This window comes from Thioalkalivibrio sp. HK1 (genome assembly GCA_000583135.1).
Lineage (GTDB): Bacteria > Pseudomonadota > Gammaproteobacteria > HK1 > HK1 > HK1.
Map to the genome: position 1 here is coordinate 57,672 of JFBG01000001.1, position 45,865 is coordinate 103,536.

The following is a 45,865-nucleotide window of genomic DNA, read 5'->3' on the forward strand; positions in this document are numbered from 1 at the left end:
GCCGCCTCCGATGCCTATTCGGCCGAGACCGGAATCGAGATCTCGTGGGATAAGCGATCGCTTCAGGCGTTCGCGGACGAGCCGATCCTCTGCCTTGCCGAGCGCTACGATTTCATCGTGCTCGACCATCCGCATGTCGGTCAGATCGCAACTAGCGGTGCGCTTTTGCCGCTTCCGGCGCCTGCCGATCTCGCCGATTCGTTGGGGGGATCGATGGAGAGCTATCTGTGGGACGGCGTGTATTGGGCCTATGCGATCGATGCCGCTTGTCAGATGGCCGCTTTTTTGCCGGATCTCGGAGCGCCGCTACCCGAATTCTGGGAGGATTTGCTGGCACCGGATGCCGCCCGCTTCCGCCCGCTCACGCCGCTTTTGCCGGTCGATGCCTTTGATATGATGATGACGCTGATCGCCGGTCGCGGCGAGGAGGTCATGCCGCACGATCCGGAGCGTTTTTTCTCCGATGAGAGCGGGCGTTATGCATTGGGTGTGTTGCGTGCCCTCTATCGACTCGGTCCCGCCGAGCAGGTGGAGATGAATCCGATCCGGGTCCTCGAGGCGATGTCATCGACCGCCGAGTTCGCCTGCTCGCCCTGTCTGTTCGGCTATGTGAACTATGTGCGCCCGGGTTTTCGCGCCCATCGGGTGGCCTACTTCGACCTGCCGCTTTGCAAAGGGTTCTTGCGGCCTCGCGCGATTCTGGGCGGAGCCGGTATCGGCGTTTCGGCCGATACCGACCACCCCGAGGAGGCCATTGCCTTCGCCCGCCGCTTGGCTTCGCCGCCGATCCAAGGTGGCGTCTATCTTGCCAACAACGGTCAGCCCGCCAGCCGTCAGGTCTGGTTGGAGCAAGCATCGAATCCCGATACATCGGCCTTCTTCGAGGGAGGGTTTCATACGATGGATAACGCTTGGACCCGGCCCAGGGATGCTTGGTTCTTGGATTTCGTCGACGATATTTGCGAGATCATGCCGGACTTTTTCCGAAAAGAGATCGCGCCCGATGCGTTTCTTTCTCGGATCAACACGCTCTACCGCCATCACCTGAAAGGGAACTAAGGAGTGCCAAGACATGCCAGTCGCCGTCATCACCGGAGGAAACAAGGGGTTGGGTCTGGGTCAATCGCGCCGCTTTCTCAAGGCGGGATTCGAGGTCTTCGTCGTCGCCCGCAGCCGCTCGCAGTTCGACACCTTGGGTCACGGTGCGACCTTCATCGAATGCGATATCGCCGCCGACCCTCATGCCGATTGGCTGGCCGATATCCACGCAAAGGCCGGTCCGCTTGCGGTGCTTGTCAACAATGCGGGGATCCATCTGAAAAAGACCGCATGGGAGGTCGCCCCCGATGAACTGGATCGGGTGCTGAGCGTCAATGTGCGGGCGATGTTCATTGCCTGCGGACGCTATGTGACGCTGCATCGAAAGACCGGTGGCGCCATCGTGAATATCGCCTCGATGGGAGGGATGATGGCATTGCCTTCGGCGGCCGCTTATGTCACGGCCAAAACCGCGGTGGTCGGGCTGACCCGCTCCGTCGCCGTGGATGCCGCCGAGTTCGGCATCCGCTGCAATGCGGTCAGCCCGGGCTTCATCGATACCGACATGACCCGCGCGGTGCTGGCCAAAGACCCCGCCCGCCGCGAAAGAATCGAACGCCGCATCCCCACCCGCGCATTCGGCACCTCCGAGGATGTGGCGAATGCGATCTTCTACCTCGCCTCGGATCAGGCCGCTTATGTGAACGGCGTCAACCTGCCGGTCGATGGCGGCTATGTCATCGGGTTTTAAAAAAAGGACACGACAGGTCATGACCCATATCGCAACCAAGCTGACGGCCGCCCGATGCATCACGATCGACGATCAAGAAGTCCCGAACGCCGTCCCTCCTGGTTTCGTCCGTCTGCGCCTTGCCGCCGCCAGCCTTTGCGGTACCGATTTGCACTATTACGCGCACTTCGCCAATGCGGGTTTCGAATTGCAAAATCCGGTGACCTTGGGCCACGAAGCCTGTGCGAGGGTCGTCGATCCCAACGGTTCGGATCTAAGGCCGGGGCAGCTGGTCGCTCTCAATCCGATCATGAACTGCGGGCAATGCGATCCTTGCCGGCGCGGCGAGGAGAATCTATGTCGTCATAAAAACTTCCCCGGTTCGGCCACCACGGTGCCGCATCTCGATGGATTCTTCCGCGAAATCATCGATCATCCCTTGCGATGCTGCCGCCCGGTCGCCGAGACGGTGAACCCCCGCCATCTGACCTTCGCCGAACCGATGGCCTGCGCACTCCATGCCCTCAACAAAGCCGGTGTCGAGGCCGGTCAAGAGGTGTTGGTGATGGGTTGCGGACCGATGGGATTGCTGACCGTTGCCGGAGCCTGCGCTCGCAAAGCGCATGTGAGCGCCGCCGACTTGCGCCCGGCGGCGGTCGATGTGGCGGTGCGCGCCGGAGCCGCCGAGGGGCTGGTGATCGGTGAGATCGACACCGGCGATCTGGAAAAGCGCTTCGATGTGGTCATCGAAGCCAGCGGAGCGATTTCGGCATTCAATACCGCCCTCGAAGCCGTCAAACAAAAGGGACGGGTGGCGATCCTCAGCAATATCCAGCTGACCCAAGCGGAAGTGATGCTGCGGTTGATCATGCTAAAAGAGATCGAGATCGTCGGCTCTTTTCAGTTCAACAAGGAATTCGAGGAGGCGGTTCGATTGATCGAGGAGGGCTCGGTCGATTTCGATACCCTGACCGCCGACCTCTTCCCCTTGGAAAACACCGCCCAAGCCCTGCGCATGATGGCCGACGGCAAGGCTCTGGGCAAGATCGTGCTACTGGGCCCCGACGAGCGTTGAGTCTCTTGCAGCTTGCGCGCTCAAGATCATTCTATGAATAATGAAAAGGATATCCTTGGATATTCTTTTTTGAAATGATGCAACTTACGCGCCATGTCATTAATAGAGCAACCAGATATTCCTCTTTTCACTTTCTAGACGAATGCAGTTCTTTTTTCAGCACATCGATCAAGCACGATCCGCTTCTTATCGGAAGCACAAAGTGATTCACTCCACATATCGTAATAGGAGATTTGGCCAGTTTTCTCGAACTTTCCCTATGAATACCATTGTGTACCAGTACAGCAATGAAACAAGGCGATATGTTCTCGGTAATTCACTCTTTTGCAATCTCGATCCCGTCTTTGATCTGCTCGAGGATACCCTCTACATCGCGAACTTTTTCATCCTTCAACTCCATCGATATAGCCAAAATGCACTCGACTCGATCATCGGATGAATCGTCAATAAAAATCATATAATCGCACCGTCTTCGATTTCGGATATGCAACTCACGGCAATCCATATTTACAATCAAACGTTCTGACGGATGTGGCATCCCTTTCAAACTGACACCGCATTTCCCGCTCTTGCACTTAGTGACACGACACTTCTCGTCGATCCGGTTGGCGATCGAGGCGATCATTTCATTCATCACACCGAACTCCTATGAATTCCGTTGGAGATCAAAGCGTTATCCAGATAAAGACTTTCGCTGACGACATCGTAATCCAACTCGTAGAGCCCGCTTTCCCGATCCAAAACCATCTCATCCACAACCGAGCCTTTCGGGCTTTTCTTCGATTTGAAGAGCCACACCCCGACCTGATCGGGATTCAATGCAACCTTGGCAGTGGAGATATGGGATCGTTCCTCATCGTCAAGACCGGATGCGCGCACGATATTGGCAAGGGTTTGTAAAACCCAATCACTATGCGTGGTCAGAATCACCCTGACCCCGGATTGGACAAGGGCTGCGAGTTGTTGGGTGAATTCCACCTGCATCTTGGGGTGTAGATGCGCTTCCGGCTCTTCGATGATCAGGGTATTTCCCTGCATGACTTTATTGCGTAAGAAAAGCACGATCGGGGCAATCTCCGATACCATGGAAGAGGCGTTATTCAAAGATATCGGTGTTTTCCAACCCTTTGGCTGGTAAGTGAACTCCGGATAATCGATCAGTGCACTTCGTTGGATTCCAATTTTTCCGCCGACGATATTTTTCTCGATCTCGATACTATGGTTTTCCATCGTATGGCGGATACAAGATGCCTTGTTACGATGCAAGTTCGAATCGATATTGATGAGAGACTGAAGAAAATCGGCCATAACACCGGAAAGCTGTGTGGTGGATACAGTTGTCGGCCGAAGACCGGCGGAAGCGGCGTTGCCGACGATTGCACTGACGATCGTTCGGTGGGTATGCATCACACCGGCTCGGTCCGCAGGAAAATAATAAGCCGATTCGTTCAGCGGTTCGAACCATGGAAAGATATATTGACTTGCTATGGTAGAGAGTAATTCACTGCATTTCCAGAGTACATCGAAATCATCCGGATCTCGATTTACAATCATTCGATCGATCCCAAGCGTAGACTTTAGTGCATTGATATCGATCGATGAGGTGTCTGGAAATTCGATCGTCTCTTTTGTGAATTCATCACCTCTCAGAATGGAGCATTGATGCAACGATCCCCTATCGCGAAAAGTCTTTATGATAGAAATGGATGCCTGATCACATCTCGTTGCATTACGAAGAAGATCCTTTCTGTTATCGACCCCCAAAGCCCGACAAATCTGATGGATGATATTTTCATGGGATTCATCGATATATTTATGAATATTCCTCATAATAAAATCAGGTAAATCAATCCGTTGCTCGGCTCTTTTGGCACTGATTTTCTTTTTAGAGAGTATCTCGTAATTCGCCCAGTCTATAATAGAGGAGATTTCTTTTTCAGATAGATATCCTTTTGTTAGTTTTTCAATAAAAAACCCCGTGCCTGTATCGCATAAGCCCTCAAAATGCCTATGCAACGCATAGATCAGTATTGCAAGCCAAGATTTTCCCGTATTGCTGGGGCCAGCGAATACGGTCAAGGGGCGAAGGTCGATCTCGGCTTCGATGATCGGTCCGAAATCATCGACTTTGAGCGTCAAGTTCTCCGACGATAGTGCGTTTCTCATTCTCCTCTCTCCTTGAATCCTGCAGTATCGAATCGGGGTGTCGCAAAGCGATTTCATCCAGTCCGACGGCGGAGAAAAACGAAGCGATGGTATGTTACAGACTCTCGTCTCGCCCTTTAGTCACTTCAAAATCCGAGGCTACTCGGTGGATGTGCGAAGGCGCAAGTGTACCGCACCGAGATTACCGGGACACCCTCGAATCTTACGCGACGACCGGGGCTTTACCCACCACGTTTCATGTAGGTCGGCTTGGCGAGCGATGTTCGTGATGCTCGATCTGCCATTATTCATTGGATCGCTCCTCGATCCGCCGAAGGGGCCGTCGCAGATTCTCGATGTACGGATAAATTTCCAGTCGTCGCGGATTTCCCTTGGGGCTAGGGATGAGTCGCTCGGCACAGTCGTTTCTCTCACTGAAGACCGGCGAAGGGCGACGAGTCGATTCCCAACCAACAAACCATGTCTTGGAAGTCGTGGCTGGAGTATCGCGACCCGTTGTCGTGGCAGATGGGCAAGGCCCATAGTGATGTCCTCGTCGATGGATCCGGAGCGCATCTGCGTCCCCAGCATATTGGCTTGCTTTGATGCGGATAAAGGGGTTGCCACTAACATATCTTCATATCTCCATATAACATCTCAGAGTAGATTGATAGCATCGCAGTTTTATTTTGGCTAGATATCGACAACAGTTCATAATCTGCTTCTCGATTCTTCGAATATATGATCCGAGAGATTTAGGGAGATGCTACGCATGGAAATCGCTTCATGTTCGATTTTTATTAGATTTTTTATTCTGACGCAATTTGTTAATCAAAAAATCACCGCATTTCATCAAAATCAATTTCGATTTTTTATTTTTGTCTATTTGGATCATAGCGTCTTTTAATTTAGTGCGATTGTGCGAATGGATACCATTATGCACCAATACCGGAAAAAAGGTTGTTGATGTATTATTGCCAATCCATTGTTGGGCAGCCTTGATTCCACTTTCTATCTGTTGGACAATGTTCGTTATTCCGTGAATCTTCCCGCTTTTCATCTCAATAGGAACGATCACGATAGAGTCGTTGCGATTGTTGAAATCAAGAAAAATAATATAGTCGCATCGTTTGCCACCGGGTGTAATTTTTAATTCATCGCAGTCCATTTTAATGATTAAGCGATTGGGTGAAGATGGTAGATTCGTCAGATTAACGACGCATTCGCCGCTATTACATCTCTTGGAATGGCATGCTTGATCAACATGATCGGCAATGGAAGAGATATTCGTGCTCATTGTATTTCACCATTATGAATCTCATTGTAGATAGAGGCATTTTTGTTGTAGAGATTTTCACTGATAGCCTCGTAATCCGATCTGTAGATTCCATTTTCTTTTTCCCAAGTCATCTCTTCCACGACGGATCCTTTAGGGCTTTTTTTCTTTTTGAATAGCCATATTCCGACCTGCTCGGGATTCAATGCAATTTCGACATCAGGAATATTTGATCGCGATATATCCTTCAGTGAGTATGAATATACGATATTGGAAAGAGATTCTAAAATCCATTCACTATGTGTAGTCAGGATCACTCTCACACCTGATCCGACAAGGGCAGCGAGTTGCTGGGTTAGTTCTACTTGCATCGCCGGATGTAGGTGCGACTCCGGTTCCTCGATGATCAGTACACTTCCCTCCATGACTTTATGACGAATAAAAAGCACGATCGGAGCAAGTTCCGATATCATGGAGGAGGTGTTTAGTAAAGGTATTGATCGTTTCCAACCTTTAGGACGATATGTGATTTCCGGATAATTAATATGCGGTGATCTTATGACTTCGATTTTCCCATCAATGATGTTTTTTTCTATTTCGGCACTATGATCTTTCATGATACGATCGGAGCGAACATGGTGGGAGAATCTTCTCCTGCGGTATGCGGATGAATCTATAGATATCATTTGTTCAAGAAAATCCGCCAGAGTCCCGGTAATCTGTGCAGGGGGTGATGTCGATGGAAGAATGGAAGAGGCAGCATTACTTATAACTGCGCTTACAATGCTGGTATGGGCTCGCATTATTCCGGTTCGACCGGCAGGCAAATAAGATATGGATCGGCTTAGAGGATCAACCCATGAGGCAATACACTGCCTCGCTATCAAGGAAAGTAAACGCCTATGTCTCATTATCAACTCATCGGAATCGGTTGAATCGTCGCGCTCGTCATCGATACGATTGGATATTCGCTCTATCAAAGAATTATTCATGAAAACCGTTCTTGGCAGATCATTTTTCACCACATCTAGTTCATCACCTTTAAATACAAATAAACGATTTAAAATTTCTTTATTAGAGCAATTGATTTTTTTTATCAAGGAAATTGATGCATGATTTTGTCTTGTTGAGTGGCGAATGAGATATCTTCTATCCTCGATTCCCAATGCGCGACAAATATGGTTGGCGAATCTTTCGTTTGAACGCTCTAAATATTTAGAAATGGCATTCACGATGAAATCGGGCAAGTCGATTATTTTTCCGCTGTCACTCGAATCATACTTCTCCTTGGATGATACGCCTAACGAATCGATGAAAGTATCAATTTCTTCTTTCGATATTTCATTTCTTTTCGAGAGACGAGAAAAAAGGACTCTGTCCAAAAAATAGGGACTGTCTATTTCTTCGATATATCGATGCAACGCATAGATCAATATCGCCAGCCAAGATTTTCCCGTATTGCTGGGGCCAGCGAATACGGTCAGGGGGCGAAGGTCGATTTCGGCTTCGATGATCGGGCCGAAATCCTCGACTTTGAGCGTCAAGTTCTTTGACGGCGGTGCGTTTCTCATGCCCTGCTCTCCTTGAATCTTGCAATATCCAATCGGGGGCGGTGAAGTGCCCCCATTTGGCCCCAAGTCGAAGAAAAACGAGGCGGGGGTGTGTTACAGACTCCCGCTTCGCTTTTTTGTCACATCAAAAGCTGCGGCCGCGTTTGGCGGAGATGCGAAGGCGTAAGGAGTTGATGCGGATGAAGCCCTCGGCGTCTTTTTGATCGTAGGCGCCGCGATCGTCTTCGAAGGTGGCGATTTCGGGGTCGAAGAGGTCGTCGGTATCGGACTTTCTGCCCACCACTTGGACATTGCCCTTGTAGAGTTTGAGGCGGACGCTTCCGTTGACGTATTTTTGGGATTCATCGACCAATGCTTGCAGCATCAGGCGCTCCGGGCTCCACCAGTAGCCGTTGTAGATCAGCTGGGCGTAGCGCGGGGTGAGTTCGTCTTTGAGGTGCGCCGCTTCTCGATCCAAGGTGATGGATTCGATCGCGCGATGGGCTTTGAGCATGATGGTGCCGCCCGGGGTTTCATAGCAACCGCGGGATTTCATGCCGACATAGCGGTTCTCGACGATATCCAATCTTCCGATGCCGTTTTCGCCCCCGATTCGGTTGAGGGTCTCGATCACCGTGGCGGGACTCATCTCCTGACCGTCGACGGCGGTGATATCCCCGTGTCGATAGACGAGTTCCATATAGCGCGGGGTGTCGGGGGCGTCTTCGGGCGAGCGGGTCCAACGCCACATGCCATCGTCCGGTTCGGTCGCCGGCGATTCGAGTTCGTTCCCTTCGTAGGAGATATGCAGGAGATTGGCATCCATCGAATAGGGGGAGGTATTGCCGCCCTCGTGAGGGCTTCGTTTATCGATCGAGATGCCGTGTTTTTGGGCGTAGTTCAGCAACTGTTCGCGGGAGTTCAGATCCCATTCGCGCCAAGGAGCGATGATGCGGATGTCGGGGGAGAGGGCATAGGCGCCGAGTTCGAAGCGCACCTGATCGTTGCCCTTGCCGGTCGCGCCGTGGGAGATGGCGTCCGCCCCGGTCTCGTGGGCGATTTCGACCAATCGTTTGGCGATCAGCGGGCGGGCGATAGAGGTGCCCAGCAGGTATTCGCCTTCGTAAAGAGCATTGGCGCGAAACATCGCAAAGACGAAGTCGCGGGCGAATTCCTCGCGCAAGTCGTCGATGAATATCTCTCGTACCCCGAGGGATTCGGCCTTCGCGCGGGCCGGTTCCACCTCTTCTCGTTGCCCGAGGTCGGCGGTGAAAGTGACCACTTCGCAGCCGTAGTTCTCCTGCAGCCAACGCAAGATGATCGAGGTATCCAGTCCGCCGGAGTAGGCGAGAACCACTTTTTTGACGTCGCCCATGATTTCGAACTCCTTCGATATCCAAAGCGATAGGGGGGCGGGCGGCCCGTTCGAGAGCCCTTCATCGGGGCTTTTGAGGAAAATGAAAGCGAATCGATCCTACTAAGCGAGATTCTACTTTCAAGCGAGATTCTACTTTCCGCCGGTTGTTTTGACTTCGACGGAAGACGTTTTCACATCGGCATATCGAGGCAATCGCCTGAGCCGAGTCGGTGGAGGGTTTCGAGGAAAGATCGGAGGACGAAGAGCGGCTCTCGATCGATGGAGGGCCTTAGGTTGGCCGGCCAAACGAGCCGGATGCCTTCGATCGTATGCGTCCTATCCTCGAGGACTATCCTCGTGACTCCATCTGCATCTGCGCTTTTCGTCATGGCCAATGGCAAGACGCTATCGGTATCCCCGGCGAGCGCATGATCGATCACCGGGAGGCCCATCGACACCACCCAAGCCTTGCGCATAATGGCCGATGGCAAGATTCTGAGAAAGATCATGCTATTGTAGCCCAATAAGCATCAAGCCTCTCGCTGCTGCGGTTGCCGGATATCATGGCCCTCTTCGCATAAGGTGTCCTGTTATCACAAGGACGACGAGACCTTTATCGAGTATTTCTTATATCGACAACATCCTTCGATTTCGTTCTGTGAATAATGAGACGCATATCCTTTTTTGGAATTACGATGCTCATTCGTCATGAATCCGAGACTTTCTCAGCTTGTGGTCAGATACAGATTGTCTTTCAGGCATGCTCCGCTTTTCATTGATTTGATACTTTCGACTATTCCGCAAATTTTTATTGGTTTTCTCAATTCAATCCGTTCTTTTTTATTCAATCCCTTTTTATGTACCAATATTGGAACGAAGCGAGTCAATATGTCACTATCGATAAGACTCTTGGCAGTTTTGATGCCACCTTGAATCTGCCTGATGACATCCGATGCTATCACTCTTCCGCTTTTCATTTCCATAGGGATGACCACAATGACATCGGTGTTCCTGTTGATTGGATCATCGGAAAAAATCAGATAGTCACACCGCTTTCGATCGGTAGGGATATGCAGTTTCTTGCAATCCATATCGACGATCAACCGTCCAGGCGGTTTGGGCATTCCTTTCAGATCGACGCGACATCCATCTTTTCCGCAACCGCCGGTAGTATGACATTCTTCATCGACCCGCTTCATAATCGATGCGATACCCTCACTCATGCGCTCAAACTCCGTTGGATTTCATTGTAGATCGAGGTGCTGTCTCCGTAAAGATCCTCGGTGACGGACTCGTAATCCGAATCGTAGAGTCCGGTTTCCCGATCCAAAGACATCTTTTTCACAACGGATCCTCTAGGACTTCTCTTTTGTTCGAATAGCCATACACCAACTTGCTCCTCATTCAATGCAATTTGGGCAGTGGGGATATTCGATCGTTGTTTTTCGTTCAGATCGGATGCGCATATCATATTGGCGATAGTTTGTAAAACCCAATCGCTGTGCGTGGTCAGAATCACTCTGACGCCGGATTGGACAAGGGCGGCGAGCTGTTGGGTAAACGCCACTTGCATCTTGGGGTGTAGATGCGCTTCCGGCTCTTCGATGACCAGGGTATCCCCCTTCATGATCCTATGGCGCAGGAAAAGCACGATCGGAGCAATCTCCGATACCATGGAAGAGGCATTATTCAACGATAACGGTGCTTTCCAACCCTTTGGTTGGTAGGTGAATTCCGGATAACCGATTAACGGACTTCTTTCGATACCGATTTTCCCGCCGACGATTTTTTTCTCTATTTCGATACTGTGATTTTCCATCGTATGACGGTGATCGGTCGAATTCGAGTTCGAATCGACATTGATAAGCTGTTGAAGAAAATCGGCCATAACTCCGGAAAGTTGTGTAGTGGCCCCCGTTGTTTGTTGAATTCCGGCGGAAGCGGCGTTGCCGACAATTGCGCTGACAATAGTGCGGTGAGCATGCATCACCCCGGCTCTATCCGCAGGAAAGTAAAATGCTGAATCACCCAAAGGAGAAAACCACGAATTGATACATTGATTCGTCATGAAGGATAGCATATAACCATACTTCCATAGAAGTCGATCCTGATATCTTTCAGGGTTGCTCTTTTGATCGATGGCTTCACGAATATCTCCTGCTATATCTTCCGCTATGAATTCCAAAGTGGACTTGAAAAAATACACTACATCTGGAATTTTCATTCTCAATTCCTGTGAGTCTATGTAAAAATTCAATGATTGCGATATATATTCACTATCGTCTATCTTTCTTGCTATATCGATGGAGACATTGCTATCCGGTTTTGATTTTCGAATGAGCCTTCCTTGATACTCGACACCCAGAGAGATACAAATCTGATTGACAGTTCCTTCTCCTGAATGTTCTATAGATTTTAGTATTTCTTTTTTAATTTTAGGAGGTAAGCGGACTTCGATTTTTTCTCCATCATCACTTTCTTTCAGGATTTTTTCGAAGGATGCTATCCATTTTATAAATTCTTCCAAAATATGCTTGCAGTGATCCTGATTGATATTTTTTCTCAATAATTTACTTGTGACGATATCCGGCCGATCGAAATTTTTATGCAATGCATATATCAATATCGCAAGCCAAGATTTTCCTGTATTGCTGGGACCGGCGAATACAGTAAGAGGGCGGAGGTCGATATTTGCCTCGATGATCGGTCCGAAATTTCTGACCCTCAGCGTCAGGTTCTTCGACGATGGTGCGGTGTTCATACTCTGCTGCTCCTTGAATTTTGCGGAATCGAGTGCATGTCGAAAAATGATCTTGGCGAATTTACGAGGATCGAGGCGGGGGTATGCTATAGACTCCCGCTTCGATCTTTTGTCACTTCAAAAGCCGTGGCCGCGTTTGGCGCGTATAAGATGCCGCCTGCACTTTGCGGCGTCGATCAAGGGCAAGACCCGCTCATTCGATAGTCGATGGCGATCGATGACAAAGGGTGAGAAGCCCCTGTCGTTTTTCGAAGGATGGCCAAGGGATGGTGGCAAGCCCTGTCTTTTCCCCCGAAGACCCTTATCCCCGACCTGCAGGTCAAACGGCCGGGGGCGAGTCGTCGATCGCCGGGAGATTCGTTTTTGCGATCAAGCGATTGAGGGTGGCGAGTTCGTCGAGTCTCAATCGATCGAAGCGAGTCAGGCGCTGATCGATCGAGTCCATGTACTGACGGGCAAGAGCCAGTGCTTGGGCGGTCGGTCGGGCATCGGCGCTGTCGATGATGCTGATGACGGAGGCGAGGGCGGCGCTCAATCGCACCCGATGGTGCAGGCCGAAGGTATCGGTGTGTTCGCCCGGGTGAATCAGATCCGATTCCACCTCGTCCAATGCCTCGCATAGGGAGCGTGCAAGTCGCTTTGCCTGGCGATGCTCCGATTCAGTCGAGTGCCCGGTGCCAAAGAGGCGGTCCCTCCAGCCATCGATCCCTTTTCGAATCTCGCGGATGCGCTGCACGGCCCTGTAGGCGGCGGAGATCTTGTCGCGGATCTCGAGCAGGCTCTCCAACTGCTCGCGCAGTTCGTCGAGACCGGCGGGCGAACGAGGATCGTTGACGACCTCGAAGGATTCGACGAGTTCGTGATCGCCCACCCGAAGCCGCACCTTGTAGATTCCCGGCAGCACCAATGGTCCGCGGATGGCTTCCTGTCCCATCTTGTTGCCGCGCAGGCCAAATGCGCCCGGATGACGCAAATCCCAGACGAAGCGATTGATGCCGACCCGGATCGGCATCCAAGGCCCGGGATCGAGGGCTTTGTCCGCATCGTCGAGATTGTCGTATCCCGCCGGTCGGGGGGAGAACTCGCGGATCAAATTGTTATCGGCATCGAGGAAGGCCAACGAAGCTTCGGGGAGATCCGAATCCAAGCTCGGCTTCGAATCGCCCTCGCCCTTGTCGCCGCCCTTGTCGCCGCCCTCGTCGCCCCTTTGGTCAGTCGAGCGAGCGGTGCTCGATGCGGATAGCGCGGATTCGGATAAGCGGTAGTGGACGATGACTCCCTCGGGGGCGCTCTCGCCGGCATCGAAGAACTCGCGCCTTCGCTGCCCGCTTTCGTCGAGCCGGGTGTTGAAGGTCGCCACCTGCCCGAGGCCGATGCTATAGCCCTTGCCCTCGTTCTCGGTGATGAAATCCAGCAGCCCCGGCAGCACTCGCCACGTACGGCGGGGCGCGAAGAGCCGAGGGGAGTCGGTTTTTCGATCGTCTTCGCCGCCGGCAACCAGCTGATGCAAGGGGGTGAGATCGTCGAGGATCCAAAAGGATCGGCCGTGGGTGGCGATGACCAGATCGGTCCCTTCGATTTTGAGATCGTAGACCGGAGTCACCGGGAAGTTGGATCGCCATCGCTGCCAGTGTTCGCCATCGTCGAGGGAGAGATAAAGGCCGCTCTCGGTGCCCAGATAAAGAAGCCCGGGGCAATGAGGGTCGGCGCGGATGACGCGGGCGAAATCGTCCGCCGGGATCGAGCCTTCCTCGTCATCGGCGTTCGATGCGCCGGATCGGTGCCCGATCCCTCGATCGCCGATGATCGATGTCCAGCTGCGACCAAAGTCTTCGGTTTTGAACAATAAGGGCGAGGGATCGTCCAGTTTATATCGCGTGACCGCAAGATAGGCTTTCCCCGGCCGATGCGGACAGGGCTCGATGGTGCGGATAAAGGACCATGGCGGCAGTTCGGGCGGGGTGATGTCCCGCCAGTTCCGGCCCGCATCTTGGCTGATATGAACCAGTCCGTCGTCGGAGCCGGCCCAGAGCGTCCCCGGCTCGAGCGGCGACTCGGCGAGGGCGTAGAGGGTGCAGTAGTGTTCCGCTCCGCTGGTATCCAAGGTGATCGGCCCGCCCGAAGGACCCAGACGATCGGGGCTGGCCCGAGTCAGGTCGGGGCTGATCGGCTCCCAACTTTGTCCTTGATCGAGGCTGCGAAAGACGCGGTTGCCGCCGGTGTAGAGCACATTCGGATCGTGCGGCGAGAAGAGGATCGGGAAGGTCCAGCCGAAGCGGTAGCGGAGCTCTCCGGCGCCCATGCCACCATGATGCTCCGGCCAGACATTGACGAGTCGGATCTGACCGCTTCGATGATCGTAGCGTTGCAACGCCCCGCCTCCGCCCGGCGAGCTGCCGATGGCACCGACATAGACCACATCGGGGCAGGTGGGATCCACCTTGATATAACCGCTTTCCCCGGTGCCGGCGATGCGGCAATCCGACCAAGTGATGGCTCCCCCGACGCACCCCGAGGGCACGCCGATGCTGGAGTTGTCCTGCTGGGTGCCGTAGACGCGATAAAAGGGCGCTTGGCCATCGGTATCCACGGTATAGAACTGGGCGGTCAGCTGGTTATGGATCGAGCTCCATGAATCCCCGGCGTTGAAGGAGATATTGGCCCCGCCGTCGTTGCTTTGGATCATGCGGCGGTTGTTCTTCGGATCGATCCACAGATCGTGGTTATCGCCGTGGGGGGTCGCTATCTTGGTGAAACCGGCCCCGCCGTCGGTGGATTTCCACATCCTCAGATTGTTGACGTAGACGGTATCTTCGTCGATCGGATCGGCGAAGACGTGCATGTAGTACCAAGGGCGATAGCGCAGATCCTGAAAGTCGCTGACCAAATCCCAGTGCTCGCCGAAATCGTCGGAGCGATAAAGGCCGGGGCCGATATCGGATTCCACCAATGCCAGGACTCGGCCGCTGCGGGCCGCGGATGCGCTGATCCCGATCTTGCCGAAGACGGTCGAGGCCGGAAGGCCCAAAGATGCGGTGATCTCGCTCCAAGTCGCCCCGCCGTCCTCGGAGCGCCACAAGCCGCTGCCGGGGCCGCCGCTCGACAGTTCCCAGAAATTGCGATGCACCTGCCACAGGCTTGCATAGAGGATCGATGGATTCAACGGGTCGAGGGCCAAATCCGCAGCCCCGGTGCGATCGTTCAGATAGAGCGTTCGCTCCCAACTATTGCCGCCGTCGAGGGTGCGATAGATACCGCGCGCCGGATGGGGGCCGAAGGCGTGCCCCAAGGCGGCGACATGGATTCGATCCGGATCGCGCGGATGGATGCGCACCTCGCTGATATGTCGGGTATCGGCGAGGCCCGCATGCTTCCAGCGATGGCCGCGATCGGTGGAGATCCAAACTCCGTCGCCGTGCGAGACATCGGTGCGGATGGCGCTTTCCCCCATCCCGGCGACGATCACCGAGGGCTCGGCTTCGGAGACCGCCAGCGCCCCGACGGAGGAGGTTTTGAACCAACCGTCGCTGATATTGAACCAGCTGACCCCGGCATCGTTCGTCTTGAAAACGCCACCGGCGACCGCCCCGAAATAAAAGACCGCAGGGTCGATCGGATCCCCGGCGACCGCCACCACGCGCCCGCCCCGGGGCGGACCGATACAGCGAAAGCGCATGGCATCGGTCAGCGAGGTATGGCCGGAGATCGACGATCGGGGGATCGGGGGCGGGGAGTCGGTCATGGTAGGAGATCCTCGTTCTTCAGGTCGATCCTTCGGGTCGTTGCGATTTCCCGGCGCCGGTGCGGCCCCCGAAGAGATGGAACAAGGCGTCGACCACCCACCAAGTGGCGAGAAAGGCCACGCACTCGAGGGCGAAACTGCCGAGTTTATAGAAGCGCTCGGCGACGACGAAAGCGATCAGAAACGCCGGCATCTGCCGGATCATGATGTGGCGCAACGACCTCGACTGCAGCAGTTCATACATGGTATCGGTCCCTTTTTCGGTTGATCGTTTTTGGCCTTCGAACCCGATCTTTCTTTCGAGTCGGGAGCGCAAGAGTCGATGGTCGCTCTCGGTAAGACCAAGATGGCCCCAATGACCGAGATGGCAATAATGATGGCGATCATCGTTTTCGATATGACAGGGCCAAGATGGTTTCACGACCTTCGTATCATAAAGCGGTGGCGGGGGATCCTCGGCTTTTATCGGGAAGAGAAATCGATCGCATCGAGCGTTCTTTTCGCCATCGATCCGGCGGAGGCATCGAGCGGATGGCCTGCCTTTCCATGGCCGTGGCCTGTCCGCCTGCAAGCGAGGTGATCCTCGGGTCGAGGGCGCCGCTTTGCAAGCCGGATCGCAAGAGCCGGTGTTTTTTTCGAATCAAGGTTTTCGGATCGAATCTCGCTTGGGGTATCGTTGACCGCCGGCCTTGGAGCCGAAATCATCGAAAAGAGATCCTTAGCCCGAAGCGATCGCAGCGAAACAACCATATCGAAGAGGTCATCCATCCCTACCATGAGCGATGCCGACAAAGAGCGCTGGAATGCGCGTTATGCCTCGGGGGAGTACATCGCCCGAACCCATCCGAGCGATCTGCTCGCAAGTTGGATCGATCGCCTGCCGAGAGGTCGGGCGCTCGATGTCGCCTGCGGTGCCGGCAGAAACGCGATTTTCCTTGCATCCAAGGGCTATCGGGTCGAGGCGATGGATATCTCATCCGTCGCCTTGGAGCGGGCATCGAAAAGGGCGCAAGCGGAGGGCTTGGAGGTGCGTTGGATCGAGGCCGATCTCGAGCGGATCGCCCGCCGCCATCTGGAACGATCGAAGGCGCCGCAAGGCGCATCCGCAGCCGAGCGAAGCGAAGAGGACACAGCCTCTTTCGCCACCGCCACCGGCATTCCCCGCAAAGCCTATCGACTCGTGGTCGTCGCCCGGTTTTTGGATCGCCCGCTGATCCCGCATTTGATCGATGCCCTCGCCCCCGGCGGCTATTTGGTTTACGACCACCATTACATCGTCCCCGCCTCTGCCGGGGGTCTTGCAAGGGTCGGCGGTCCGCCGAGCATTCGTTTTCGCGCCCGCCCCAACGAGTTGCTCGATCGCTTCCGGGATTTGCGAATCGTCCATTACGAAGAAGGGATCGTCGAAGATCCCGATCGAAGAGCCATGGCCCTTGCCCGTCTCGTGGCTTGCAAGGGCGATCCGGGGTTTTGAAAGAAGGCAATCGCCGGATCGAAGGGCGCGGATCCGCTCCCCCGACGATAAAAAGGATTCTTCTTTTCCCATGCAAAGTCGGAAGAGTCGAGGGGCTCGATGCACCGATCAAGCCTCAAGTGGTACCCTTTTCTCATTCGAGCGTGCCATTCGAGCGCTTCGGTATTTTTTCGGCGAGGCGGTTTTCGAGGGCGGATGTGTGGCCGAGACGGCAAGGGGCGCGCGACCGTCGTTCATGTCATGAGAGGCACCGCTTCGTGCGGTTGACGATATCGAGGAGGTGAGCGATGAAGACGATATTGCTTCCGTTTTACGATGATGATTCGGCATCGGCCACCTTCGATGTGGGGGTGCAGATCGCCTCGCTTTTCGATGCTTATGTCGAGGGCTTGTTCGTCCTTCGTCCGCCACAAATCATCGACGGGGAGGGTATCGTCCTCGCCGATTCCTATCTCAGCCAGCTCAAAGAGGAGGGTCGAAGGCTCGGCGACCGCGCCAAGGCTCGCTTCGATGATTTGGGGGCGAAAAAAGGAATCACCTTCGGCTCCATCGATGCCCCCGCTACCGGCTCGGTATTCGGCTGGTGCGAGATCGAGGGGTTGGAGGGGCAGGTCATCGGGGACTACGGGCGTATTTTCGATCTCATTCTGATCGGGCGCGACTTCGGGCACCCTTGGGTCGATTGGCATGTGATGGCCGAAGGGGCGTTGTTCGAAAGCGGCCGTCCGATGATCCTCACGCCCGGCACGCCCCATACGACCTTGGGCGAGCACGTGGTGATCGCGTGGAATAACAGCGCGGAGACGGCGCGCACCGTGGCCTTTTCGATGCCCTTGCTGACGGTGGCCAAGCGCGTGACCGTGGTCGGGGTCGAGGGCTGGGGGGTTCCGGGTCCCGGGGTGGAGCAGCTCGGCGCTCACTTGGCGCGAAATGCGATCCATGTTCGAACCCATACCATCGATGCCGGCGATCGTTCGCCGGGGGAGGCGCTGCTCGATGAATGCGCTTCTTTGGGCGCCGACCTGCTGGTCAAAGGGGCCTATACCCGAAGTCGATTGCGGCAGATGATCTTCGGGGGGGCGACGCGCCATATCATGGCGCAATCCGAGATCCCGGTGATCATGTCCCGATGATGGCGAAGTGCAAAGGGCTAGAAAGATGAAAATGAGCCCCGATGCTTTTCTCGCTTGGAAAAACAAGGCGATCACCCTGCTCGGCATGTCCGGGGTCGGGAAGACCACCTTGGCCAATTGCCTGCCGAAAAGTTCGTGGTTTCATTACTCGGCGGACTATCGGATCGGCACTCGCTACATGGGCGAGGCCATCATCGACAATGCGAAGAAAGAGGCGATGAAGGTTCGATTTCTTCGCGATCTTCTTTGCAGCGACTCGATTTATATCGGAAGCAATATCACCGTCGATAACTTGGAGCCGCTGTCCTCCTTTCTCGGAAAGGTCGGGGATCGGTCCAAGGGCGGGCTTTCCTACGATGAATTCGTCGCCCGCCAGCGATTGCATCGGGAGGGGGAAATCGGCGCTTTGGGCGATGTTCGAACCTTCATCGCCAAAGCCAAGGATATCTACGGCTACGATCATTTCATCAACGATGCCGGGGGAAGCGCCTGCGAAATCAACCACGAGGAAACGATCCGCTCCCTCGCCGACCATACGCTGATTCTTTATATTCGAGCCGAGCGGGATATGGAGGACGAGTTGATTCGGCGCCAAAAAGAAAGCCCCAAACCCTTGTACTACCAAGAGGGGTTTTTCGCAGAATCGCTTGCGGAATATTTCGAAGAGCACGGTATCGATTCCACCGAAACGATGGATCCGGATCATTTCACGCGCTGGATATTCCCGCGCTTGGTCGAACACCGAAGACCGCTTTATCGATCGATCGCCGATAATTACGGTTATACCCTTTCCGCCTCCGATGCAGGAAGGGTGCGCAGCGAAGAGGAGTTTCTCGATCTCGTGGCCGAGACGGTGGGCCGCTCGTGAAAAACCCCTTATCGGCGATCGCCGACGAAGCCATCGAGTCGATCGCAAATAAAGCCCGCCCCCGGCCTCACCGCTCCAAGACTATGGTCGAAAAAGATGCCCCTTATCGCCCATAACGATCATCCGAGTTTCAAGCGTTTGAAAGACGAGGGGCAGGAGGTGCTCTCCCTCGATCGGGCGCATCGTCAGGATATTCGAGAACTCCATGTCGGCTTGCTCAACATGATGCCGGATGCGGCGCTGGAGGCGACGGATCGGCAGTTCATGCGCCTGATCGGCAACTGCAATCGCATCGCCCAGATCCACGTGCATCATTTCAGCGTGGATTGCGGATCTCGGGGGCCGGCGGCGAGAGCCCATATCGAACGCCATTACCGGACCTTCGACGAGGTTCGTCGAAGCGGTCTCGATGCATTGATCATCACCGGTGCGAACCCCGCCCGCGAAGTCCTCGAAGACGAGCCTTTTTGGGAGCCCTTGGTAGAGGTGATGGAATGGTCGAAGCGGCATGTCTGTTCGGTGGTGTGCTCGTGCTTGGCGACCCACGCCTATATGCAGCACTTCCACGGCATCCGGCGCAAGCCGTGCCGACCGAATAAACGTTGGGGGATTTACGAGCATCATCGAGATCGCATCCGCCATCCGCTGCTCATCGATCTGAATACGCGTTTCGACGCCCCCCATTCGCATGTCTATGAAATCACCCGAGAGGGTTTCGAGGAGGCGGGATTGCGGGTATTGAGCGCAAGCCCGAAGGCGGGGGTGCATCTGGCAGTGAGCGCAGAAGGCCTTCGCTTCGTCTTTTTCCAAGGCCATCCGGAGTACGATCTGATCAGTCTTTCCAAGGAATACAAGCGCGAGGTCGGTCGTTTTTTCACCGGCGCGCGCGAGGATTGGCCTTCGCCTCCCGAAAATTATTTTCCGCCCCGAGCCCTTCGTATCCTCGAGGATTATCGAGAAAAGATGCAGCGGGCGAAGTCCGAGGGGGGGATACCGCCGGAGTTTCCGGAAAAAGAGATCGAGCCGCTTCTTGACAATACGTGGGCCGATACCGGCAAGGCGATGTTCAATAACTGGCTGGGGTTGGTCTATCAACTGACCGGCCGCGATCGGCACCAACCTTTTATGGACGAAGTGGATCCATCGGATCCCTTGGGACTGCTGGCGGCGAAGCGGGAGGAGAAAAGCCCCCGATAGGGATGCAAGCAAGATATAGCAGTGAATAGATAGCTGTGAACGACACGCGATGGGCCTTGGGGATCCTGACTCCTTTTAGGGTTCATCGGATATTCGAAAGGGCTCGAGGCGAGGCGTCGCCGACTTCGAAAAGGCCGCCATCGATCGGGGCGCTCGACGAGCGAGATTGTATCCGTTCCCCGGCGGGCAAAGGTCGGGCTCGAGCGACGATCTCGCCGAATTCGTCGGCGGACATGAAGCCGACGACACGCAGCTCGCGCCGCTCTCGTCCGTCGGGGTCGAAAAACAAGATCGCCGGCGGGCCGAAGAGTTCGAAGCGCTTGAGCAGCGTTTGATCCCGCTCATCGTTGGCGGTCACATCCGTTTGCAGAATCCGCATATCGCCAAGCGCCCTTTGCACCCCGGCGTCGCTGAAAGTGAAACGCTCCATTTCCTTGCAGCTGACGCACCAGTCGGCGTAGAAATCCAGCATCGTCGTTTGCCCTTGCGCCGCCGCTTGCACGAGTTCGGCATCCAAGCCTTGCGTTCCCTTGACCAAGCGAAAGGGGAGGGCGTGATCCGAAGATTCTCCCTCGGCCAAGGTCAGACCCTTCAAGGGTTCGAAGAGGTCGCCCTTGCCGGTCGCCACCCCCACCATCAGCAAGATGCCGTAGACCAGCGAGAACAATCCCGCACCTTTCCACAGCCGTCTCCAGCCCCCGGTATCGGGTGCAAGTCCATCGAGCGCGCCCATGTAGATCGAACAGGTGATCAGCAGCGCCGCCCACAGCAGCAAAATCACCGCCGGGGGAAGCACGCGATCGAGCAGATAAATCGCCACCGCCAGCAGCATGACCCCGAAGATGGCATTGATCCGCTTCATCCACGGCCCGACCGCGGGCAGGAGTTTTCCCGCCGAAGTGCCGGCGACCAGCAGCGGCGCCCCCATCCCGAGGCTCAAGGAGAAAAGGGCCATCCCCCCGAATAGGGGATCGCCGGTGCGTCCGATATAGAGCAGCACGCCGGCCAAGGGTGCGGCCACGCAAGGACCGACGATCAGGGCCGAGAGAACGCCCATCACCCCCACGCCGACGAAACTGCCGCCGCGTTGGCGCCGGCTCAGTGCGCTCAATCGATCTTGCAAGGCGGCGGGGATTTGCAGTTCGTAGAGGCCGAACATCGCCAGCGACAAGAGCGCGAACAACAAAGCGAAGGGGACCAGGATCCAGGGATCTTGAAAGGCGACGGTGAAGTTGGCGCCCGCCATGCCCGCCAGCACGCCGGCGACGGTGTAGGTCGAGGCCATCGCCAGCACATAGACCGAGGAAAGGGTGAAGGCGCGACGGGTGCCGATCCCCTTGCCTTGGCCGACGATGATGCTCGACAGGATCGGCACCATCGGCAGTACGCAAGGCGTGAATGCCAGCAAGAGCCCCGCCCCGAAGAGCGAGAGCATCACCAGCCAAGGATTCCCCGAGAGCAAGGCCGAGGCGATACGGTCTTGTTCGGACATCTCACCCGAAGGCACCGAGCGGCTCGGGCTGTCGATCCCGTCGGAGGAAGTGCCCGATCCGGCATCGTCTCCGGCAACCGGTATCAGTACCGGAAGGCTGCGGGTGATCGGCGGGTAGCAAAGCCCGGCTTCCGCGCAGCCTTGGTAGGAAATATCGAGATCGACGAGACCGGGTTCTCCGGCGAAGGGAAAGTCCACCCGCACCGAATCGTAGTAGACCTCCATGCGACCGAAATACTCGTCGTCCTTGATCTCCCCGGCGGGGAAACGCGGCGATCCGAGCGCGAAATTCGCCTTTTCATCGGCGCCTTGAATATCGGAGGCGCCGAAGGACATTTTGTCGCGATAGAGGTAATAACCCTCGGCGATCTCCCAATGCACCTCGATCCGATCCGGGGTCGGGGCGGTGATGGTGGGTACGAAGGCGATATCGGGATCGAGGAATTCCGGTTCATCGTCATCCGTTGCAAGGGCGCCGCCTTCGAGGAGATCGATCAGCCCCGGGGAGATCCGATCGAGTGCATTTTCCCTCGGCACCGGGCTTTGGGCGGGGCTGCCCGCCTCTTGCGAATCCTGCTGGAATAAATCCTGCTGAAATAACTGCGCCTTCGCTCCCGGCGCTCCCCAAGACAAAAGGATCGCCGCCGCCAGCGCTTTGGCGGTGTTCGAAAGGCCGATGAGGTGGGATCGATGCATGGCGTGATGAGGTTTCGGGCGAAAGATGGTGGCGAAAAGGCTAGGATCAAGGCAAGTTATCCGTTTTTTCGATCTCTTTTGCGCATAAAGGGCGACGACCGCTTCGAATCATTTTCGCCGGATTTCCACCGTCTGGCCGATGCGAAAAGCGCTGTTCTTGCCGCCGAAGCCGGGCGGCGGGACGAACCGCACCTCGGCGGGATAGAAAGAGCCGGTGGCATCCGCAGCCTCGATCCCGATATGCCGAATATGGCCGACAACGCTGCGCTCGCCCCTCGTTATTTTGACCTCGAGTCCTTTTTCCCATTCGAAGAGCGCATCCGAAGGCAGCAGCATGCGCGCGGTGAGAAGGGATGGATCGCCGATTCGGATCGGCGCCGGTGCGGGCAGTTGCGGGTCGAAGAATTCCCCGATTTCCGCCTCCTTGCCGATCACGATCCCGGCGAAGGGTGCGCGCAGGACGCTCCTTTCGCGTCGAATCTGCGCCAAGCGCAGCAACGCCTGCGCCTGCGCTTGCTGCGCCTTCAAGCGAGCCAAGGCGATGCGAGAGAGGTGCAGCTCGTGATCCGAGATAAGCGTGCGATCGAAAAGATCCTGCGCCCGTTCGAGTTCGCGCTCCCCCTCTTGGAGATCGGGATCCAAGCGAGTCAGTTCGGCTTGGGCGGCGTCGACCTCGGCATCGAAAGGGGCGGGATCGAGCGCAAGGAGGATCTGCCCCGGTTCCACTCGATCCCCGACCCTGACCGCCACCTGCTCGATGATACCGCTTTGGGAAAAACGAAGGCTCGCCCTTCTCGCCCAATCGATGCGCCCTTCGACGGCGCCGGCTATGGTGCTATCGGGCTGCTGGGCGAAGACGGGTGCCGGCATAAAAATCGAGAGCGCCGTCAACAAAAAGACGCCGAGCGTTTGCTTGGCGCTCCTTCGCCCGAAGACGGGGAAGAGTGAGCCTTTTTGCGCCGATGGACGCAAAGCGGATAGACGCAAAGATAAGTGGCTTGTTCGTACGATGAGGGTGCGGTTCATTATTCGAAGATACCTTGCGATTTCCGGTGCTTTGGGGGATCGGGTCGACGATCTCGGGTGGTGCGGGTTTGTGGAATTCAGCCGCGGAGTTCTACCGTGAAGCGCCATCGCTCATTCGGAGCCGAAAAGCCATTCGAAGAGGCCCTCGGGATCGCGGCCGAGCAGGGCGTGAATCCGGGCCAAGGCCATGATCCGCTCGAAGTCGGCGCGGGCGATGCGCAAGGTCGATTCCGAAATTTGCACCATCGCATCCCCGATATCGGCGCGTACGTCCTGCTCGTAAAGGGCGCGGCTGCGGTCGAGGTAGAGATCGCGCCAAGCCGCGAAAGCATCGGCGGATTCCCGCTCCGCTTGCAAGTTGCCCACCGAGAGCCAATCCTCGAGGAGGGATTGTCGGATGTCCATTCGCATCATTCGAAGCACCGCTTGGGCTTGTGCGAGTTCGGCGCTTGCGCGAGCGATCTCAGCCGCCCGTCGTCCCCCGTCGAAGAGCGGGATATCGAGGGAGAGGCCGGCGCGAAAGATATCGCTGCCGCTCGACGGGCGAGAGCCGACCCCCGCTTCGATCTCGCCTCGAAGCGTTGCCCTTTCGAGCGATCGAGCCGCTTCGAGCCGTTTTTCCCGCATTTCCACGCGGGCTTGCGCCGCCCCCAAAGCGGCGTTGGCGGCCAGCGCCTCGCTCTGGATCTCATCGAGATCCGGCAGAGCCCTTGTCGACATCGGCACCGGGGCCAAGTGCGGCGAGAGTTCTTGGGGGCGGTTGAGCAAGTTCGCCAAACGGGATCGGCTCGAGCGTCGCCGGGTATCGGCGGCGAAACGTATGCTTCGCTGCCGTTGGTATGCGCTCTCGCGCTCGAAGACCTCGATATCGGAAACGCGGCCTTGGGCGTTGCGCTCTTGCGCCCGATTGGCGGCGATGAAGGCGATCGCCATCGCCTCGTTCTCGCGCGCGAATTCCAGATCCGCCAGGATCACCTCGAAATAGCCGTGCAGGATCGAGAGCCGGCGTTGATGGCGCAAGTCCATCAACAGCCCGCGCTCGCTCTCGGCCAAGGCCTGCGCGGCTTCGAGGGCGGCGGGAAAACGTCCCGAATCCCACAGCGATTTGCGTAGCGTAAGGCGCAGGCTGTGGTCGTCGTGCTCTTGGTAAGAGGCGCTGCTCTTGGGTTCGATCCACCGCGCTCTTGCCGATATCTTTGCGCGCAATCCCCGCTGCGCCGAAATCCCCTCCACCTGCGCTTGCGCGACTTCGAGGGCGGCTTGTCGTTCGACCATCTGCGGATGCGGATCGTCGGCGAGCGAAAGCGCGAATTCGAGGGTCAGCGGATCGGGTAGGGGATCGGACGGGGAGAGCGCCGCCACTTGGGGGGCGGCAGAGCCGAAAAAAAGGGCGAGGAGGGGCACGAAAATATCAAGTCGCCGCCGGATCGAGGGGGCGGATCTTTGATATGAACGATGTGCGCGCCTCATCGCTCGACGATCTCGACGATCTCGACGATATTGATAATGAGAATGTCCGTTCGGATATTCATGCGGATGCTCGCTTGGATAAGCCCTCGAAGATAGGGATGCGCCTTGCATCGATGCCCCCATGCTACTGCTGCGCCGATTGTTCGGCTTTCCAAGCCCGCTTGAAGCGCGTGAAATTCGTTTTCTCGTAATAACCCTCGACCGCGAAATGCCCCAATAACAAGAACTCATCCGGATTGCGCACCGCGCCGGTAAAGCGCACCGTGCGCGTGCCTTCCAAGTCGAAAAAGGCGATCACCGGAGTGGCCCGCACTTTATGCAGTTTGAAGGCGAAATCCTTGGCGAGCATGATATCCCCCGAAAAATCCACCACCTCGGTATCGCCCTCGATATCGACCATGAAGATGCGAAAATGCTCGCGATAATAATCCTGCACCGAGGCGCGGTTGAGGACGGTTTCGCGCATGCGGGCGCAAAAAGGGCATTCGTCCATCTCGAAGAAGATGACGATTCCTTTTTTTCCCTCCTCGCGGGCGATTTCGATTTCCTCGGCGAAGTCGCCGAAGGTGTCTTGGAAAAAATATTGGTAGGGGTCCCGAATCTCGACGGCGAGGCTCGTCGTCGAAAGTGCATAAACAAGCCCGGCCACAAGCGAGATCAAGCCGCGGCCAAACCCGCAAGAGCCAGGCGACCGGCGAGGCGAGGGCGATGATCGAGAGGCGGTGGAATCATGCGCGATATCGGTGTTCATGGCGATTTCCTCGAGGTCTCGGACGCTTCAAGGGCTTTCGACAAGGGCGCTTTGCTTGAAGGATCGGACTTTATCGAAGTCTTTTATCATATCGGGTGTCGAATTGCCGATATCGACTTGATAGGGTGAGGGGGTCTTTTGCATGGCGCGTTTTTCTTTTCTTTCCACCGAAGGCTCGAAGGATATGCGAATTGGCGGCCGATCGGGTTCGAGGCGGTCGGGCGATGGATCGAGCGTCCTTGCCTCGCCGATCAAGCCCTCGGACAAGGCCTTCAAGATCGTGATCGGCGCCCTCTTGCTCGCTTGTGTATCGGGGATCGTGGCCGATACCCAAGCGCAGGATATCGAGCGCGAGCGAAGGCTCGAAGCGGAGATCGTCGACATGATCTTCGACGGGGAGCCCTTGCACCTTCAAGGCTCGGATGGTCATCGCTTCCTTGCCATCCATAGCGAGGCGACGCTCGAACCCGTTCGGGGGGCGGTGATCGTCATGCATGGTCGCGGCTTTCATCCCGATTGGGAGGAGGTGGCATCGCCGCTTCGCACGCATTTGCCGACGGTGGGCTGGGAAACCCTCTCCCTCCAGATGCCGGTATTGGCCAAAGACGCCAAATACTACGATTATGTCCCGATCCTTCCCGCCGCCTTTCCCCGTATTCTGGCGGGCATCGCGTTTTTGCGCGATCGCGGAATCGATAATATCGTGCTGGCGGCGCATAGTTGCAGTGTGCACATGGCGATGGCGTTCACGCGCCACCACGGGGACGATCTGTTCGATGCCTTCATCGGTATCGGGATGGGAGCGACCGACTACCGCCAGCCGATGCGCGAGCCCTTTCCGCTGGAATCGATGAGGGTGCCGGTCCTCGATCTTTTCGGCAGCGAGGAATTCCCCGGGGTGCTGCGTGCCGCCCCCGAGCGTTTGGCTGCGATTCGCACCGCCGGCAACCCGCTTTCCGCGCAGCGAGTGATCTCGGGTGCCGGGCATTTTTTCAAAGATCGAGAAGACGCTCTGGTCGATGCGGTGAGCGAGTGGTTGGAGAGTCTTCCTCCTTAGGGCTATCGCTTTCGAATCCTTGAGCGCCATCGCCCGATGACCCCGGTGTCCGTCTTCTGCCCCCGGCCGTCGCAGGGGCTCTAAGGATCGCAGCGAATATCCCTCCACAAGGTCTCGGCCTGCGCGATGGACCGCCCTCGATGCCACAGATCCATATAGGCCCGGCACATCGTCAAGAATCGCTTTTTCTCCTGCGCCTGCCAAGTATCGAAGGACCATTCCTGAAAGGGTCCGTCGACGATCGCCGCGCCCTCGAAGTACATCGCCGGCACCGCCTCGCCGCTTCGGCGCTCGACGATGCATTCGCTTAAGACATATTCATCCCCCTCGAAATAGACGATGCGCTCGAGGGTTTCCCGGTCGAGGCCGTGGATGAGTTCGCCGCGCACCCGCTCTCCGGCACGCGGCGAAAGATAGGGATAGCACTCGTCGGGAACGCGGGCAAGGACCGCATCGGGCATCCAAGCCTCTTCGATGAACAGCGCCTGCGCCGCCTCCTCGCCCAAAACCAAATCTTGCACGTCTTTGTCTCGTATCGAGCCGTAGATGAAAAGAGGGGCGTTCATGGGCTGCGATCGAAAGCAAAGATCGAATATCCGATGGCCTTCGTGTCGCCCTCGCCGCTCGAAGCGGGTTTCGGGGCGCAAGGGCGAGCGCGGCATGAAGCGATCGCTGCCGGCAAGGTTCGAAAACCCCGGATGCTTCGTCAGCGTTTCAAAAATATGCTCGGCATAAGGCTCCCAATCCGTCGCCAGTCGCAGCGTTCCGCCCGGGCGAAGGATTCGATGGACGAGATCGACGAATTCCCGGCGGACCAGCCGGCGCTTGTGATGGCGCTTCTTGGGCCAGGGATCCGGGAACCAGACCAGCACCTCGTCCACGCTCGAGGGGGATAAGTTGCAGCGAAGGACCTCCAGCGCATCGGCCATCGCCACCTTGAGGTTGTCGATGCCTTGGGCGTGCGCGCAAGCCAGCAATCGCCCGACCCCGGGGGGGTAGACCTCGATGCCGAGGAAATCCCGCTCGGGGTGCTTCTTCGCCAGCGCGATCAGCGCATCCCCGGAGCCGAAGCCGATTTCCACCGTGCGCGGCGCGCGGCGTTCGAAAATCGCATCGAGATCGAGCGAGCGATCCCCGCAAGGAATCAGGTAGCGGTCTTTGAGTTCTTCGAGCGCGCGTTTTTGGGCATGACTCATCCGGCCCGCGCGGACCACGAAACTGCGTACCGGACGGGGAAAAGCGGGAGATCTCCCGTTCTTTGCCTCGTCATCGCGCGGCTCGTCGCCCCGTTCGCACTCGAATCCGTTCAACGCTCGTCTTCCTCGTAAGGATCGTGCATCTTAGGAGCCGACCGCCGCCCTTGCAGGACCGGCCGATGAATGCTCCGCCCTTGGAGCGCTTGCATTCTCGATGCCCCTTGCCTTGGTTTGTCGATCATCGCTGTCGGCTCGATGGGCGTTATCGATTGTCGATGGATATCGATATCGTTTTTTTCGCTATTTCGATCGATCTTGAAATATCGATCCCCGAAGGCGTCATCGAGGCGATCTTCTTGCCATAAAGAGGATGTCGTCGAGTTTCGGGTTTTCGGCGCTCGCTAAGATGATCTTGTCTTCATGGACTCGCCTTCGCTACCCGCTTCGGGGCGAGGGGCAAGGCCTTATCGTCTCGACTCGGATCTCTCGACTCGAACCTCACTCCTGCCGAGCCCCCGTCGGTGCCTGCTCCGTCGACTCGTCCGGTTCGTTCGGCTCGATGGGCGGCCTTGCCCGGAGGCTCCCGGTGGCGCTGTTGTTGACCAAGGCCCCGCCTCCGCCGGTGCGGGTCAGTACTTGCACCGTGAAGGGATGATCCGATCGCAGTTCGCATGAAAGATCGATGCCCTCCCATCGGTGATCGATGATATCGGCGAGTTCGTCGGCTTGCAGATGCCTTGTGGACAGATGCTCGATCGTTCCCAACACGCCATCGTGCCCGGTTCCGTCGTCCTCGAAGCAGGAGAAGGCAAAATCGGTGCAATGGGCATCGGCAGGGGCGAGGCATCGGATGCGGATATTCGAGCCGTCCGAACCATCCGGGGAGGGAATCGATTCGATATCCGCCCGGTGGACATCGTCCACCGAGACGCTTCGAACCAGCGCGCTGTTGTTGACCAGCACGCCATCCCCCGAACGCGTCCAAATCTGGATGCCCAAGGTGTGATCGCTGCGCAAGGCGCAGCCCAAGCGCCCCTTGCCGGACCACGATCCACCGGTATAACGCACGATATCGGAGTTGATGAGCGTTTGCGTCCCCCAGCCCGGAATCGAGCCCGGGAGCCAACCCTCGAAGATGGATCCGTCATTTTGCGCGCTGCAATAAAGGTAGACGGTGCAAGGAGCGCTCTGGCGGCATCGAATGCGCAGCTCGGAACGATCGGATGCGGTATCGGGCGGAATGGCCAAGGCGTAGCCTTTGACTTGCTCGGGGATCTCGACGGGTGGCGCATCATCGTCGTCATCTTTGACCGTCACCACGAGTTGTTTGTTGATCCCGTCGTAGTTTCCGCCGGTGGCGTCCAAGGTGAGGGTGTCCTGCTCATCGTCCGCGTTGGGGTCGTCGGCGACGGCGACGACGACCTCTTGCGGCGTTCTCCAAGCACTTCTCGTAAAGAGCAAGGAGGAAGGGGTGAGCGTGATATTCGGGTTGGTGCTCGAAAGGGAGACGACGACGATATCGGTATTGACGGGCTCGACGTCGAGTCCGACGGTAAAGGATACCGGCGCTTCGCCTTCGAACAGCGCGATCGTTTCGAGGGATGTGGCGATATCGCCCGGGGTGTCGAAGATGAGGACCGGCAGTTTGCTCTCCACCCCGCCGTAGTTCCCGCCCCCGGAAGACGACAAGGTGATGGTATCGGAGCCATGGTTCGTATTTTCGTCCTGCTGTGCGGATACGACGATGCTTTGTCCCTCGTCCCAATCGTCGGGGGTGAAGGTCAACGAGGTCGGGGAGAGGGACAATTGAGGAGAGTTATTCGATGGCGAGACGGTGATCGAAGGCACGCTCGGCGGCGTTCCGAGTTCGATATCGAAGGACGCACTTTCCCCCTCCCTCACGATGAGGCGATCGGTGGAAAGGACGAGGGAGCCGAGCCGATCGTCGTCGATCACGCTGACCCCTTTCGTCGTATCCGGAGTGTCGATGCCGCTGGTGGCGGCCAGGGTGATGGTATCGGTATCGTTCGCCGTGTCTTCGTCTGGGGCGGCGCCGACCTCGACGGTCTGCGTCTGTTGCCAATTCGAAGGAGTGAAAGTCAGGGACGATTCGGAAAAGGTGATATCGGGGTTGGTCTTCGAAAGCGCCACGATGATATCTTCGCTCGGCTGTACCTGAATTTTGAGTCTGACGCTGAGGGTCGTCGAATCGTTCTCTTCGACGAGAACGATTCCGGTGGGGGTGACGGCGATCGCCCCCGCCGGGACATCGCTGACCCGGATCCTCAACTGCGTATCCGGAGCGCTGAAGCCGCCGGAGGCGACGGCTAGGGAGATGGTATCGAGATCGTCCGTCGTATCGCTGTCGGTGCCGGCGCTGACGATCACATTTTGTGCCGTATTCCAGTTCGAGGGGGTGAAGATCAGCGAAGTTTCGGAGATCGTGATATCGGGATTGGTGGCATTCGAAAGGGTGATGGTGACATTCGTTTGCGGTTTCGCACTGAGGCTGACCCCGAAGGCCCCGGCCCCGCCCTCGTTGAGGGAGAAGTTCGATCCGGGGGTCAGGACGATGCTCCCCTTCGGCGTGGTGTCGTCGATGACGATCGCCAAGATCGCTTTGGGGGCCTTGAAGCCGCCGGAGGCGACGACCAACTCGATGCGATCCGATGCGTCGTTCGTATCGTTGTCCTGCACCGTACCGATGCTGACGGTCTGAGTCGTACTGAAGTTCGAAGGGGTGAAGGTCAGCGAGGTGGCGGAGATCGTGGTATCGGGATTGGTCTTGGAAAGGGTGATGGCGACATTCGTTTGCGGCTTCGTACTGAGACTGACCCCGAAGGTCCCCGTTTCCCCCTCATCGATAACGAGACTCGCCCTATCGAGCAAGATCGTCCCCGTCGGGGTGGTGTCGTTGACGGTGACGCCAAGGCTCGCATCGGGGGCGTCGAAGCCGCCGGAGGCTTTGGTCAAGGTGACGGTGCCCGATGCGTCATCGGTATCGTTATCTTGCACCGTGGTGATGGTGATGCTCTGCGCCGTATCCCAATTCGAGCCGGTGAAGGCGAGCGAGGTATGGGAGATCGCGATCGGTCCGGTCGTCGAAAGGGTGATGGAGACATTCGTTTGCGGCTTTGCGCTCAGGCTGACGCCGAGGGTCCCGCTTTCGCCCTCGTCGATGACAAGGGCCGACGGATCCAGCGTGATCACTCCCGACGGGGTGGTGTCGTCGACGGTGATGCCCAGACTGGCATCGGGGGCTTTGAAACCGCCGGAGGCGACGGACAGGCCGACGCTACCCGCGGCATCGCTCGTATCGTTGTCTTGCACCGTGGTGACGGTGACGTTCTGCGCCGTATCGAAGTTCGAAGGGGTGAAGGTGAGCGAGGTATGGGAGATGGTGATATCGGAGCCGGTCTTCGAAAGGGTGATGGCGACATCCGTTTGCGGTTTCAAACTGAGGCTGACGCCGAAGGTCCCGGTTTCCCCCTCCTCGATGGTGAGGGTCTGCGCCGGATTGAGCGTGATCGCTCCCGTCGGCGTGGTGTCGTCGACGGTGATTGCCAAGGTCGCATCGGGGGCGATGAAGCCGCCGGAGGTTTTGGTCAAGCTGACGGTGCCCGAGGTGTCGTTCGTATCGTTGTCTTGCACCGTGGTGACGGTGACGTTTTGCGCCGTATCGAAGTTCGAGGGGGTGAAGGTGAGCGAGGTATGGGAGATGGTGATATCGGCGCCGGTCTTGGAAAGGGTGATGGCGACATCCGTTTGCGGCTTTGCGCTCAGGCTGACGCCGAAGGTTCCGGTTTCGCCCTCGTCGATGGATAGGGTCGTTGCCGGATTGAGCGCGATCGATCCCGTCGGTGTGGTGTCGTCGACGGTGATTGCCAAGGTCGCATCGGGGGCGATGAAGCCGCCGGAGGTTTTGGTCAAGCTGACGGTGCCCGATGCGTCGTTCGTATCGTTGTCTTGCACCGTGGTGACGGTGACGTTCTGCGCCGTGCTCCAATTCGAGGGGGTGAAGGTGAGCGAGGTGTGGGAGATGGTGATATCGGCGCCGGTTTTGGAAAGGGTGATGGCGACATTCGTTTGCGGCTTTGCGCTCAGGCTGACGCCGAAGGTTCCGGTTTCGCCCTCGTCGATGGTCAGGGTCTGAGCCGGATTCAGCGTGATCGATCCCGTCGGCGTGGTGTCATTGACGATGATCGCCTTGGTGCGGCTCGAGGCGTTGATCCCGTTGCTGTCCGGGGTCAAGGTGATGGTATCGGAGGCGTCGTTCGTATCGTTGTCTTGCACCGTGGTGATGGTAACGCTCTGCGCCGTACTCCAGTTCGAGCCGGTGAAGGTAAGCGATGTATCGGAGAGGGTGATGGCGTCACCGGTCTTCGACAGCGTGACGATGACATCCGTAACCGGCGCAACCGAGAGCCTCACCGAGAGCGTGCCGGTTTCGCCCTCGTCGATGGTGAGGGTACCGGTGGGGGCAAGCACGAGAGTGCCGTTAGGCACGAGCCGAAGCGGATCTACGAATTCGCGACCGCCGTCGCCGCAGTCCGTAATCGATACGGAGTCGCAGCCTTGATATCCCATGTTGGCCTGCAACAGGCTGTCTTGGTATTCGATGCATATTTTTGCGGGGTTTCCATAGCCATAGAACTTGTTAGTTGGTTCAATAATCTCAGTGTCGTCTCCTGAAATAGATAAATCTACGCACTCAATATCAGTATGGTTGGCAACTGGATCGCTCATGCCAACGACCATTATCAAATATTTCCCGCAAGCGGAACGTCCATTATTACTATTGAGGGGAGCATTGTGAAGATGGAAGCCTGAGGATGATTCAAAAGCAATGTTACCTTCCATACAAGTATGCGCCGCGATGGTGTACCGATTATCGTCTTCGATGGTAACCGCGATCGTCGCACTCGGCGCAACGATCCCGCCGGAGGGGGCCAAGGTGATGGTCGCGCTTTCATCCACCTCGTCGTGATCCCGTCTAAGTACGACGTCGACTCGTTGGGTTCGATCCCAGTTCGAGGTGGTGAAGGTCAGCGGATCGGGGGGAAGCCAGACATCGGTGTTGGTGGTCGATAGCCTTACGATGACATTGGCATTCGGTCGGCTATCGAGGCGGACGGTGAAGGTCTTGGGGTCGTCCTCTTCCTCTTTCAAAGTGAGGGATTGGGTGGATAGAACCATATTCCCCGTAGGGGTGACATCCAAATCCTTCACGGAGACCGCTATCGTTGCGAAGGGAATGGAGTCGTCGGAGGAGGACAAGGTGATGGTATCGCTGTCGTCCACCGAATCCTCATCCCGAGTTAGGGTGAGGGTGACGGTTTGTGCCTGATCCCAGTTCGAGGTGGTGAAGGTCAGTGTCGTCGAGGAGAGCGTTGTATCCGAGTTGGTTTTCGAAAGCGAGATCGTGGCATCGGCAGGGGGTTGGCTATCGAGGCTGACGGTAAAGTTTTGCGATGTCCCCTCATCGAGGGTGATCGAGGTGGTGGAAAGGGAGATGCGGGACGAAGAAAGCGCGATCGGGCGCACGAAGACGATGCCTCTTGAGTTGCTGCCGCAGACCGCAACGTCACCGGAGACGGAGCTGCAGGCCTGATAACCGGCCTCATTTTGCCGGGCCAGCGAAGTGTATTCGGCGCACATCTTCGATGGCAGGGGGTTGGCACCGGTGCTCCAATCCTCCCCGGCTTCGATGGTTTGATTCACCGCACTGCAGTTGCCGTTGCTATCGGTCAGGCGGCCGGTCAGCCTGACATCGTAGTCGCAATCATCGGCGCTGATCGTGATCTCCCCGCTGACGAGGATGCTATCGTCGATGCACGAATGCGCCGGCGTCGTTTGCGCGATCGAAAGCCTCGGCAGCGCCGACATCGATAACGAGCAGCAAAGGATGATGCCGTATCCGACCAAGCCGGAAATCGATGGATCGAATCGCATCATTGAATATTTTCCCCCGACGGGATACCGGATGGGATACCGGATGGGGTGTCGATTTTATCCGAGGTGAGATGTCGCAAAATGTCGCAAGGGGGGCGGGCCGCTCGTCCTCTTGCAGAAAATCTGCGTGATCGGGCTTCGGTTCATTGCCGAGGCGAAGGGGGCGGGCCGACCCGCCATCGACCACCTCGTTCATACTACCCTTACCCTTCGCAGGACTTGCCCCCTTTCTTTTCGATGATCGCCTGATTCGACTCCGATCAAGGGCCGAGATCCCGATTTTCAAGGCCTTGTCCGCTTGGATCGCCGCCGGTTCGAGTGAATCGGGCCGCTCATTGCTTCGGCGGCGAGGCATTCGTTTTTTTTCGAAAGAGAATTTTCGAAATCACGAAGTCCAATCATCGAGCGAGGCGGTGCGGCGAAGGACGACGTTTGTTCGATGTCTCGTGCCAAAATCGCTCCGAAGCCTTCGATGCCCGCATCCGTGCCGTGCGATCTCTTCACGCGATATCATAAGGCGAGCCCGAAGGCCCTCGAATCACGATGCCGGCCCTTGTCGAAATCGATGGATGGATGATGGATGCATCGGATCGACGGGGCCATTTCACCCCCATCTGCACCGGCGGAGACAAGAATCGATGCAAGAGACGATGCAGCAAACGCAACTGTCGGATCACACCAAGATGCTGCTCGACGGGCAGCGAAGAGAGAGTGCGAGCGGCCAGACCATCGCCGTTCAAAGCCCCGCCGATCGCCGCGTGATCGCGCATGTACCGAGAGCGCAGGCCGAGGATGTGGATCGGGCGGTCGAGGCCGCCACCCGAGCCTTCCCCGGCTGGCGCGACACGCCGCCTCGTCAACGAGGCCGCATGTTGCTGCGGGTCGCCGAGCGCATCGAGGAATGCACCGAGCGTTTGGCCCGCACCATCGCATCGGAGACCGGCAACGCCCTTCGCACCCAAGCCCGAGGGGAGGCGGCATTGACCGCCGATGTCTTTCGCTATTTCGGCGGGTTGGCGGGCGAGCTCAAAGGGGAGACATTGCCTTTGAGCGAGGATCTTTTGAGTTATTCAAGACGAGAAGCGATGGGGGTGGTGGGGGCCATCGTTCCTTGGAATGCGCCGGTGATGTTGGCGGCGCTCAAGATCGCCCCCGCCCTGTGCGCCGGGAATACGGTGGTTCTCAAAGCCGCCGAGGACGCCCCCTTGGGGGTGTTGATGCTCGCCGGGCTGTGCAACGAGGAACTGCCGCCGGGAACGCTCAATATCCTGACCGGTTATGGCCATGACTGCGGCGCCGCCTTGGTCGCCCATCCAAAGATCGCCAAGATATCCTTCACCGGCTCCACCGAGGTGGGCAGGGGTATCATGCAGCAGGCCGGACGCCGCATCGTTCCGGTTTCGCTCGAACTCGGCGGCAAGAGTCCTTCGATCGTTTTTCCCGATGCCGACGAGGATTGGGCGGTGGAGGGTATCGTTCATGCGATGCGCTTCACCCGTCAGAGCCAATCGTGTACCGCAGGCTCCCGTCTTTTTCTGCATGCCGATATTTTCGACTCCTTCTTGGAAAGGCTCGTGGCCCTGACCTCGGCCTTGAAGATCGGAGATCCCTTGGATGAGGCCACCGATATGGGGGCGATCATCAACGAAAAGCAGTTCAATCGCGTTTGCGGCTATATCGAGGAGGGGCTCGCCCGCCCCCAAGCGCGGACGATCACCGGTGGCTTGCCCCCGCAAAGCGGGCCGCTGAGCGAGGGCTTTTTCGCCCTCCCCACCATTTTCGCCGACGACTCCAACGATTGGCGCCTGGCCCGGGAGGAGATCTTCGGCCCGGTGCTCGTCGCCATCCGATGGGAGGATGTGGACGATGTCGTGCGCATGGCCAACGATAGCCACTACGGATTGGCGGCTTTCGTATGGTCGAAAGATATCGGGCAGGCCTTGCGCACCGCCCATCGGGTGGAGGCGGGTTGGGTGCAGGTCAATCAAGGAACGGGTCAGGTGCTGGGGCAATCCTACGGCGGTATCAAGCAAAGCGGCATCGGCCGCGAGTTCTCGCTGGAGGGGATGCTCGATAGCTTCACTCGGAAAAAGAGCGTAACCGTGAATCTGTCGATCCCGGCGACCTAGATCCTTCGAGCCTCCCGGTGCCCTTCGAACCCCCGCTTTGGCCAGATTCGAGGCTTGCGATCCTTTCGGAGCCGATGGCGTCGTTGTCGGGAGGGTGCAAAAAAGGGTGCAAGGAGGGGCTTCGATGATCGAAGCGCCGCCGATCGACCTTCGGCTGTTGATGCTGTCGGGGTTCGGGGCTTTTTGCACGGCATTGATCGCAGCGGGCTGGATCTCCGCCCGCGGCGATCGTTTTTTGCCGGATCATCCGAATGCGCGCTCGCTCCACGATCATCCGATCTCGCGCGCCGGGGGGCTGGCGATCCTCGCCGGGGCGGGGGTGGGGATATCGTCGATGCTTCTCGGCCTCGACGAGGCGGCGCTCGGCGGCGGGGGTTCGAGCGCTTCCTGGTTGCCCCCTCTCGCAGCGGGGGCTCTTGCCTTATGCCTCGTATCGCTCATCGACGATGCTTTCGGTACGCCGATATCCCTTCGCTTGGCGGTGCAAATCGCGGTGGCCGTCGGTTTGGTCGCCCAAGGGTTTCGTCTGGATGATTTCGCCTTGCCCGGACTCGATGCAAGGGCGAATCTCCTCCTCGCCGGGGCTTTCAGCACCTTGCTGATCGTCTGGTTCGTCAATCTCTATAACTTCATGGACGGGATGGATGGCATCGCCGCCGGGATGGCCGTTTTCGGCTTCGGGGCCTTCGCCTTGCTCTCCTTTCCTTCCGGGGATCCGCTCTTCATCGGGTTGGCATCGGCGATGGCCTGTGCGGCGGCGGGGTTTCTCCCTTTCAATTTCCCCCCCGCCCGCCTATTCATGGGGGATAATGGCGCTACCTTGTTGGGTCTGGTCGCCGGGGCGATGGCGCTTCATGCCGACCGCGCCGGATATTTTCCGCTTTGGATATCGATATTGGTCTTCTCCCCCTTCGTGGTGGATGCGACCATCACCCTGATCCGGCGGATGCTCCGCCTCGAGCGGATCTGGGAAGCGCACCTGACGCATTATTACCAGCGGGCGACCGTCTCCGGATTCAGTCGGCGGCGGGTGGTGTTGACGGAATACGCATTGATGCTCGGTTGTGCCGCCTCGGCGTGGACGGCATTGTCCTATCCGATGCTGCAATGGACGCTGATTGCGGTATGGGCGGCGGTGTATGCCGTCGTTGCCCGCACCATCAACGAAAAGGAGCGAAGGCGAAGGTGATTCCGATTCTCGAACGATTGCCGGTGCGCTTCAAGAGCCGCGCGACCTTGGTATTCGTGCACGATCTGGCGATGATCGCCCTTGCGTGGACCGGCGCTTGGTGGATTCGTTACGATCTCTCGATCCCGCCCTCGGCGGTGATGAATCAAGCATTGTCGGCGCTGCCGGTGATGGCCTTGCTGCAAGGCATCGCCTTTCTCCATGTCGGTCTTTATCGGGGGATGTGGCGCTTCATTTCCCTATCCGATCTGAGTCGCATCTTCAAGGCGACGGTGCTCGGGGTCGGCGCGGGCGTGATCGCCTTGTTCTTGATCAATCGCATGAGCCTCGTGCCGCGCTCGATCTTCCCCCTCTACGGATTGCTTCTGATCTTGATGATCAGCGGCCCGCGCTTGCTCTACCGGTGGATCAAGGAGCACTACCTGCAAGAGCTCGACGCCCGCAAAGCGTTGGTGGTCGGCGCCGGCGCCGCCGGAGAGATGCTGGTTCAGGATCTGCTGCGCGATCCCTCCTACGGCTGCTTTCCGGTGGGCATCGTCGATGACGATCCGGGCAAGCGAGGGCGCGAGATCCATGGCGTACGGGTGCTCGGCGGGGGCGATCGCATTCCGGAGTTCGCGGATCGCACCGGGGCGGAGATCGTCTTGCTGGCATTGCCCTCGGCCACCACCGCGCAGATCCGAAGGATGGTGGGTTTTTGCGAAAGAGCGGGGGTTGCCATCCGCACTCTGCCCCGGATGCACGATATGCCCGGTAGCGGGGTGGCGGTTTCGGGCTTGCGCTCGATATCGATCGAGGATCTGCTCAGCCGCCCCCCGATCTCGTTGGATCGAGGCTCGATCGAGCGCGGCATTTCGGGGCGGGTGATCGCGGTGACCGGCGGCGGCGGCTCGATCGGATCGGAACTTTGTCGGCAGATCGCAGGTTTCGGACCGCGCCGCCTGATGGTGCTCGATCACAGCGAATACAACCTCTATACCATTGAGCGCGATTTGCGCGAGCGCTTCCCGCGTTTGGATCTCGACATCATCTTGGGGGATATCTGCGACGAAAGGGCGGTGCGACACACCTTCGCCGAGCGCAGTCCGGATATCGTTTTTCATGCCGCGGCCTACAAGCATGTGCCGATGCTCGAACGCGAGGTGCGCGAGGCGATCCGCGTCAATGTCTTCGGCACCGAGTGCGTGGCGCGGGCCGCGGCCGCCGCGCGGGTGGGTAAATTCGTCCTGATCTCGACCGACAAAGCGGTCAATCCCGCCAATGTCATGGGCGCGAGCAAATATGTGGCGGAGCGGATCTGCGCGGATCTGGCGCGCACCGGCTCCCCGACCCGCTTCATCACCATTCGCTTCGGCAATGTCTTGGGATCCGCCGGCAGCGTGGTATCGCTCTTTCGCAGTCAGATCGAACAAGGGGGGCCGGTGACCGTCACCCACCCCGAGATCGAGCGCTACTTCATGACCATCGCCGAAGCCTGTCAGTTGGTGATGGAGGCGGGTTCGGTGGGCGAGGGCGGCGAGGTCTTCGTGCTCGATATGGGCGAGCCGGTGAAGATCCGTTATCTGGCGGAGCAGATGATCTGGCTCTCGGGGAAGGTGCCGGGCGAGGGGGTTCCCATCGAGTTCATCGGATTGCGCCCCGGGGAGAAGTTGATCGAGGAACTCTTCCACCCCGAGGAGAATCCCATGCAAACGCAGCACGAAAAACTTCTGCTGGCACGCCTTCGCCCTTGCGATGCCACCCTCTTCGAAAAAGGGATCGACGACCTGCGCTTTGCGTGGCAAAAACTCGATGAATCGGAAATGCGTCGTCTGCTCGCTTTGTTGGCCTCGGATTTCGGGGTCAGCGAGGAGGGGCGGGTGCTTCCCTTCGATTTTTTGAGGCGCCCGAGCGGTCAGGTTCCGCAAGTGACGCGCTGAGGGGAATTTGTGGCGGGACTTGCGGGATTTACGGGGGATCGGGCGGCGCTCGCCCGATCTCGAGAAGGGCGTCGGGGAGCCCCGAACCGCGCACGGTATCGCTATCCACCGCCGCTTCGATCGCCGCTTCTTGCGCGTGCAAGACCACCCGTTTTCGCGCGCGGGTCACCGCGGTATAAAGCAGTTGGCGAGTGGCGAGCGGCGAATCGGCAGGACCTAAGACCACGGCCACCTCGTCGTATTCCGATCCTTGGGATCGGTGGATGGTCAAGGCGAAGAAACTCTCGTGCTCCGGCAGTCTCCCGGGCGATATCAGGCGCGGATTCTTATCATCGCCACCGACATCGGGAAACCAAACGCGCTTTTCGCCCCTCGTATCGTGGACCACGATGCCGGTATCGCCGTTGGCGAGGCCGGTATGGGAATCGTTGCGATTGACGATGATCGGACGGCCGAGATAGAACGTCTCTCCATAAGGGGCGAGCCCCCTTTCGCGCAGGGATTCCTCCACGCGGCGGTTGAATCTCTCGGAGCCGAAGGCGCCTCGGCGGTGGGCGCATAACACCCGAAACCCCTCGAATCGCTTGCGGAGGCTTTCGATGGCCGCTTCCGTCGCTTCGCCGTCATGAGGAAACCCGACCTCGGACAGGTTGCGAATCATCGGCAAGAAATGATTCGTTGCGCATTCGTCGGCGAGGCGATCGAAGGCTTGGATATCCTCCATCGCTTGTCGCTCGATGCGATTGTCGCCGGCATCGGGGGCATCGCCATTCTCCGCATCGTCACCCTTGCCCCCTTCTAAGTCCCGAAGGCAGGCGATCGCATCTTTTGCCCGGCCCTCGATGATGGCCCCGGCGAGCCTGCCGATCCCTTGATCCGAAGGAAAGCGCCAGTTATGCCCGAGGCGGACGACGCAAGGGGAAAGGGCCGAGCCGGTGGCGGCGCTCGGGCAAAGGTCGGCGAAAACGCTTCCCGGCTGCACCGACGAGAGTTGATCGGCATCGCCCAGGAGGATCAGCCTTGCATCTGCAGGCAGGGTCGATAGCGTTCTCGCCATCAGCGAGATATCCACCATCGAGCACTCGTCGATGATCAGCACTTGCAAGGGAAGGTGGCTCTTGGCGTGCAACAGTAATCGATGCAAGGTGGTGGCGGAATCGAGATCGGCCAAGGCGGGGATCCTCGATGCGAGCCTTGCACAACGTTCCTTGACCGAGGCGCTCAAACGAGACGCCGCCTTCCCGGTGGGGGCGGCCAATTTGATGCGCTCGCAAGATGCAAGGCCGCCTTCGACCAGCAGGGCGATGATATTGGCGACGGTCGTGGTCTTGCCGGTGCCGGGGCCGCCGGTGATCACGCAAAGCCGGTGTCTTAGCGCCACCTGCGCCGCCTTTCTCTGGTCTTCGTCCTTGCGCGTCGAATCGGCGGGCGCCCCGAAGACGGCATCGATCTTTTCTTCGACGGCGGGATCGGCCGGCGGCGCCTTGCCGTCGTCGCCATCGATCAACCCTTGGATTTTGCGCACGATCGTTCTTTGTGCCTCCCACATCCGATGCAGGTAAAGGCGGACGATTCGCTCATCGGTTCCGTCGCTTGATTGTCCGTCGGCCGCTTGTCCGTCGGGCGATAGTCCCCCGCCCGAGGCTTCGAGCACCAAGGGGCGTATCGCCTCGTCGTCGGGCCTCATCACCGCCCGACTTCGCGCCAAGGCATCGAACCACCGATCGGCTGTCGGCAGGGTTATCTTTTTATCCCCCTCTTGCGAATCTTGCGAAAAGCGCTTGGAGAGGATCAGATCGCTTCCTCCCTCGGCCTTGATATCGAGGCAGACATGTCCGTCCCGGTTTCGGCAACTTGCAAGGGCGGCGGCCAGCCACACCGGATCATCGGGATCGGATTTGCCGGCATGGTCGATGGCATGATCGATACCCTGATCGATCTGCCGGATCAGCGAGGCGAAGCGATGGTCGATATCGCCCAACTCGACACTCGTCGGCGAGCTCGATTTCACTTCGGATTCCCCTCATCGAAGCAGCCATCGAGCGCCAGCAGGCATGCGGTGGCGGGGCGGTCGTAGAAGACGCCCTCCCTCGTCGCTTTTTCGGGATCGATGCCCCGCAGGAAAAGGTAGAAAGCCCCGCCGATATGACGCTCGGGATCGTAATCATCGAGTCGAAACGCCAAATAGCGGTGCAAAGCCACCAAGTAGATCAGATATTGCAGGTGATAGTCGTGCGCTTTCATTTCCCTTTCCATCGACGCTCGGTCATAGCCTTCGAGCCGGTTCGACTTGTAGTCGAGTACATACCACCGCCCATCGTGTTCCACCACGAGATCGATGAAGCCCCGCATATAGCCGGTGATGGCCGCCGGCATCTCCCCGTCGCCGGTTTTTTTTCCGCCGAAAGGGTTTTTCAATGCCACGGAATATCCATGATCGAAAAGGCATCGGGAGAGATGTTCGATGCGGGCCTCGACCAAAGGGAAGTGGAACTCCATCTCGACCATCCGGGGCACCGGATCGCAAAGGCGAAAACCCTTGCTCTCGGGCTCCCCAAGGGGCATCGCTCGGCAGCGCTCGACCATGGCGCCCACCGCTTTCAGCCATTTCGCATCCAGACCGGAATGTCGGATTTCCTGCTTGCAGATGGCATCGACAATATCCCCTTCCCCATCCTCGTTTTCCTGTCGGTCCAAACGCTCGAATATCCGGTGCAGGCAGCGCCCGGTCATCGCCCCTTTGGGGAGATCCATGATCGCTCGATCGATGGGATCGACCGGATCGGAGGAAGAAGCCGTCGCTATCTCGATGGCTTCGTCATCGCCGGCGTCTTCGATATCGACATCGTCGTGATCCGGTCGCTCGGCATCGGCAAGGGACGAGATCGTCGCCCGGCGATCTCGGATCAATGCCGAATAGCTGGTGATCTGTCTTGAAGGTCGGATGGTGCGCGTGAATTCTCGCACGACGAGATCGTTTTTCTCGGCGGTGCCGGCGGCGATGCTCGCCCCGGCGGTGTCGCCGCTTTCTCCCTCGAAGAGTTCGGTGATTTCGATGCCATGAGGGCAAAGGTCCCGCAGGGCATCGACCTCCTCCTTCCACCGGCAATGTGCCAAGGTATCGAAGCGCTCCATCGTGGCGTCGATGCGCCTTCTCAATGAGCGGGGGATGATGCTTTCGTCGCCCGATTCGCTTTCGTCCATAGCGCCACTGTCATCCCCATCCCCATCGCCGGCATCCTCATCGTCCCCTCGATGCAGCAACCAGGCAAGGGGGGTGTTTTTCGCACCGCTCACCTTGCCCCAAGTCACGACGCAGCGATATTGCGCGCGGGTCAAGGCGACATAGAAAAGGCGAAGTTCCTCGGAGAACTCCTCGATGCGGTCGCACTCCAAGATATCCTCGTCGGGGTCGAGGTAGAGGGCTTGGGAGTATTCATCGCCCGTTTCGCCCGTTTCCTTCTTCTTGAGTAGGTGGCAGGCGACCCCTTCGTTTTTCTTCTCGTTCAGCCGTTTCGAATCATCCGAACCGCTCCAAGCAAAGGGCAGGAAGACGATCGGGAATTCCAAACCCTTGCTGCCGTGAACGGTCAGGATTCGAACCAGATCTTCGTCGCTCGGAAGGCGCAACTGGATCTCGTCGACGGCGGTATCCTTGTCTTCCAAGCGATCGCTCAGCCATTTGGCGAGCGAAGATGGAGTGAAGCGATAACGGGTTTGAGCCTCTTGCAGCAGATCCGAAAGATGCAGCAGATTGGTCAGGCGGCGGGGTCCGGCCTGCGATTTCAAAAGCATCGCCGCCCCTTGCTGCCGCTTGATCAGTTTGCGGAGCATCACCCCGATGCCGTCTCGCTCCCAAGCCTCTCGCCAATCGACGAGACGCTGCGACCAATCGTTCCACCGATCTTCGCAAGTGTCGATCAGACGAAGATCGTCGCTGCCCAAGCCGAAGAGATCCCCGGCCAACGCCCCGCGCACCCGGGTCTCCAATCCCGGTTCGAGCAAGGCCCATAGCAGGCGCTCGAGTTGTTGCGCTTCTCGGGTTCGAAAGACGCTGTCGTCTCCGATTTCGATGCAATCGATGCCGTTTTTTCGCATCTCGATGGCCACGAGACGGCCTTGGTGTTTTTTGCGCACCAGCACCGTGATATCCGAGCCGCGAAGGTCCCTCGGCTCCTCGCCCTTTAGGTGCAGTTGCGTTCTCCCGGCGCCGAGCAGATAGGCGATCTCTCGTACGAGGCCCACCACCGCCTCTTCGCCGGCCGCCTCCTTGCTCTTGTTCGAAGTGTCCGATTCCGGCAGCAGGCGCAGGCAAAGCGGGGCGTGATCGGAGCGGCCCTCGATGGCAAGCGGTCGCTCGTCTTTCCCCGCCTTGACCTTGGTGTATTCGATCAAGCGATCGGGAAGGGCGAAGGCGCAAGGTCGATCGAACAAGGCGTTCATCGCCTCGATCAGTTCCGGGGTCGAGCGCCAATTGCTTTCGAGCGAAACTCTGGGGCCCGCCTTGGTCTTCGCCTCGAGATAGGCAAAAACATCCGCCCCCCGAAAACGATAGATCGACTGCTTGGGGTCGCCGACCATGAATAAAGAGCCGAGCGAGGCGCCATCGTTTTTTTTCAAGTCCCGGGCGAAGATTCGATCGAAGATCCGCGCTTGAATCTGATCCGTATCTTGATATTCGTCGATCAGCGCAACATGATATCGCTCGCAAAGGCGCATCGACAATCGCTTGCCGTTTACGCCGGCAAGCGCCTTGTCGACCTCGATGAGAAGATCGTCATAGGAGGATTTCTTGGTCGCTCGGATGCCCTCGTGGATGGTTCGGGGTATTTCTTCGAGCAGGTCTTTTCTCAGCGATCGAAGCCATTGTTCGAGGATGTCATAAAGCGAAAGGCAAGCATCGTTCATCGTATCGAAGCATTGCGCCATTTCGATGAAGGAGGGATCTTGCGGGGGCGATGCACTTTTCTTGCTCTTTTCTTTCAGTCTCGAAAGCCCGAAGAATGCGAAGAATTCGGGTCTATCTTTCGATGCCTTTTTCGGCAGCAATATCAAACCCTCGCCGAGATATTTCTCTTTCAGCTCCGAAAGGTTGTTATCGACGGTCGGTCCGCGATATGAATTTCTGTTCAACCATCCCCCGTTTTTCAACTCCCATTCATATTCATCGCCGCAACTCTCCCATACTCTTCGCATTTCCTTTGCGCTTTCGTTCCAATAGTCGATCGCCTCTTGCAGTGCTTCGTCGCGGAAATTCCCTTCATCCCATCGGATATCGATGGCCTTGCCCCGCCATCGATCGACCCACTTTGCCAAAGGGGCGGGGAAGAATCGTCGATCGTCGATGAAGGCGGCCTGCACCGGAGCGATATTGCCAAGACGTCGTCTCCAGAAATCCCGTACCGCCTCTTGGATCATCGAATCGTCCTGCCCGACGATTTCGGCATCGAAGGGGAAGTCGCATTCGAAGGCGAAATCCGAGAGGGTTCGTTGGCAAAATCCGTGGATGGTATACACCGGGGCGAGGTCGATATCGTCGAGCGCGCGTTTTATCCTTCTTCGGGCGAGATTCGCATCGAAATCGTCGATCATCGTTTTCCAGCATGAAACGATCTTTTGCGCTTGATCGTTTTTCGCCGCTTGCGCATCGATATCCCCTTCGGCGAGCGAAGGCAGGATATCGTGGAGCAAGCGGCGGATCCGTTCGCGCAGTTCGGCGGTGGCGGCGCGGGTGAAGGTGACCACCAAAATACGCTCGATGGATAGCTCCCTTTCCACCAACAAGCGGGCGATCAACGAGGTGATCGCCCGGGTCTTCCCCGAGCCCGCGCTCGCCTCCATCAACACTCTCTCGCCCGGGTTCAAAGGCAGTTCCAAGGCGGATTCATAATGATTCGATGGCATCGACGAAGATCCCTTGGCTTTCATTTCGCCCGCATCGATGCGGGCATCCGATACGGGCCGATCGACGAGCCTATCCGGCATCGGCATCGCAACGGCACCCGCGCCCGGCATCGAGCGCTTTCTCGATGTGTCGGTGTCGATCGACAACGGCGAGAGTGGGCACCACCTCCCCGCTCAGTTGTTCTAAACCCCGACCAAAGATTTGATTTTATGGGATGAAAGTGATGTATCTCTTGGCAAGGCGCAGGCAAGTTCGAAATAGCGGGTGCTCCTCATCAAAGCGAGCATCGCCATAGGCTTTGGGGCGCGGAACGGGGGGCGTGAACGGGTGCCTGTGCCCCGAACCCCTCTCGCTTCGGGTAGAGATCCGCTGTCTTGCCACCCTCGTCCGGTTCGGGGGCGAAACGGAAGGCGCACGCACGGCGACTTTTCGCAGCCGCCGCCGTTTTAGGGTAAATTAACAGGCAAGGTGTCCATCGGAAAAAGCGTGCGGTGGACTCGCTCGCATGCCGACAGCGAAGGGCTTCGGCTTCGATACGGACAGCAAAAACGGCCTACAACGCCCAATGGAGTGCACGATAATGAGTCTTCCAACCCGCGATATCAACGACTTGAGCGCACAATCCGCATCGGTGCCCAAGGTACCGGCGGCACCTGAATTGACTGCCCCCCCCCCCCCAGAAAGCGCTTTGCTGCTGAACTAGTCGCTTTATGCTCGTTATCGTTATCGACGATTCT

Annotated in this window: 32 protein-coding genes and 1 pseudogene (1 of these 33 running past the window's edge); 13 read left to right on the forward strand and 20 right to left on the reverse strand. The window is 57.7% G+C overall.

The features are described 5' to 3' along the window. The 3 genes in view from BF99_RS0100255 to BF99_RS0100265 are tightly spaced (at most 19 nt apart) and all read left to right on the forward strand, a layout consistent with a single transcriptional unit that may run on beyond the window. A protein-coding gene (locus BF99_RS0100255) for a hypothetical protein (protein ID WP_156013093.1) crosses the window boundary here: on the forward strand, window positions 1-1,059 show its 3' portion. It extends 54 nt beyond the left edge of the window; 1,059 of the gene's 1,113 nt are visible here — the last part of the coding sequence; the start codon falls outside the window, past its left edge; it ends in the stop codon at window positions 1,057-1,059. 13 nt (window positions 1,060-1,072) lie between these two features. Further along, window positions 1,073-1,789, forward strand: coding sequence for an SDR family NAD(P)-dependent oxidoreductase (locus BF99_RS0100260; protein ID WP_025769265.1), 717 nt, complete (start codon window positions 1,073-1,075; stop codon window positions 1,787-1,789). Window positions 1,790-1,808: 19 nt separating this feature from the next. Then, a complete protein-coding gene (locus tag BF99_RS0100265) occupies window positions 1,809-2,843 on the forward strand; it encodes an alcohol dehydrogenase catalytic domain-containing protein (RefSeq protein ID WP_025769266.1) in 1,035 nt (344 codons plus the stop codon). 316 nt (window positions 2,844-3,159) lie between these two features. Here the strand turns inward: BF99_RS0100265 and BF99_RS22715 are convergent, their stop codons facing one another. Both BF99_RS22715 and BF99_RS0100275 read right to left on the reverse strand, forming a co-directional pair. Continuing rightward, the gene (locus BF99_RS22715) at window positions 3,160-3,477 is read right to left on the reverse strand and encodes a hypothetical protein (protein ID WP_156013094.1); all 318 of its coding nucleotides are present in this window, start codon (window positions 3,475-3,477) and stop codon (window positions 3,160-3,162) included. Next, the gene (locus BF99_RS0100275; protein WP_197018974.1) at window positions 3,477-5,009 is read right to left on the reverse strand and encodes an AAA family ATPase; all 1,533 of its coding nucleotides are present in this window, start codon (window positions 5,007-5,009) and stop codon (window positions 3,477-3,479) included. The genes BF99_RS22715 and BF99_RS0100275 overlap by 1 nt, the downstream gene beginning before the upstream one ends. A 459-nt stretch (window positions 5,010-5,468) precedes the next feature. On the opposite strand from BF99_RS0100275, the gene BF99_RS23870 reads away from it, so the two are divergent. Next, the gene (locus tag BF99_RS23870) at window positions 5,469-5,594 is read left to right on the forward strand and encodes a hypothetical protein (protein ID WP_306699393.1); all 126 of its coding nucleotides are present in this window, start codon (window positions 5,469-5,471) and stop codon (window positions 5,592-5,594) included. 178 nt (window positions 5,595-5,772) lie between these two features. Here BF99_RS23870 and BF99_RS0100280 read toward each other — a convergent pair whose 3' ends face one another. The 8 genes from BF99_RS0100280 to BF99_RS22720 all read right to left on the reverse strand — a co-directional run bounded on the left by BF99_RS0100280 (window position 5,773) and on the right by BF99_RS22720 (window position 15,918). Beyond that, window positions 5,773-6,285: a hypothetical protein gene (locus tag BF99_RS0100280; protein WP_156013095.1), complete on the reverse strand. Its 513-nt coding sequence runs from the start codon at window positions 6,283-6,285 to the stop codon at window positions 5,773-5,775. Beyond that, window positions 6,282-7,835: an AAA family ATPase gene (locus BF99_RS22310; RefSeq protein ID WP_081758989.1), complete on the reverse strand. Its 1,554-nt coding sequence runs from the start codon at window positions 7,833-7,835 to the stop codon at window positions 6,282-6,284. Before BF99_RS22310 ends, BF99_RS0100280 begins: the two co-directional genes overlap by 4 nt. A 124-nt stretch (window positions 7,836-7,959) precedes the next feature. After that, window positions 7,960-9,189: an argininosuccinate synthase gene (locus BF99_RS0100295; protein WP_025769270.1), complete on the reverse strand. Its 1,230-nt coding sequence runs from the start codon at window positions 9,187-9,189 to the stop codon at window positions 7,960-7,962. A 173-nt stretch (window positions 9,190-9,362) separates the two neighbouring features. After that, window positions 9,363-9,680 (reverse strand): hypothetical protein, encoded by a 318-nt coding sequence (locus BF99_RS0100305; RefSeq protein WP_025769271.1) that lies wholly within the window; start codon window positions 9,678-9,680, stop codon window positions 9,363-9,365. 216 nt (window positions 9,681-9,896) lie between these two features. Beyond that, window positions 9,897-10,394 (reverse strand): hypothetical protein, encoded by a 498-nt coding sequence (locus BF99_RS0100310; RefSeq protein WP_025769272.1) that lies wholly within the window; start codon window positions 10,392-10,394, stop codon window positions 9,897-9,899. Next, window positions 10,391-11,932, reverse strand: a complete 1,542-nt coding sequence (locus BF99_RS0100315) for an AAA family ATPase (RefSeq protein WP_025769273.1) — start codon at window positions 11,930-11,932, stop codon at window positions 10,391-10,393. Before BF99_RS0100315 ends, BF99_RS0100310 begins: the two co-directional genes overlap by 4 nt. Window positions 11,933-12,251: 319 nt before the next feature. After that, window positions 12,252-15,674 (reverse strand): WD40/YVTN/BNR-like repeat-containing protein, encoded by a 3,423-nt coding sequence (locus BF99_RS0100320; RefSeq protein ID WP_051482721.1) that lies wholly within the window; start codon window positions 15,672-15,674, stop codon window positions 12,252-12,254. 19 nt (window positions 15,675-15,693) lie between these two features. Further along, complete coding sequence (locus BF99_RS22720; protein WP_156013096.1) at window positions 15,694-15,918, reverse strand: hypothetical protein; 225 nt, start codon at window positions 15,916-15,918, stop codon at window positions 15,694-15,696. A 531-nt stretch (window positions 15,919-16,449) separates the two neighbouring features. Here BF99_RS22720 and BF99_RS0100335 point away from each other — a divergent pair. The 4 genes from BF99_RS0100335 to metA all read left to right on the forward strand — a co-directional run bounded on the left by BF99_RS0100335 (window position 16,450) and on the right by metA (window position 20,346). Then, complete coding sequence (locus BF99_RS0100335) at window positions 16,450-17,148, forward strand: methyltransferase domain-containing protein (protein ID WP_025769277.1); 699 nt, start codon at window positions 16,450-16,452, stop codon at window positions 17,146-17,148. 287 nt (window positions 17,149-17,435) lie between these two features. Beyond that, entirely contained in the window at window positions 17,436-18,281 is an 846-nt protein-coding gene (locus BF99_RS0100345; protein WP_025769279.1) for a universal stress protein, read from the forward strand. Window positions 18,282-18,306: 25 nt separating this feature from the next. Next, window positions 18,307-19,149: an ATPase gene (locus BF99_RS0100350; RefSeq protein WP_025769280.1), complete on the forward strand. Its 843-nt coding sequence runs from the start codon at window positions 18,307-18,309 to the stop codon at window positions 19,147-19,149. A gap of 96 nt (window positions 19,150-19,245) precedes the next feature. After that, entirely contained in the window at window positions 19,246-20,346 is a 1,101-nt protein-coding gene (gene metA, locus BF99_RS0100360) for a homoserine O-succinyltransferase MetA (RefSeq protein ID WP_025769281.1), read from the forward strand. A gap of 82 nt (window positions 20,347-20,428) precedes the next feature. Here metA and dsbD read toward each other — a convergent pair whose 3' ends face one another. The 4 genes from dsbD to BF99_RS0100380 all read right to left on the reverse strand — a co-directional run bounded on the left by dsbD (window position 20,429) and on the right by BF99_RS0100380 (window position 25,781). Beyond that, complete coding sequence (gene dsbD / locus BF99_RS19835; RefSeq protein WP_025769282.1) at window positions 20,429-22,534, reverse strand: protein-disulfide reductase DsbD; 2,106 nt, start codon at window positions 22,532-22,534, stop codon at window positions 20,429-20,431. A gap of 108 nt (window positions 22,535-22,642) precedes the next feature. Beyond that, window positions 22,643-23,560, reverse strand: coding sequence for an efflux RND transporter periplasmic adaptor subunit (locus BF99_RS21685; RefSeq protein WP_025769283.1), 918 nt, complete (start codon window positions 23,558-23,560; stop codon window positions 22,643-22,645). Between the two features lie 111 nt (window positions 23,561-23,671). Then, window positions 23,672-24,964 carry a TolC family protein gene (locus BF99_RS0100375; protein WP_231471261.1) on the reverse strand — a complete coding sequence of 431 codons (1,293 nt, stop codon included), beginning with the start codon at window positions 24,962-24,964 and terminating at the stop codon, window positions 23,672-23,674. A gap of 190 nt (window positions 24,965-25,154) precedes the next feature. Continuing rightward, window positions 25,155-25,781: a thioredoxin family protein gene (locus BF99_RS0100380; protein WP_025769285.1), complete on the reverse strand. Its 627-nt coding sequence runs from the start codon at window positions 25,779-25,781 to the stop codon at window positions 25,155-25,157. Window positions 25,782-26,061: 280 nt separating this feature from the next. On the opposite strand from BF99_RS0100380, the gene BF99_RS21690 reads away from it, so the two are divergent. Further along, complete coding sequence (locus tag BF99_RS21690) at window positions 26,062-26,838, forward strand: DUF3530 family protein (protein WP_197018976.1); 777 nt, start codon at window positions 26,062-26,064, stop codon at window positions 26,836-26,838. A gap of 80 nt (window positions 26,839-26,918) precedes the next feature. Here BF99_RS21690 and BF99_RS23610 read toward each other — a convergent pair whose 3' ends face one another. From BF99_RS23610 to BF99_RS0100410, 4 genes and pseudogenes are all read right to left on the reverse strand, one after another. Continuing rightward, window positions 26,919-27,404, reverse strand: a complete 486-nt coding sequence (locus BF99_RS23610) for a gamma-glutamylcyclotransferase family protein (protein WP_231471263.1) — start codon at window positions 27,402-27,404, stop codon at window positions 26,919-26,921. Window positions 27,405-27,413: 9 nt separating this feature from the next. Continuing rightward, window positions 27,414-28,052: pseudogene (gene trmB / locus BF99_RS23615) on the reverse strand (tRNA (guanosine(46)-N7)-methyltransferase TrmB); the annotation flags it as partial. Between the two features lie 92 nt (window positions 28,053-28,144). Continuing rightward, entirely contained in the window at window positions 28,145-28,276 is a 132-nt protein-coding gene (locus BF99_RS23875; RefSeq protein ID WP_306699401.1) for a hypothetical protein, read from the reverse strand. Between the two features lie 256 nt (window positions 28,277-28,532). Further along, the gene (locus BF99_RS0100410; RefSeq protein ID WP_156013097.1) at window positions 28,533-33,989 is read right to left on the reverse strand and encodes a beta strand repeat-containing protein; all 5,457 of its coding nucleotides are present in this window, start codon (window positions 33,987-33,989) and stop codon (window positions 28,533-28,535) included. A gap of 635 nt (window positions 33,990-34,624) precedes the next feature. Between BF99_RS0100410 and BF99_RS0100425 the strand changes: the two genes are divergently transcribed. From BF99_RS0100425 to BF99_RS0100435, 3 genes are all read left to right on the forward strand, one after another. Further along, window positions 34,625-36,115 (forward strand): aldehyde dehydrogenase family protein, encoded by a 1,491-nt coding sequence (locus BF99_RS0100425; RefSeq protein ID WP_025769290.1) that lies wholly within the window; start codon window positions 34,625-34,627, stop codon window positions 36,113-36,115. 124 nt (window positions 36,116-36,239) lie between these two features. Then, window positions 36,240-37,304 (forward strand): MraY family glycosyltransferase, encoded by a 1,065-nt coding sequence (locus BF99_RS0100430; protein WP_156013098.1) that lies wholly within the window; start codon window positions 36,240-36,242, stop codon window positions 37,302-37,304. Continuing rightward, window positions 37,301-39,223 (forward strand): polysaccharide biosynthesis protein, encoded by a 1,923-nt coding sequence (locus tag BF99_RS0100435; protein WP_025769292.1) that lies wholly within the window; start codon window positions 37,301-37,303, stop codon window positions 39,221-39,223. The genes BF99_RS0100430 and BF99_RS0100435 overlap by 4 nt, the downstream gene beginning before the upstream one ends. A gap of 28 nt (window positions 39,224-39,251) precedes the next feature. Here BF99_RS0100435 and recD read toward each other — a convergent pair whose 3' ends face one another. Continuing rightward, the gene (recD, locus tag BF99_RS0100440) at window positions 39,252-41,234 is read right to left on the reverse strand and encodes an exodeoxyribonuclease V subunit alpha (RefSeq protein ID WP_025769293.1); all 1,983 of its coding nucleotides are present in this window, start codon (window positions 41,232-41,234) and stop codon (window positions 39,252-39,254) included. Next, a complete protein-coding gene (locus tag BF99_RS0100445) occupies window positions 41,231-45,127 on the reverse strand; it encodes a UvrD-helicase domain-containing protein (protein ID WP_197018977.1) in 3,897 nt (1,298 codons plus the stop codon). The genes recD and BF99_RS0100445 overlap by 4 nt, the downstream gene beginning before the upstream one ends. Before the next feature lie 581 nt (window positions 45,128-45,708). On the opposite strand from BF99_RS0100445, the gene BF99_RS23880 reads away from it, so the two are divergent. Then, window positions 45,709-45,831 (forward strand): hypothetical protein, encoded by a 123-nt coding sequence (locus BF99_RS23880; RefSeq protein ID WP_306699404.1) that lies wholly within the window; start codon window positions 45,709-45,711, stop codon window positions 45,829-45,831. Window positions 45,832-45,865 lie beyond the last annotated feature (34 nt).

Excerpts from the sequence above, each read along its gene's own strand:
- BF99_RS0100310 (WP_025769272.1), bottom strand. The coding sequence starts at position 10,394 with ATGAGTGAGGGTATCGCATCGATTATGAAGCGGGTCGATGAAGAATGT.
- BF99_RS22720 (WP_156013096.1), bottom strand. The coding sequence starts at position 15,918 with ATGTATGAACTGCTGCAGTCGAGGTCGTTGCGCCACATCATGATCCGG.
- BF99_RS0100295 (WP_025769270.1), bottom strand. The coding sequence starts at position 9,189 with ATGGGCGACGTCAAAAAAGTGGTTCTCGCCTACTCCGGCGGACTGGAT.
- BF99_RS0100445 (WP_197018977.1), bottom strand. The coding sequence starts at position 45,127 with ATGCCATCGAATCATTATGAATCCGCCTTGGAACTGCCTTTGAACCCG.
- BF99_RS0100350 (WP_025769280.1), top strand. The coding sequence starts at position 18,307 with ATGAAAATGAGCCCCGATGCTTTTCTCGCTTGGAAAAACAAGGCGATC.
- BF99_RS0100320 (WP_051482721.1), bottom strand. The coding sequence starts at position 15,674 with ATGACCGACTCCCCGCCCCCGATCCCCCGATCGTCGATCTCCGGCCAT.
- metA (WP_025769281.1), top strand. The coding sequence starts at position 19,246 with ATGCCCCTTATCGCCCATAACGATCATCCGAGTTTCAAGCGTTTGAAA.
- dsbD (WP_025769282.1), bottom strand. The coding sequence starts at position 22,534 with ATGCATCGATCCCACCTCATCGGCCTTTCGAACACCGCCAAAGCGCTG.
- BF99_RS0100345 (WP_025769279.1), top strand. The coding sequence starts at position 17,436 with ATGAAGACGATATTGCTTCCGTTTTACGATGATGATTCGGCATCGGCC.
- BF99_RS21685 (WP_025769283.1), bottom strand. The coding sequence starts at position 23,560 with ATGAACCGCACCCTCATCGTACGAACAAGCCACTTATCTTTGCGTCTA.
- BF99_RS23880 (WP_306699404.1), top strand. The coding sequence starts at position 45,709 with ATGAGTCTTCCAACCCGCGATATCAACGACTTGAGCGCACAATCCGCA.
- BF99_RS0100280 (WP_156013095.1), bottom strand. The coding sequence starts at position 6,285 with ATGAGCACGAATATCTCTTCCATTGCCGATCATGTTGATCAAGCATGC.
- BF99_RS0100305 (WP_025769271.1), bottom strand. The coding sequence starts at position 9,680 with ATGATCTTTCTCAGAATCTTGCCATCGGCCATTATGCGCAAGGCTTGG.
- BF99_RS0100335 (WP_025769277.1), top strand. The coding sequence starts at position 16,450 with ATGAGCGATGCCGACAAAGAGCGCTGGAATGCGCGTTATGCCTCGGGG.
- BF99_RS23870 (WP_306699393.1), top strand. The coding sequence starts at position 5,469 with ATGTCTTGGAAGTCGTGGCTGGAGTATCGCGACCCGTTGTCGTGGCAG.
- BF99_RS0100410 (WP_156013097.1), bottom strand. The coding sequence starts at position 33,989 with ATGATGCGATTCGATCCATCGATTTCCGGCTTGGTCGGATACGGCATC.
- BF99_RS23610 (WP_231471263.1), bottom strand. The coding sequence starts at position 27,404 with ATGAACGCCCCTCTTTTCATCTACGGCTCGATACGAGACAAAGACGTG.
- BF99_RS22715 (WP_156013094.1), bottom strand. The coding sequence starts at position 3,477 with ATGAATGAAATGATCGCCTCGATCGCCAACCGGATCGACGAGAAGTGT.
- BF99_RS23875 (WP_306699401.1), bottom strand. The coding sequence starts at position 28,276 with ATGATCGACAAACCAAGGCAAGGGGCATCGAGAATGCAAGCGCTCCAA.
- BF99_RS0100265 (WP_025769266.1), top strand. The coding sequence starts at position 1,809 with ATGACCCATATCGCAACCAAGCTGACGGCCGCCCGATGCATCACGATC.
- BF99_RS0100425 (WP_025769290.1), top strand. The coding sequence starts at position 34,625 with ATGCAAGAGACGATGCAGCAAACGCAACTGTCGGATCACACCAAGATG.
- BF99_RS22310 (WP_081758989.1), bottom strand. The coding sequence starts at position 7,835 with ATGAGAAACGCACCGCCGTCAAAGAACTTGACGCTCAAAGTCGAGGAT.
- BF99_RS0100260 (WP_025769265.1), top strand. The coding sequence starts at position 1,073 with ATGCCAGTCGCCGTCATCACCGGAGGAAACAAGGGGTTGGGTCTGGGT.
- BF99_RS0100380 (WP_025769285.1), bottom strand. The coding sequence starts at position 25,781 with ATGAACACCGATATCGCGCATGATTCCACCGCCTCTCGATCATCGCCC.
- BF99_RS0100275 (WP_197018974.1), bottom strand. The coding sequence starts at position 5,009 with ATGAGAAACGCACTATCGTCGGAGAACTTGACGCTCAAAGTCGATGAT.
- BF99_RS0100315 (WP_025769273.1), bottom strand. The coding sequence starts at position 11,932 with ATGAACACCGCACCATCGTCGAAGAACCTGACGCTGAGGGTCAGAAAT.
- BF99_RS0100430 (WP_156013098.1), top strand. The coding sequence starts at position 36,240 with ATGATCGAAGCGCCGCCGATCGACCTTCGGCTGTTGATGCTGTCGGGG.